The 46,873-nt window shown below is 66.5% G+C and carries 46 protein-coding genes, 1 tRNA gene and 1 riboswitch; of the genes, 24 read left to right on the top strand and 23 right to left on the bottom strand.

Going from position 1 to position 46,873, the window contains the following annotated elements:
- Window positions 1–128: 128 nt before the first annotated feature.
- The 11 genes from ACE039_RS14815 to ACE039_RS14765 form a co-directional block, all read right to left on the bottom strand.
- Complete coding sequence (locus ACE039_RS14815) at window positions 129–1,259, bottom strand: M20 family metallopeptidase (RefSeq protein WP_448709897.1); 1,131 nt, start codon at window positions 1,257–1,259, stop codon at window positions 129–131.
- Window positions 1,260–1,298: 39 nt separating this feature from the next.
- On the bottom strand, window positions 1,299–2,204 hold the full coding sequence (locus tag ACE039_RS14810; RefSeq protein WP_105559531.1) for a prolyl oligopeptidase family serine peptidase: 906 nt from the start codon (window positions 2,202–2,204) through the stop codon (window positions 1,299–1,301).
- The gene (locus ACE039_RS14805) at window positions 2,204–3,214 is read right to left on the bottom strand and encodes an ABC transporter ATP-binding protein (RefSeq protein WP_485822687.1); all 1,011 of its coding nucleotides are present in this window, start codon (window positions 3,212–3,214) and stop codon (window positions 2,204–2,206) included. Before ACE039_RS14805 ends, ACE039_RS14810 begins: the two co-directional genes overlap by 1 nt.
- The gene (locus tag ACE039_RS14800) at window positions 3,211–4,194 is read right to left on the bottom strand and encodes an ABC transporter ATP-binding protein (protein WP_448709896.1); all 984 of its coding nucleotides are present in this window, start codon (window positions 4,192–4,194) and stop codon (window positions 3,211–3,213) included. Before ACE039_RS14800 ends, ACE039_RS14805 begins: the two co-directional genes overlap by 4 nt.
- Window positions 4,191–5,111 carry an ABC transporter permease gene (locus ACE039_RS14795; protein WP_313464614.1) on the bottom strand — a complete coding sequence of 307 codons (921 nt, stop codon included), beginning with the start codon at window positions 5,109–5,111 and terminating at the stop codon, window positions 4,191–4,193. The genes ACE039_RS14800 and ACE039_RS14795 overlap by 4 nt, the downstream gene beginning before the upstream one ends.
- Window positions 5,112–5,117: 6 nt before the next feature.
- A complete protein-coding gene (locus ACE039_RS14790; protein ID WP_006227256.1) occupies window positions 5,118–6,095 on the bottom strand; it encodes an ABC transporter permease in 978 nt (325 codons plus the stop codon).
- A 45-nt stretch (window positions 6,096–6,140) separates the two neighbouring features.
- Window positions 6,141–7,772, bottom strand: a complete 1,632-nt coding sequence (locus ACE039_RS14785) for an ABC transporter substrate-binding protein (protein WP_485822686.1) — start codon at window positions 7,770–7,772, stop codon at window positions 6,141–6,143.
- A 91-nt stretch (window positions 7,773–7,863) separates the two neighbouring features.
- Window positions 7,864–8,835: a M14 family metallopeptidase gene (locus ACE039_RS14780; protein WP_485822685.1), complete on the bottom strand. Its 972-nt coding sequence runs from the start codon at window positions 8,833–8,835 to the stop codon at window positions 7,864–7,866.
- Between the two features lie 93 nt (window positions 8,836–8,928).
- Window positions 8,929–10,542 (bottom strand): ABC transporter substrate-binding protein, encoded by a 1,614-nt coding sequence (locus ACE039_RS14775; RefSeq protein ID WP_416028865.1) that lies wholly within the window; start codon window positions 10,540–10,542, stop codon window positions 8,929–8,931.
- A 401-nt stretch (window positions 10,543–10,943) separates the two neighbouring features.
- Complete coding sequence (locus tag ACE039_RS14770; protein ID WP_105559524.1) at window positions 10,944–11,177, bottom strand: hypothetical protein; 234 nt, start codon at window positions 11,175–11,177, stop codon at window positions 10,944–10,946.
- Window positions 11,178–11,327: 150 nt separating this feature from the next.
- Window positions 11,328–12,188, bottom strand: a complete 861-nt coding sequence (locus tag ACE039_RS14765) for an NAD(P)H-hydrate dehydratase (RefSeq protein WP_332007121.1) — start codon at window positions 12,186–12,188, stop codon at window positions 11,328–11,330.
- A gap of 117 nt (window positions 12,189–12,305) precedes the next feature.
- Here ACE039_RS14765 and ACE039_RS14760 point away from each other — a divergent pair, with 117 nt between their 5' ends.
- Window positions 12,306–13,139, top strand: a complete 834-nt coding sequence (locus ACE039_RS14760) for an enoyl-CoA hydratase/isomerase family protein (protein ID WP_485822684.1) — start codon at window positions 12,306–12,308, stop codon at window positions 13,137–13,139.
- Window positions 13,140–13,214: 75 nt separating this feature from the next.
- On the opposite strand, the gene ACE039_RS14755 is transcribed toward ACE039_RS14760, so the two are convergent.
- Together ACE039_RS14755 and ACE039_RS14750 are read right to left on the bottom strand one after the other, a co-directional pair.
- Complete coding sequence (locus tag ACE039_RS14755) at window positions 13,215–13,952, bottom strand: enoyl-CoA hydratase-related protein (RefSeq protein WP_485822683.1); 738 nt, start codon at window positions 13,950–13,952, stop codon at window positions 13,215–13,217.
- Entirely contained in the window at window positions 13,949–14,920 is a 972-nt protein-coding gene (locus tag ACE039_RS14750; protein ID WP_485822682.1) for an NAD(P)H-dependent flavin oxidoreductase, read from the bottom strand. Before ACE039_RS14750 ends, ACE039_RS14755 begins: the two co-directional genes overlap by 4 nt.
- Before the next feature lie 203 nt (window positions 14,921–15,123).
- Between ACE039_RS14750 and ACE039_RS14745 the strand changes: the two genes are divergently transcribed.
- The 4 genes from ACE039_RS14745 to ACE039_RS14730 all read left to right on the top strand — a co-directional run bounded on the left by ACE039_RS14745 (window position 15,124) and on the right by ACE039_RS14730 (window position 19,989).
- Window positions 15,124–15,747 (top strand): TetR/AcrR family transcriptional regulator, encoded by a 624-nt coding sequence (locus tag ACE039_RS14745; protein WP_105559519.1) that lies wholly within the window; start codon window positions 15,124–15,126, stop codon window positions 15,745–15,747.
- A gap of 94 nt (window positions 15,748–15,841) precedes the next feature.
- Window positions 15,842–16,990 (top strand): acyl-CoA dehydrogenase family protein, encoded by a 1,149-nt coding sequence (locus ACE039_RS14740; RefSeq protein WP_105559518.1) that lies wholly within the window; start codon window positions 15,842–15,844, stop codon window positions 16,988–16,990.
- Window positions 16,991–17,140: 150 nt separating this feature from the next.
- Complete coding sequence (locus ACE039_RS14735) at window positions 17,141–18,370, top strand: CaiB/BaiF CoA transferase family protein (protein WP_310034049.1); 1,230 nt, start codon at window positions 17,141–17,143, stop codon at window positions 18,368–18,370.
- On the top strand, window positions 18,328–19,989 hold the full coding sequence (locus ACE039_RS14730) for a 3-hydroxyacyl-CoA dehydrogenase (RefSeq protein WP_485821046.1): 1,662 nt from the start codon (window positions 18,328–18,330) through the stop codon (window positions 19,987–19,989). The genes ACE039_RS14735 and ACE039_RS14730 overlap by 43 nt, the downstream gene beginning before the upstream one ends.
- 83 nt (window positions 19,990–20,072) lie before the next feature.
- On the opposite strand, the gene ACE039_RS14725 is transcribed toward ACE039_RS14730, so the two are convergent.
- Window positions 20,073–20,984 (bottom strand): c-type cytochrome, encoded by a 912-nt coding sequence (locus ACE039_RS14725; RefSeq protein ID WP_485822681.1) that lies wholly within the window; start codon window positions 20,982–20,984, stop codon window positions 20,073–20,075.
- Window positions 20,985–21,215: 231 nt separating this feature from the next.
- Between ACE039_RS14725 and ACE039_RS14720 the strand changes: the two genes are divergently transcribed.
- Window positions 21,216–21,290: transfer RNA gene (locus ACE039_RS14720), tRNA-Arg, on the top strand.
- Between the two features lie 241 nt (window positions 21,291–21,531).
- Here ACE039_RS14720 and ACE039_RS14715 read toward each other — a convergent pair.
- Window positions 21,532–22,140, bottom strand: a complete 609-nt coding sequence (locus ACE039_RS14715; protein ID WP_485822680.1) for a glutathione S-transferase family protein — start codon at window positions 22,138–22,140, stop codon at window positions 21,532–21,534.
- 112 nt (window positions 22,141–22,252) lie between these two features.
- On the opposite strand from ACE039_RS14715, the gene ACE039_RS14710 reads away from it, so the two are divergent.
- On the top strand, window positions 22,253–23,248 hold the full coding sequence (locus ACE039_RS14710) for a helix-turn-helix transcriptional regulator (RefSeq protein WP_485822679.1): 996 nt from the start codon (window positions 22,253–22,255) through the stop codon (window positions 23,246–23,248).
- 88 nt (window positions 23,249–23,336) lie between these two features.
- On the opposite strand, the gene ACE039_RS14705 is transcribed toward ACE039_RS14710, so the two are convergent.
- From ACE039_RS14705 to ACE039_RS14695, 3 genes are all read right to left on the bottom strand, one after another.
- On the bottom strand, window positions 23,337–23,762 hold the full coding sequence (locus ACE039_RS14705; RefSeq protein WP_485822678.1) for a DUF1294 domain-containing protein: 426 nt from the start codon (window positions 23,760–23,762) through the stop codon (window positions 23,337–23,339).
- A gap of 4 nt (window positions 23,763–23,766) precedes the next feature.
- Window positions 23,767–25,011, bottom strand: a complete 1,245-nt coding sequence (locus ACE039_RS14700) for a hypothetical protein (RefSeq protein ID WP_485822677.1) — start codon at window positions 25,009–25,011, stop codon at window positions 23,767–23,769.
- A 133-nt stretch (window positions 25,012–25,144) separates the two neighbouring features.
- The gene (locus ACE039_RS14695; protein WP_105559507.1) at window positions 25,145–25,390 is read right to left on the bottom strand and encodes a hypothetical protein; all 246 of its coding nucleotides are present in this window, start codon (window positions 25,388–25,390) and stop codon (window positions 25,145–25,147) included.
- A 197-nt stretch (window positions 25,391–25,587) separates the two neighbouring features.
- On the opposite strand from ACE039_RS14695, the gene ACE039_RS14690 reads away from it, so the two are divergent.
- The 12 genes from ACE039_RS14690 (at window position 25,588) to ACE039_RS14635 (ending at window position 37,098) form a co-directional block, all read left to right on the top strand.
- The gene (locus ACE039_RS14690; protein ID WP_485822676.1) at window positions 25,588–26,712 is read left to right on the top strand and encodes a cupin domain-containing protein; all 1,125 of its coding nucleotides are present in this window, start codon (window positions 25,588–25,590) and stop codon (window positions 26,710–26,712) included.
- Window positions 26,713–26,801: 89 nt separating this feature from the next.
- Window positions 26,802–27,713, top strand: a complete 912-nt coding sequence (locus ACE039_RS14685) for a fumarylacetoacetate hydrolase family protein (RefSeq protein ID WP_105559505.1) — start codon at window positions 26,802–26,804, stop codon at window positions 27,711–27,713.
- A gap of 58 nt (window positions 27,714–27,771) precedes the next feature.
- Window positions 27,772–28,965 (top strand): ABC transporter substrate-binding protein, encoded by a 1,194-nt coding sequence (locus tag ACE039_RS14680; protein ID WP_310034061.1) that lies wholly within the window; start codon window positions 27,772–27,774, stop codon window positions 28,963–28,965.
- Window positions 28,962–29,876: a branched-chain amino acid ABC transporter permease gene (locus ACE039_RS14675; RefSeq protein ID WP_416028825.1), complete on the top strand. Its 915-nt coding sequence runs from the start codon at window positions 28,962–28,964 to the stop codon at window positions 29,874–29,876. Before ACE039_RS14680 ends, ACE039_RS14675 begins: the two co-directional genes overlap by 4 nt.
- Window positions 29,873–30,859 carry a branched-chain amino acid ABC transporter permease gene (locus tag ACE039_RS14670; RefSeq protein WP_310034064.1) on the top strand — a complete coding sequence of 329 codons (987 nt, stop codon included), beginning with the start codon at window positions 29,873–29,875 and terminating at the stop codon, window positions 30,857–30,859. The genes ACE039_RS14675 and ACE039_RS14670 overlap by 4 nt, the downstream gene beginning before the upstream one ends.
- Entirely contained in the window at window positions 30,849–31,619 is a 771-nt protein-coding gene (locus ACE039_RS14665) for an ABC transporter ATP-binding protein (RefSeq protein ID WP_416028821.1), read from the top strand. Before ACE039_RS14670 ends, ACE039_RS14665 begins: the two co-directional genes overlap by 11 nt.
- Window positions 31,606–32,298 carry an ABC transporter ATP-binding protein gene (locus ACE039_RS14660; protein ID WP_485822675.1) on the top strand — a complete coding sequence of 231 codons (693 nt, stop codon included), beginning with the start codon at window positions 31,606–31,608 and terminating at the stop codon, window positions 32,296–32,298. Before ACE039_RS14665 ends, ACE039_RS14660 begins: the two co-directional genes overlap by 14 nt.
- A 64-nt stretch (window positions 32,299–32,362) precedes the next feature.
- Entirely contained in the window at window positions 32,363–33,124 is a 762-nt protein-coding gene (locus ACE039_RS14655; RefSeq protein WP_448708251.1) for a GntR family transcriptional regulator, read from the top strand.
- A complete protein-coding gene (locus tag ACE039_RS14650) occupies window positions 33,117–34,001 on the top strand; it encodes an alpha/beta hydrolase (protein ID WP_485822674.1) in 885 nt (294 codons plus the stop codon). The genes ACE039_RS14655 and ACE039_RS14650 overlap by 8 nt, the downstream gene beginning before the upstream one ends.
- A gap of 36 nt (window positions 34,002–34,037) precedes the next feature.
- Window positions 34,038–34,952, top strand: coding sequence for a LysR family transcriptional regulator (locus ACE039_RS14645; protein ID WP_105559498.1), 915 nt, complete (start codon window positions 34,038–34,040; stop codon window positions 34,950–34,952).
- A 145-nt stretch (window positions 34,953–35,097) separates the two neighbouring features.
- On the top strand, window positions 35,098–36,090 hold the full coding sequence (locus ACE039_RS14640) for a Bug family tripartite tricarboxylate transporter substrate binding protein (protein ID WP_332009278.1): 993 nt from the start codon (window positions 35,098–35,100) through the stop codon (window positions 36,088–36,090).
- A gap of 63 nt (window positions 36,091–36,153) precedes the next feature.
- Window positions 36,154–37,098 carry a M14 family metallopeptidase gene (locus ACE039_RS14635; protein WP_485822673.1) on the top strand — a complete coding sequence of 315 codons (945 nt, stop codon included), beginning with the start codon at window positions 36,154–36,156 and terminating at the stop codon, window positions 37,096–37,098.
- A 142-nt stretch (window positions 37,099–37,240) separates the two neighbouring features.
- Here ACE039_RS14635 and ACE039_RS14630 read toward each other — a convergent pair whose 3' ends face one another.
- From ACE039_RS14630 to ACE039_RS14620, 3 genes are all read right to left on the bottom strand, one after another.
- Window positions 37,241–37,762 carry a lipocalin family protein gene (locus tag ACE039_RS14630; protein ID WP_310034071.1) on the bottom strand — a complete coding sequence of 174 codons (522 nt, stop codon included), beginning with the start codon at window positions 37,760–37,762 and terminating at the stop codon, window positions 37,241–37,243.
- Between the two features lie 80 nt (window positions 37,763–37,842).
- Entirely contained in the window at window positions 37,843–39,414 is a 1,572-nt protein-coding gene (gene gshA / locus ACE039_RS14625; protein WP_313456845.1) for a glutamate--cysteine ligase, read from the bottom strand.
- A 32-nt stretch (window positions 39,415–39,446) separates the two neighbouring features.
- The gene (locus ACE039_RS14620; protein WP_485822672.1) at window positions 39,447–40,340 is read right to left on the bottom strand and encodes a lysophospholipase; all 894 of its coding nucleotides are present in this window, start codon (window positions 40,338–40,340) and stop codon (window positions 39,447–39,449) included.
- Window positions 40,341–40,400: 60 nt separating this feature from the next.
- Here ACE039_RS14620 and ACE039_RS14615 point away from each other — a divergent pair, with 60 nt between their 5' ends.
- Window positions 40,401–40,958 (top strand): hypothetical protein, encoded by a 558-nt coding sequence (locus ACE039_RS14615; protein WP_105559492.1) that lies wholly within the window; start codon window positions 40,401–40,403, stop codon window positions 40,956–40,958.
- On the opposite strand, the gene ACE039_RS14610 is transcribed toward ACE039_RS14615, so the two are convergent.
- Window positions 40,948–41,166 (bottom strand): helix-turn-helix domain-containing protein, encoded by a 219-nt coding sequence (locus ACE039_RS14610; RefSeq protein WP_310034162.1) that lies wholly within the window; start codon window positions 41,164–41,166, stop codon window positions 40,948–40,950. The genes ACE039_RS14615 and ACE039_RS14610 overlap by 11 nt on opposite strands.
- 277 nt (window positions 41,167–41,443) lie before the next feature.
- On the opposite strand from ACE039_RS14610, the gene ACE039_RS14605 reads away from it, so the two are divergent.
- A complete protein-coding gene (locus ACE039_RS14605) occupies window positions 41,444–42,343 on the top strand; it encodes an AEC family transporter (protein WP_105559490.1) in 900 nt (299 codons plus the stop codon).
- A 28-nt stretch (window positions 42,344–42,371) separates the two neighbouring features.
- On the opposite strand, the gene ACE039_RS14600 is transcribed toward ACE039_RS14605, so the two are convergent.
- Complete coding sequence (locus ACE039_RS14600; RefSeq protein WP_313456852.1) at window positions 42,372–43,379, bottom strand: Ldh family oxidoreductase; 1,008 nt, start codon at window positions 43,377–43,379, stop codon at window positions 42,372–42,374.
- A 135-nt stretch (window positions 43,380–43,514) separates the two neighbouring features.
- Window positions 43,515–43,596: riboswitch (SAM riboswitch) on the top strand.
- On the opposite strand from ACE039_RS14600, the gene metX reads away from it, so the two are divergent.
- The 3 genes from metX to ACE039_RS14585 all read left to right on the top strand — a co-directional run bounded on the left by metX (window position 43,586) and on the right by ACE039_RS14585 (window position 46,818).
- Window positions 43,586–44,848, top strand: a complete 1,263-nt coding sequence (gene metX, locus ACE039_RS14595; RefSeq protein WP_485822671.1) for a homoserine O-succinyltransferase MetX — start codon at window positions 43,586–43,588, stop codon at window positions 44,846–44,848. (Overlaps the previous riboswitch by 11 nt.)
- Window positions 44,845–45,459 (top strand): methionine biosynthesis protein MetW, encoded by a 615-nt coding sequence (gene metW / locus ACE039_RS14590; protein WP_105559488.1) that lies wholly within the window; start codon window positions 44,845–44,847, stop codon window positions 45,457–45,459. Before metX ends, metW begins: the two co-directional genes overlap by 4 nt.
- 75 nt (window positions 45,460–45,534) lie before the next feature.
- Entirely contained in the window at window positions 45,535–46,818 is a 1,284-nt protein-coding gene (locus ACE039_RS14585) for a muropeptide transporter (protein ID WP_485822670.1), read from the top strand.
- Window positions 46,819–46,873: the final 55 nt, after the last annotated feature.

Genomic DNA, 46,873 nt, shown 5'->3' with positions numbered 1-46,873 from the left:
GACGAAGATGACAAGGGGGCAGGCCGGAGCGAAGGCTCCGGACCGCAATCGTTGACCCGCACTCGCCGGGGGACCGCCGTGACGGGCGCCTTAAGAACCCCCAAAAAACCGCCAAAAAAACTACCCCTTCAAGCCAATTCCCGAAGCAACAATTCCCAGAACTTCAACCGCTGTTCTAGGGTCGACACCAGGATATATTCATTCAACGTGTGGGCGCCGTCGCCGTCCGCGCCAAGGCCGTCCAACGTGGGGATGCCCATTGCCGACGTGAAGTTCGCGTCGCTGCCGCCGCCCGTCATCGGCGCGTCTTCCAGCAGGAAGCCCGCCCGGTCGGCATACCCCTGCACCAATGCCAGCAGTGCTGCCGCTGCGTCCGTCTTCACCATTGGCGGACGGTTCAGTTCCACGTTGATGTCCAGCTCCACGTCCGGGCCCACTGCGCACAGCTCGCGCATCCGGCGCAGCACGTCTTCCGCGGCGCCCATGTCGGGTACGCGGAAATCCACCACGCAACGGCACAGGGCCGGCACGGTGTTGGTGACGGTGCCGCCGGCGATGGTACCGACGCTGACCGTGATGCCGCGGTCGTAGTCGGTCATCGCTTCCAGCGCCAGCACCTGATGCGCCATTTCGCGGATCGCGCTGCGGCCCTTTTCATGCTGCATGCCGGCGTGAGCGGGGCGGCCTTTGACGTTCAGGTTCAGCATGCCCGTGCCCTTGCGCGCCGTCACGCACTTGCCGCCATTGGGGCGGGCCGGTTCGCAGACCAGTGCGTACTTGGCGTTGGCGGCGAAGCGTTCGATGTGCGCGCGCGAGGCATGGCTGCCGGTTTCCTCGTCGGGCACCACCAGGAAGTCGACGGGCAGTTGCGTCGCGCCGGGGCGCGCCACGCCGGCCAACGCCGTCAGCGCCAGGTAGATGCCTGCCTTCATGTCGTAGCTGCCGGGGCCGTAGAGGCGGTCGCCGTCGATGCGGACCGGGTTCTCCAGCAGCGTGCCGACCGGATGCACCGTGTCCATGTGCGCCAGGATCAGGATGCCGGGGCGGGTGTCGCCGGGGGCGCGGTTGGTGGCGTACAGCAGCGGGCCGGTGGTGGGGCCCAGCGACGACAGTTCCACCGTCAGGCCGGCGGCGGCCGCGTAGTCGGCGATGATGCGCGCCATCGCGGCGATGCCTTCCGGAAAGTTGGACGGCGATTCGCATTGCAGCCAGCCCTGGATGCCGGCGACGATCTGTTCAGTGCTCTGAGTGTTGGACATGGCGGTATCGGTAATCAGCAACGGAAATTGGGAAAGGGGTCAGGCGACCTGCTGGCCAGCCAGGCGGGCCAGTTCGGCGTCGTCGGGCATCTTGCCGTCGAACCACAGGCTGGCGCACACGGCCGACATGGCGCGGCCATCGTGGCCGATGCCGGGCACCACTTGCAGCGTCCAGCCGAACGGCACGCCGCGGCGTTCGGCTTCCTGCTTGCCGAACGCGTAGTAGTTCTGCGCGCGCGCGAAACGGTGCGGGCCCTGGCGCATGGCAGCGGGTTCGGACGGCAGGTTGGGGTCGTCGGTCGCGATGTCCTGGTCGCCCGCCAGAATGGTCATCGGGTAGGCCAGCAGCTTCACCAGGTGCTCTTCGGTCAGGCCGACGCCGTCCATGCCTTCCGGGAACGGATGGTCGAAGGTCGGCAGCGTGTACCAGCCGGGGTTGCCGGCCGCGACGGCCTTGAACGGCGCGTGCGACTGGCTGCTCATCAGGCGGTGCACGAATTGGCCGCCTGCCGAATGACCGAACAGGTAGACGTTCTGGCCATCGGTGATTTCACCGGCGATCATGTCCTTGATCACGTTGCCGACCAGGGCGTAGGTCCAGCCGTCGATGTGGCGCGGGTTGCCGCCGGCCGAGAACACGCGGCCGTTGTTGTAGCTTTCGACGCCGGGCCAGATCTCGTTGGAGAAGGTCAGGGCCACGATCAGCAGCTTGTGCTTGTCGGCCGCCTCGACCCAGAAGTCGCGGTATTCGTCGCCGTTGCGCAGCACGCCGTGCTGCACGATGACGACCGGGCGGTCGGGCGTGTAGCCATACGGGCGGTACGTCTGCAGCTTGAACGGGCGGTCGGAATTGCGGTCTTCATCCACGTAGAGGATGGCATTGCGGCCTGCATGGCCCATTTCGATGGCGATGCGGTCCGCGTTGGACATGTCGGAGGGTTTCATCAAGCGCTCGCTTCATTCAGGTGGCAGGCCGACCAATGGCCCGCCGAGATTTCTTTCAGGACCGGCGCCTGCTCGCGGCAGCGCGGCATGGCGTGGGGGCAACGGGGGTTGAAGGTACAGCCCGGAGGCGGATTCAGCGGCGACGGGATCTCGCCCTTGATCGGCGTGAACTTGCGGCCACGGCGGGCCACGTCCGGCACTTCGGCCATCAGGGCCTGGGTGTAGGGATGGTTGGCGCGCGCGAAGATCTCGGCCGACGTGGAGATTTCCACGATCTTGCCCAGGTACATGATCGCGACGCGGTCCGAGATGTGCTTGACCACGCCCAGGTCGTGGCTGATGAAGAGATAGGTGAAACCATGCTGTTCACGCAAGTCCATGAACAGGTTGATCACCTGCGCCTGGATCGACACGTCCAGCGCGGCGACCGGCTCGTCGCAGACCAGGAACTTGGGCGCCACCATCAGTGCGCGGGCGATGCCGATGCGCTGGCGCTGGCCACCCGAGATCTGGTGCGGGAAGCGGTCGCGGTATTCGGCGTCCAGGCCCACTTCCTTCAGGGCCTGGTCGATGCGGCCGGGGATGTCGGCGGGCGGCGCCAGTTTGTGGACCTTGAGCGATTCGCCCAGGATCTGGCGCAGGCGCTGGCGCGGATTCAGCGAGGCCTGCGGGTCCTGGAAAATCATCTGCACGCCCAGCGTGTAGGCCAATTTTTCGGCGCCGCGCAGGCGCACGGCGTCCTGGCCCTGGTACAGCAGTTCGCCTTCGGTCTGGCGGTGCAGGCCTGCCACGACGCGGCCCAGGGTGGACTTGCCGCAGCCGGACTCGCCCACCAGCCCGACGACTTCGCCGCGCTTGATGGACAGGTCCACGCCATTGACGGCATGCACCGTGCGGCGGTCGATGGGCCGGCCGGTCAGGGCCAGGATGCGTTGGGCCAGGTCGGGACGTTGCTCGAAGCGCTTGTGGATGTTCTTGAGCTCGATGACGGGGGTATCGGCTTGGCTCATGCTTCTTGTGCCTCGCGGGCTATCGGCACGTAGCAGCGATAGCTGCGCGGACCTTCTGTGGTGACGGAGGGGGCTTGTTCGGTGCACCGCGGGATAACCTTGGTGCAGCGCGGACGGAACGCACAGCCCGAGGGGCGGCCGGCCAGGCTGGGCGCCATGCCGTTGATCTGGTGCAGACGCGCGCCAGGCTGCGTCGCGCCCGGCATCGAATCCAGCAGGCCCTTGGTATAGGGGTGGCGCGGCGATTCCAGCACCTGCTCGACCGGGCCGCTTTCGACGATGCGGCCGGCATACATCACGGCCACGCGGTCGGCCAGTTCGGCCACCACGCCCAGGTCGTGGGTGATCCAGATCAGCGCGGTGTTGTGCTCGCGGCAGATCTCCTGCATGCGGTAGAGGATCTGGCCCTGGATGGTGACGTCCAGCGCGGTGGTGGGCTCGTCGCAGATGATCAGGTCGGGCTTGTTCAGCATGGCGATCGCGATCGCCACGCGTTGGCGCATGCCGCCCGAGAACTCGTGCGGATAGCTCTTCAGGCGCTTTTCCGGCGCCGGGATGCCGACCATCGCCAGTGCCTCGCGGCAGCGTTCTTCGGCTTGCGCGCGCGACACGTTCTCGTGCGTCAGGATGGCTTCCATCATCTGCTCGCCGATGCGCAGCACCGGGTTGAGCGTCATCAGCGGGTCCTGGAAGATCATGGCGATGCGGTTGCCGCGCAACTGGCGCATCTGCTCTTCCGTGAGTTTGCGCAGGTCGGTGCCCTTGAACTTCACTTCACCGTCCACGACTTCTCCGGGCGGGTCGATCAGGCCCAGCAGCGAGAATCCCGTGACGGATTTTCCGGAACCCGATTCGCCGACCAGGCCCACGATTTCGCCGCGGCGCACGGTCAGGTCGACGCCGTCGACGGCCAGGTACGCGCCGGCCTCGGTATGGAATGCGGTGCGCAGTCCGCGCACATCAAGAAGAATGTCGCTCATGCTCGTCGGGGGTCCAGGCTTTCACGCAGGCGGTCGCCCACGATATTGATGGAAAGAATCAGCACCAGCAGCGCAATGCCGGGGAACAGGCTGATCCAGTAATCGCCGGACAACAGGTATTGGAAGCCGTTCGAGATCAACAGGCCCAGCGACGGCTCGGTGATCGGCACGCCGACCCCCAGGAAGGACAGCGTCGCTTCCAGCGCGATCGCGGTGGCGATCTGGATGGTGGCGAACACCATGACGGGGCCCAGGCAGTTGGGCAGCAGGTGGTAGACCATGATGCGCCAGGCCGGATAGCCCAGGTTGGCGGCGGCTTCCACGTATTCCTTGCGGCGTTCCTGCAGCGCGCGGCTGCGCATGATGCGGGCGTAGTGCCCCCATTGCACCAGCACCAGCGCCAGGATCACCTTGTCGACCCCGCGGCCCAGCACCACCAGCAGCACCAGCGCCACCAGAATGGTCGGGAAACCCAGGATGAAGTCGACGATGCGCATCAGCACGGTGTCGACCAGGCCGCCGACATAGGCGGCGATCAGGCCGACCGCGCCGCCGACGGCGGTGGCCAGGACGACGGCGGACAGGCCCACCATCAGGCTGATGCGCAAGCCATACAGGATGGCGCTGAGCATGTCGCGGCCCTGGTCGTCGGTGCCGAGCCAGGCGATGCTGCCGTCCATCAGGGCCTGGCGCGGCGCCAGGCGGCCGTCCATTAGCGACAGGTTGGCCAGGTCGTACGGGTTCTGCGGCGCGAAGTAGGGGGCGAAGATCACCAGGACCACCAGGATGGCCAGCGCGATCGCGGAGCCGCGCACCGTGGGGCGCGCGCGCAGTTTCTTCAGGATGGAGGCGCGCTGGGGCGTCTCAGCCAGAGGCTGGACGGTGCGGGTGCGGCCGGGATTGGGAGAGTTAGCCATGGCGGATTATTGAGCGGGGGTCACGAGCTGCACGCGCGGGTCGAGCGCGGCGTACAGGATGTCCACAACCAGGTTGATGACCACGAAGATCAGGGTGACCAGCATCACGTACGCGACCACCACGGGGCGGTCCAGCTGGTAGACGCTGTCGATCAGCAGCTTGCCCATGCCCGGCCACGCGAACACCGTTTCGGTGATGGTGGAGTAGGCGATCAGGCTGCCGAATTCCATGCCGATCACGGTCACGACCGGGATCAGGATGTTGCGCAGGATGTGGCGGCGCACGATACGGCCGGGCTTGACGCCCTTGGCGCGGGCGAACTTCACGTAGTCCTGGCTGCGGGCCTCGACCACGCCGGAGGCGGTCAGGCGCAGTACCAGCGCGATGTTGGCCAGCGCCAGGTTGATGGCCGGCATGATCAGGTGCGACCAGCCATCGGCCGTCAGGATGGACAGGCGCACGCCCAGCACGGTAACGGTGTCGCCCCGCCCGGTGGCCGGCAGCCAGCCCAGCCACACGGCGAACAGCAGAATCAGCATCATGCCCTGCCAGAAGTTCGGCAGCGAAAAGCCCAGCACGGACGACGCCATGATGCCGCGTCCCAGGTAGTCGTCGCGGTACAGGCCGGCGACCAGCCCCAGCGGGATGCCGACGACACAGGTCAGCATGATGGCGACGAAGACGAGCTCGAACGTGGCAGGGATGCGTTGCACGATCAGTTCGACGGCGGGGATGCCGTGCACGAAGGACGTGCCCAGATCGCCGTGCAGCGCGCGCCACAGGAACCCGGTGTACTGCTGCCACACGGGCAGGTCCAGGCCCAGGCGGGCGATCATCGCCTCGCGGGCGGCCTGGCTGGCTTCAGGGCTGACCAGCAGTTCGATCGGGTCGCCCACGGCATACACCGCGAAAAAGACCACGACCGATACGGCCAGCAGTACGAACAGACTCTGGATCAGTCTGCGCAGGATGAACAAGGCCACGTGATGATTTCCTTGGTGGGCTCAGGGTTTGCGGGCGCCGCGTGCTTACTTGGCGGGCTTGGCCGACATGGCCAGGGTGTACTGATCGGCCCGGCCTTCGTAGGCCAGTCCCTTCTTGAACGCCCAAATGCTGCTTTCGAAATGCAGGGGAATGCTGGGCAGGTCGGCCAGTGCAAGGGTCAGGGACTGTTGCAGCAGCTTTTCCCGCTCGGCCGGGTCCACCGTGACCAGCGCGCGCTTGAACACGCCGTCGAACTCGGGGTTGTCGTAACCGCCGTAGTTGCTGGTGCCCAGGCCCTGCGCCTTATCGAACCGGGTAACCCAGTATTGTAGGAAAGACGAGGCTTCGCCGGTCTCGGAGGACCAGCCGCCCATCGCGAAGCTGAATTCGCGCTTGGCGCGCTTGGGGAAATATACCGAACGCGTCATGGCGTCCACCGTCGCTTTGATGCCCACGCGCGACAGGTACTGCGCGACGGCTTGCGAGATCTGCGCGTCGTTGATGTAGCGGTCATTGGTGGACGAGACGGCCAGTTCGAAGCCGTTGGGGTAGCCGGCTTCGGCCAGCAGCTTCTTCGCGCCTTCCGGGTCGTACTTCAGTTCGGGCGGGTGGGGCAAGGTGCCGAACATGCCGTCGGGCAGGAACTGGTTGGCCGGCGTGGCGGCGCCGTCCATGATGCGGGCGGCGATGGCCTTGCGGTCGATCGCCATCGATATGGCGCGGCGCACGCGCACGTCCTGCAACGGGTTCTTGCCGTCGGCGGCCTTGACCGTCGGGCTGGGGCTGCGCGCCACGTCGAACTGGAAATACACCACGCGCACGGACGGCGTGATCACGTACCCGTAGCCGGGCGTCTCCGAAATGCGCTTCACGTCGCGCGCGGCGGGATTCTCGATCAGATCGAAGTCGCCCGCCAGAAGACCCGTCAGGCGCGGCCCGGCAGCGGGCACCGGCACCAGCTTGACGGCTGGCCAGGCCGGTTTGTCGCCCCAGTAGCCGTCGTTGCGGACCAGTTCGATGGCGGTCCCTTTCACGTAGGACTTCAGCGTGTAGGGGCCGGTCCCGATCACGTCGCGGCCGCCGTTGAAGTCGGCCACCGTCGGCCAGGGGCCGGTCACGCCGCACTTGTTTTTCAGGTCGAAGGTGATGGGACCGTGTTCGACGATGCCGCTCCACAGCATGGCGGTGCGGGTCAGGTCGTTGGGCAGCAACGGATAGGGCTTGTGCGTCTTGATGATCAGCGTGTTGCCGTCGCGCGCTTCGATGCCCGCGAACTTCTGGACAACCGCCGGATACGAGCCGCCGATGCCCTGCTCGTTATGCATCACGCGGCAGAACGTGAAGATCACGTCCTGCGCCGTGAAGGGCTGGCCGTTCGAGAACTTCACGCCGTCGCGCAGCTTGAATTCCCAGGTGGTGTCGTCCACCGGCTTCCAGGCCGTGGCCAACCGTGGGATCAGGTTCATCTTGGCGTCCTGCCCCACCAGCGTCTCGAACATGTGCGAGGTCATCGCGTCGTTCGGCGTGGCCTGATGGTAGTGCGGGTCCATCGACGTGGGCTCGGACGACAGGCCGATCTTCAGGGTGGAAGGCGGGGTCTGGGCCTGGACGGCCACCGTACAGGCGGCAAGCGTGCAGGCCAGCAATGCGCTGCGGATGAATACCTGGGCTGACATGTTTTTTCCCTAGTTGTTATGGGTAGTGCCGGTAGTGCTGAAAGGCGCCTCTTTGGCGGGCGCTGCTCTCGTGTTGAATCGGGATGGCGGATCAGGCGATAGGCTGGGCCAGGCGGACGACCGTCACGCCGGGCCGCAGATTCGCGGTGGACGGCATGATCAGCACGCAGTTGTCGTAGGGCGTGGCGACGGCTTCGCCTTCGGACCAGCCGATCACGGTGCCGGCGGCGGCCAGCGTTTCCAGGCCCTTCCAGGGCTCCGCGAATCGGAAATCGGCGCTCTTGGCGGCGACCGCATGCGTCACGCGCAGCGCGCGCTGCGACGGGGCGCTGGGGGCGACCCAGCCGGCGGGCAGGTCCGCGGCGTCGACCGTGCCCGCTTCCAGCAGAAAACGCGCCATCTGGTCCACCGCCACGCCGCGCGCTTCGGGCGCGCCATGGAAGCCGCATTCGATCAGCAAAGACCGCGTGCCGTTGTCGCCGGCTTCGCCGAAGCGGCCGTAGTCGCGCATCCGCACGCCAGCGGCGTGGCCGGCGTCGGCGATGATGGTGGCGGGGTTGCCCAGCGCAAGCGCCAGGTCGATATTGCGCTGTTCCATGCCGGTCAACTGTAGCGGCACGTCGGAATTGCTCATGGAATGAAAGTCCAGCAACCAGTCGGACTGTTCGACCCATGGACGGATCTGCGCGGCACGGCGGCGTTCCTGGCTGATCGGCACGGTCAGCTTGTCGTCGCTCCAGACGCGGTTCATGTCTTCGTCGACAAAGCGCGCGGGGGCGTAATTGGCGGAGTCAAAGCGGTCGAACGCGGCCAGGTTACAGAAGGCCAGCGTCAGCGAACCCCGGCGAGGCCGCAGCCCGGCCGTCAGCGCTTCTTTCAGGGCCCAGGCGCCGCACAGCTCGTTGCCGTGGATCAGCGCGCTCAACATGACGCGCTTGCCGGGCACGCCGGAATCGAAATGCCAGACGCCCGGCGTATCCGTATTGCCCAGGCGTTCGGCCGACAAATCCGGACAGGCTAAAAGAAAAGGGCGCGGACGGGCCGCTGGGGTAGGCGTGGGCATGGCAACTCCGATGAAGCGGGGGAATTGTATAGGGTATCCGACCAAAAAAAACGGCTGCACAGGGCAGCCGTTTTCTGGTTCAGACGCGGTGGATCACTTCTTTTCAGGCGTGACCGAGGTGGCCAGCGTGTACTGGTCGCGGCGGCCTTCGTAGGTGATGCCCTTGCGGAAGGCCCAGATGCTGCTTTCAAAGTGCAGCGGGATCAGCGGCACGTTGTCCAGGGCGATCTGGGTGGATTCCTGCAACAGCTTCTCGCGCTTGGGCGCGTCCACCGTCACGATGGCCTGCTTGTAGACCTTGTCGAAATCGGCGTTGGAGAAGCCGCCGTAGTTGCTGGTGCCCAGGCTGTTGGGCGAATCCAGGGACGCAACCCACAGCTGGAACAACGCCGAGGCTTCGCCCGTTTCCGCCGGCCAGCCGCCCATCGAGAAGCTGAACTCGCGCTTGGCGCGCTTGGGGAAGTAGATGGATGCCGTCATGGCGTCCACGTTGGTCTTGATGCCGACGCGGGCCAGATACTGGGCCACGGCCTGGGCAATCTGGCCGTCGTTGACGTAGCGGTCGTTGGTGGACGACAGCGTCAGTTCAAAGCCGTTCGGGTAGCCAGCTTCGGCCAGCAGCTTCTTGGCGCCTTCGGGGTCGTACTTGATTTCCGGGGCCTTGGGCAGCGCGCCGAACATGCCGTCGGGCATGAACTGGTAGGCCGGGGTGGCCATGCCGTCCATGATGCGGGCGGTGATGGTCTTGCGGTCGATGGCCATCGAAATGGCCTTGCGCACACGCAGGTCTTGCAGCGGGTTCTTGCCGTCGGCGCTCTTGACGAACGGGCTCGGGTTGCGGCCCACGTCCGGCTGGAAGAACACCAGGCGGGTGGACGGCGTGGCCACGAAGCCGAACTTCGGGTTGTCCTTCAGGCGCGGCAGGTCACGGGCGGCCGGGTTTTCGATCATGTCGAAGTCACCGGACAAGAGGCCGGTCAGGCGCGGGCCGGCGGAGGGCACCGGCACGAACTTCACTTCCTTCCAGTACGGCTTCTCGCCCCAGTAGTTCTCGTTGCGGACCAGCTCGATGCCGGTGCCCTTCACGTAGGACTTCAGGGTGTAGGGGCCGGTGCCGATGGAATCCTTGCCGTTGTTGAAGTCGGCAACGGTGGGCCAGGCGCCGGTCACGCCACAACCCTTCTTCGGGTCGAACGTCAGCTTGCCGTGCTCGACGATGCCGTTCCAGACGATGGGCAACGAGCGGGCCAGCTCGGCGGGCATCAGCGGGAAGGGCTCGCCGGTCTTGATGATCACGGTGTGCGCATCCGGCGTCTGGACGTCGGTGATGCGCTTGGTCATGTCCATGTAGGACTGCGACACGTTGGTTTCGTTGTTCAGCGTGCGGCAGATCGTGAACAGCACGTCTTCAGACGTGAACGGTTTGCCGTTCGAGAACTTGACATCGTCGCGCAGCTTGAATTCCCAGGTCAGGTCATCCAGGTTCTTCCACGACTTGGCCAACTGGGGCGTCAGTTTCATGTCGGCGCTGCGGCCCACCAGCGAACTGTAGACGTGCGCGGAGAACGCGTCGTTCTGCGTCATCTTGTGATAGTGGGGATCCGCCGAAGTGGGTTCGGCCGACAGGCCGATCTTCAGCGTCTGGGCTTGGGCGGCAGCCAAAGGGATGGCGGCGGCCACAAGGGCCAGGGTGGTGCGCAACTTCATGATGACAACTCCGGATGGATAACGAACCGGATCGTGCCTGAAGCGCCAACGGGCGCGCCGGGCGGACAGCAGGGGTCGGCAGGGCACGCGGAGTTTTGGCGCCAGGCACGACGGCAAGGGGCCGATTATCGGTAGGGGGTTCGCGCGCTGTCAATGCAGAACGGCGAATCGGGCGCTAGGGAAAACGCCGAGAGGAAGGTGCGGCAAAAGGGCCGGGAGGGCGTCGCGGGGGCTCCCAACAGCATCAATGGGAGCCGGCGCGGCGCGATGGCGCCGGTGAGGGGCGGGCGCCGAAAGCCCGCCACACGGGAAGACCGGACCAGCCGGTCAGGCCGTGCGACGGCAGCGCGCAAGCCGGAATCGCGGGAGATCGGTCGCGATTCATGCCCGCGCAGCGGGACTTACCACTGAGAGCCGGAGAAGCGCGAGCTGGCGGCGCGGGCCTTGTTCATCGAGTCGTTCACTTCGTCGATGAAGGCAAAGACGCTGGCAACAGCGGCGATCACGGTTTGGCCAGCCTTCTTCAGGTTGGTCAGCGGGTGGGAATTCGGTTGGTTCTCGAGAGCGCCGCGGAGCAGGTCGCGCTCCAGCGCGTCGGTCAGGCGGGCAGTGCTATTCAAGGTCAGTTCGCTCATGGTCTTCTCCAGTCCGTTTCGTCTTGGGGTAAACCATTATAGGGATAACCCTAAATTAAAAGCAACGACCTTTTAGGGGAAAACCCTAGTATGTTGTAAAAATGTTTATTCCACGGGGACTTAGCCCGGTTTGACGCCCCGGAACGCCCCTCAGCGGCCATTGCGCAGGGCCCGCGCGGCATCCGCCAGCTCACCCGCGGTAAGGCCGATCGGGCCAATGCCGTGCCCGACCAGCGCATCGGCCGCGGCGCCGTGCAGCCAGACGGCTCCGGCCACCGCTTGCTCGAACGGCAGGGCCTGGGCGATCAGCGACCCCAGCATCCCTGCCAATACGTCCCCGGTTCCAGCGGTGGCCAGGCCGGGGTTGCCGCTGGTGTTGGTCCGGCGGCTGCCGTCGGGCGAACAGACGACGGTGGCCGCGCCTTTCAGCACCACCCAGGCCCCGAAGCGTTGCGCCAATTGCCACGCCGCGTCTCGGCGGTCGGCTTGTACCTGGGCGGCGCTTAACCCCAAGAGGCGGCCGGCTTCGGCGGGATGCGGGGTCAGCACAACGGGGCCGGGCCCCCAATTGGGTTTGACGTCGCCCTGGGCCAGCAGGTTCAGGCCGTCGGCGTCCAGCACCAGCGGCGCGCCGCGGCGCAGCACGAACAATTCCGATAGCGTGTTGGCCGCCAGGGCGGTCGTGCCGATTCCGCAGCCGGCGACCCAGGCGGTGATGCCCCACTCGCCCTCCAGCAGCGACCGGGCGTCGCGCAGCATCAATTCAGGCTGCAACGGGTCGCAGGCAAGCGGCGAGGCTTCTTGGGCGAAGCCGACCAGCACCTTGCCAGCGCCGGTTTTCAGGGCGGCGCGGGCCGCAAGCAGCGCCGCGCCCGCCATGCCGGGGCCGCCGCCCACCACGCCGACGGTGCCGAAACTGCCCTTGTGCGTGTCGACGCCCCGGGGGGCGAACAGGGCCGGCAGACTGGCGCGGTCGATGGGGGCGCCGGCGGATGGGGCGGGGGTGTTCATTGGCTGAAGCTCCTTCTGGCTGGCGGCGGGTGGACGCCGGCGTATCCACTATAGTGCCCAAAAACGCGCCGGCCCCAGGCTTGCCCCATTGGTAATAAAGACAACGCGGAGAAGACAATGACTGATATCACGCTGCAACACTATTCGGCCTACGAGTCCCTGAAGCTGCGCCAGCATCCCGGCGGCGTGCTGGAATTGATCATGGGCGCCAAAGGTGGCCAGCCGGGCAAATTGTCCACGGCCGACGACCGCATGCACCGCGAGCTGGCCGACATCTGGCGCGACATCGATACCGACCCCGATACCCGCGTGGTGGTCATCCGCGGGGAGGGCAAGGGCTTTTCGGGTGGCGGCGACCTGGATCTGGTGCAGCAGATGGCCGACGACTTCGACGTGCGCACCCGTGTCTGGCGCGAGGCCCGCGACCTGGTCTACAACATCATCAACTGCAACAAGCCCATCGTGTCCGCCATGCACGGCGCGGCCGTGGGCGCGGGGCTGGTGGCGGGGTTGCTGGCCGACATCTCGATTGCCGCGCGCGACGCGCGGATCATCGACGGGCACACCCGCCTGGGGGTGACGGCGGGCGACCACGCGGCCATCGTCTGGCCGCTGCTGTGCGGCATGGCCAAAGCCAAGTACTACCTGATGCTGTGCGAGACCGTCACCGGCGAGGAAGCCGAGCGGATCGGGCTGGTGTCGCTGTGCGTGGACGAGGCCGAGCTCATCCCCCGCGCCTTCGAGGTAGCCAACAAGCTGGCCGCCGGTTCGCAGACCGCCATCCGCTGGACGAAGTATTCGCTGAACAACTGGCTGCGCATGGCGGGACCGACCTTCGACACGTCGCTGGCGTTGGAATTCATGGGTTTTGGCGGGCCTGACGTGAAAGAGGGGGTCAAATCCCTGCGCGAACGCCGCGCACCCAACTTCCGGGCCGATTCGCCATTTTGAGCCGATGGGTTGCGCCCGATGGGCCTCGACGTGCAGCACGCCGGGGCCGGGCACGCGCAACCCATCTTTGCTTCGCTATTTCTTGAAGAACTTCGCGAATGCCGCCTGCGCCTCTTCGGTTTGCAGGCGGGCGCGGAATTGCTGGGCTTCGTAGTCCAGCGTTTCCTGGATGACCTGGCGGTCGGCGCGTTTCATCATGGCCTTGGTCAGGCGCAGCGCGGCCGGCGGCTGACGCGCCAGATCGGCCGCGGTGGCCTGGGCCGCCGCCAGCGCCTGGCCCTTGGGCGTGACCGACGTCGCCAGACCGGCTTCGTGCGCGTCGCGGGCGGAAAACGCCTTGCCCTGCAGCAGCCATTCGGCGGCGCGGCGTCCGGCCAGGCGGGGCATCAACAGGCTGGATGCGCCTTCCGGACACAGGCCCAGCGCCACGAACGGCATGCGCAAGGTGGCGCCTTCGCCAATGTGGACGAAGTCGCAATGCTGTAGCAGCGTGACGCCGATGCCGATGGCATAGCCCTCGACTGCGGCGATCACCGGCACGTCGGCCGTGGTCAGCGCCCGCAGGAACGTCAGGCCGGCGCTGTCGCCCGCGCCACGTTCCGCCTGGAAGTCGCGCAGGTCGTTGCCGGCGGTGAAGTGTTCGCCCGCGCCGGTCAGGATCACTGCCGATACCGACGGGTCGCCCGACGCCAGCGCGATTTGCTCAGACAAGGCGGCGTATGTGGCCGTGTCCAGCGCGTTGCGGCGGTCCTGGCGGTCGATGGTGAGCGTCAGGACGGCGCCCTCGCGGGCGACTCTCAGGCCCGCGCTCATGCGTAGGTCCTGCCGGCCAGTTGCGCTTTGGCGTCATCGTACTCGCGACGCAGCGTGTCGACGATCTTGCGGGTGGGTTCGACGCTGGCGATGCCGCCCACGCCCTGACCCGCGCCCCAGATGTCTTTCCACGGCTTGACCCGCGACGACCCGAAGTTGGACGCGCCGCTGTCCGGCTGCGGCAGGTTGGCCGGGTCCAGCCCGGCGGCCGCGATGCTGGCCTTCAGGTAATTGCCGGGGATGCCGGTGAAGAACGGGGTGTACAGGATGTCGGTGGCGCTGGCATCGACGATGGCGGACTTGTAGCCTTCGCTGGCGTTGGCTTCTTCGCTGGCGATGAAGCGAGTACCCATATAGGCGAAGTCCGCGCCCATGGCGAGCGCGGCCAGCACGTGGGCGCCGGAGGTGATGGCGCCCGACAGGATCAGCGGGCCGTCGTAGAAACGGCGCACTTCGGACACCAGCGCGAACGGGCTGAGCGTGCCTGCATGGCCGCCGGCGCCCGCGCAGACCAGGATCAGCCCGTCCACGCCGGCCTCAAGCGCCTTTTCGGCATGGCGAATCGTGGTGACGTCGTGGAACACCTTGCCGCCCCAGTCGTGCACGCCTTTGACGAGGTCGCCGGGGGCGCGCAGGCTGGTGATGATCAGCGGCACGCGGTGGCTGGCGCAAACGGCCAGGTCCTGTTCCAGGCGGTCGTTGGACTGGTGGATGATCTGGTTCACGGCGAACGGCGCCACCGCGGCGCCGGGATTCGCTTCACGGTACGAGGCCAGCCCGGCCTGCACTTCGTCCAGCCAGTCGGTCAGCAGGCTTTGCGGGCGGGCGTTCAGGGCGGGGAACGAGCCCACGATGCCACTGGTGCACTGGGCAAGCACCAGCGTCGGGTTGGAGACGATGAACATGGGGGCGCTGATGACCGGCAGGGACATCTGGCCATACAAATCTGTCACGAGAGAGTGGGGCATAGCGTCGTCGCGTTGTGTTCAGGTCAGTCCAGAAGGGGCCGCCTGCAGGCAGGCTTGAGTCCCCGAGGCGGATGTGCCTATAATTACCTACCGACCGTCCGGTAATTAATTAATCTTTATTTAACGGCATGCGCCGAACCGCTGTCAATGGAGGCCCACCCGGGCCCTTGCCGGCCTGCGGCGCGGCCCTTTCAAAGGCTGCCATGGCGACCTCTGCTCCTCCGGCCCTGAAACGCGCCCGCGCCGGCCGACCGCCCACGCTGGCGGCCCCGCGCGAACGCATTCTGGATGAAGCCGCCAAGCTTTTCGCGCAAAGCGGTTACGACGGCAGCTCCGTGTCGGATCTTGCCGCCGCCATCGGCGTGTCCAAGGCGGCCATTTACCACTACTACCCCACCAAGCAGGACATCTACGACGCCATCATCCTGGTCGTATTGAGCGGGCTGACGCAGACCGTGGGCCAGGATGTCGACCGCGCCGAGGGCGCCGCCGCCCGGCTGCGCGCGTTCATGGTCGGTCACGCCCGGTACTTCGAACAGCACCACGCCAAATTCGTGACGATGCTGATCGGCTATTCCGGCATGGCCTTACCTGAACGCGAAGACGCCGCAAGGCTGCGCGACGGCTACGAGAAACGCCTGCGCGAGCTGATTGCGCAGGGCGTGGCCGATGGCACGTTCCGCGCGCTGGACGTGGCCGCCACCGGCCGCGCCGTGCTGTCCATGCTGAACTGGATGGTGCGCTGGTACAAGCCGGGGCAGGGCGACAGCGCGGAAACCATCGCCGCCGGCTACTTCGACCTGCTTGTTGGCGGCATGCGCGCCTGAGCGCCGCCGCCGGGATTCGCATTGCCCATACCCAATCGCCGTATCAGATCTTCCCGCCTCATCCGTCGCATCCCTTCTTTTTGAGACTTCCATCATGGCCCTGGACACCGAAACCCTGAATCTGCTCTTGGACGCCGTGCGCCGCTTCGTGCACGAACGCCTGATTCCCGCCGAAGACGAACTGGCCACCAGCGGACAGGTTCCGCCCGACATCGTCAACGAAATGCGCGAACTGGGCCTGTTCGGCCTGTCGATCGCGCCGGAGTTCGGCGGCCTGGGCCTGACGATGGAAGAAGAAGTGCGCGTAGTGTTTGAATTGGGCCAGACCTCGCCCGCTTTCCGTTCGCTGGCCGGCACCAACATCGGCATCGGCTCGCAGGCCATCGTGCTGGCCGGTACCGACGACCAGCGCACCCGCTACCTGCCCAAGCTGGCCAGCGGCGAACTGATCGGCTCGTTCGCGCTGACCGAACCCGACGCGGGCTCCGACGCGATGGCGCTGCGCCTGTCCGCCGAACGCGATGGCGACAGCTACGTGTTGAACGGCACCAAGCGCTACATCACCAACGCGCCGATCGCCGGCCTGTTCTCGGTCATGGCGCGCACCGCGCCCGAGCGTCGCGCCAATTCGATCTCCTGCTTCCTGGTCGAAGCCGGCACGCCGGGCCTGAGTATCGGCAAGCCCGACAAGAAAATGGGCCAGGCCGGCGCCCTGACCAGCGACGTGGTGTTCGATAACTGCCGCGTGCCGGCCAGCGCGCTGCTGGGCGGCGAAGAAGGCAACGGTTTCCGCACGTCGATGCGCGTGCTCGACAAGGGGCGCCTGCATATCTCGGCGTTGTGCGTGGGTATTGCCGACCGCCTGCTGGCCGACGCCGTCAAATACGCGATGGAGCGCAAGCAGTTCGGCCAGCCGATCGCCGAATTCCAGCTGATTCAAGCGATGATCGCCGACAGCCAGGCCGAACTCTACGCCGCCCGCTGCATGGTGCTGGACGCCGCCCGCATGCGTGACCGCGGCGAAAACACCACCATGCAAGCCGCCTGCGCCAAGCTGTTCTCGACGGAAATGGTGGGCCGCGTCGCCGACCGCGCCGTGCAGATCCATGGCGGCGCGGGATATATGTCGGAATACGCGGTGGAACGCTTCTACCGCGACGTGCGCCTGTTCCGCATCTTCGAAGGCACGTCGCAGATCCAGCAGCTGGTGATCGCCCGCGAAACGATCAAGGCCCATTCCTGATCGGAAGAATGGCGGGTTGCTCGCGCAACCCGGGCTAATATCGCATATGACGCGCCAGCGGCTCGGACCGCTGGCATGACAGACTCCAGTCTGGCTTGCGCTGGCCGCCAGCCGGACGTTTTCATTTCCCATCTAGCGAAAAGAACACCGATGTCGCAACGTCCCGCTCCCCTTACCGGCATACGCGTGCTGGACCTGACCCGCGTATTGGCGGGCCCCTGGTGCACCCAGAACCTGGCCGACCTTGGCGCCGAGGTGATCAAGATCGAACGTCCCGGCGCTGGCGACGACACGCGCGCCTGGGGGCCTCCGTACCTGAAGGACGAAGCCGGCAACGACACGACCGAAGCCGCCTATTACCTGTCCGCCAATCGGAACAAGCTGTCGGTGGCCTTGGATATCGCGTCGCCGCGCGGCGCCGAACTGGTGCGCGAACTGGCCTTGCAAAGCGACATCCTTGTCGAGAACTTCAAGGTCGGTGGACTGAAGAAGTACGGCCTGGACTACGAAAGCCTGAAGGCCATCAACCCGCGCCTGATCTATTGCTCGATCACCGGCTTCGGCCAGACCGGCCCCTACGCCAGCCGCCCCGGCTACGATTTCATGATTCAGGGCATGGGCGGGCTGATGAGCATCACGGGCGAGCGCGACGACCTGCCCGGCGGCGGCCCGCAAAAGGCCGGCGTGGCGGTGGCGGACCTGATGACGGGCATGTATTCCACCGTGGGCATCCTGGCCGCGCTGCTGGAACGCGCCAACAGCGGCCTGGGTCAGCACATCGACATGGCGCTGCTGGATTGCCAGGTTTCGATGCTGGCCAACCAGAACCTGAACTTCATGACGTCGGGCGTGGCGCCCAAGCGCGCCGGCAATGCCCACCAGAACCTGGTGCCCTACCAGGTGTTCGCGGCGGCGGACGGCCACCTGATCGTGGCGGTCGGCAACGACAGCCAGTTCCGCAACTACTGCGGCGCGATCGGCTTGCCGGAACTGTCGGCGGACCCGCGTTTCTCGACCAATCCGCAGCGCGTGAAGAACCGTGCGGAGCTGGTGCCGCTGTTGGCCGAACGCATGGCCACCGGCGCGCGCGATCACTGGCTGGCCTCGCTGGAAAGCGTGGGCGTGCCCGCAGGCCCCATCAATACACTGGACCAGGTCTATGAAGATCCGCACGTGCTGGCGCGCGGCATGAAGCTTGAACTGCCGCACCCGGCTGCCGGCCGCGTGCCGATGGCCTCCAGCCCGCTGAAATTCTCGGACAGCCCGGTCGAGTACCGCCGTCCGCCGCCCATGCTGGGCGAACACACCGCGCAGGTCCTGGCTGAAAAGCTGGGGCTATCGGCCGAAGACATCCAGGCGCTGGCCCAGAGCCAGGCCTGAGCGAAGACAAAGCGGCATGGCGCCGCTTTGTTTTCCCTGCGCCCCGCCACGCCGCGGCGCACACGATCCATTCCAATAAAGGCAGGAGAAAGTTGATGACGGAGATTCAAACCATCGGCGTCGTGGGCGCCGGGGCCATGGGGCGCGGCATTGCGCAGATCGCGGCGCAAGCCGGTTTGCGCGTGCGCTTGTACGACACCAGCGCCGACGCGGTTGCCGCCGCACGCGAATCGCTGCGCCAGACGTGGGACAAGCTGGCCCAGAAGGGCAAGCTCACCGCCGCCGACGCGCAGGCCGCGCTTGAGCGCGTGGAGTCCGCCACGGCGCTGACCGACATGTCGGCGTGCCAACTGGTGGTGGAAGCCATCGTCGAACGCCTGGACGTCAAGCGCGACCTGTTCGCCGCCCTGGAAGGCGTGGTGTCGGAAGACTGCATCCTGGCGTCGAACACGTCGTCGCTGTCCATCACCGCCATTGCCGCCGCCTGCAAGCGCCCGCAGCGTGTGGTGGGTTATCACTTCTTCAACCCGGTGGCGTTGATGAAGGTGGTGGAAGTGATCGACGGCCTGCGCAGCGCACCCGAAGCCGGCGACGCGCTGGCCGCGCTGGCCCGCCGCATGGGCCACACGCCCGTGCGCGCCAAGGACATGCCCGGTTTCATCGTGAACCACGCTGGCCGCGGCATGAACACCGAAGGCCTGCGCGTGGCGCAGGAGGCCGTCGCCACCTTCGCGCAAGTGGACGCCGTCATGCGTGAGCAGGCGGGCTTTCGCATGGGCCCGTTCGAACTGCTGGACCTGACCGCGCTGGACGTGTCGCATCCGGTGATGGAGTCCATCTACCGCCAATTCTTCGACGAGCCGCGCTTTCGCCCGTCGCCGATCACCACCGTGCGCCTGGCCGGCGGCCTGATCGGCCGCAAGGCCGGCGAAGGCTTCTACGTCTACGCCGACGGCCAGAAGCAGGTGCCGGCCGAGCCGCCCGTGCCGGCGTTACCGGAAGGCCTGAAAGTGTGGGTCAGCCCCAAGCACGCGGAAGGCTACGCGCGCGCATCGGCGCTGATCGAAAAGCTGGGCGCGACGCTCGTCACGGGCGCCACGCCCGACGCCGATGCGTTGATCGTCGTCACCCCGTTTGGCGACGACGTCTCGACGTCGGTGTCCGCGCAGGGTTTGAACGCGGGCCGCACGGTCGGCCTGGATACGCTGTATGCATTCGACGGCGCCAAGCGCCGCACCGTCATGGTGTCGCCCGCGACCGAGAGCAAATGGCGCGACGCCGCCCATGCGCTGCTGGCCGCCGACGGCGTGCCGGTGACCGTGATCCAGGATTCGCCGGGCTTCATCGCCCAGCGCATCGTGGCCATGATCGTCAATATCGCCAGCGATATCGCGCAGCAGCAGATCGCCACGCCGGAAGACATCGACCAGGCCGTGACGCTGGGCCTGGGCTATCCGGTGGGTCCGCTGGCGCTGGGCGACAAGCTGGGCGCTGACCGCATCCTGGAAATCCTGAAGAGCATGCAGCGCGTGACAGGCGACCCCCGCTATCGCCCCAGCCTGTGGCTGCAGCGCCGCGTGCAGTTGGGTCTGTCGCTGTTGAAATCGTCGGCGGAATAACACCCGACGACATGCCGTTAAAGCATGGCGGCAAAAAAAAGCCCCTTGAGCGATCAAGGGGCTTTTTGCTGGGCCAGCCGGATTTACTTGGCCGCGTCGACCATGTATTGCACGGCCGCGCGGATGTCGTCTTCCGAGGCGTTGGCCGCGCCACCCTTGGGGGGCATCGGCGGCTTGCCTTGCATGGCGACCTTCACCATGGCGTCCATGCCGGTCTTGATGTACGGGTCCCAGGCGGCCTTGTCGCCGAACTTGGGCGCGTTCGCCACGCCGGTGGCGTGGCAGGCGAAACAGACGCTCTTGTAGAGCTTTTCGCCGGCCGGGTTGACTGCGGCGGTGGCTTGCGGCGCGGCGGGCGCGGCGGGCGCGGCAGCCGGAGCCGGAGCCTGTGCGGCCGCAGCAGGGGCTGCTGCTGCGGGCGCTGCAGCAGGCGCGGGAGCGGCGGCAGGGGCCGCAGCCGCTTCCTTCTTCGCGCCGTCCTCGGCGGGAGCGGCCGGTTCGGGCAGCGAGGCGCCGGACTTGTTCGCCATGTAGACCACGGCGCGCGCGACCTCATAGTCGGACAGCGTGGGGTTACCGCCCTTGGCGGGCATGCCGCCCTTGCCGTGCAGGGCCACGTTCAGCATGGTGTCGTAGCCCGACTTGATGAACGGCGCCCAGGCTGCGTTGTCGCCCATCTTGGGCGCGCCGGCGATACCGGCGGTGTGACAGGCCGTACAGACCGCGGCAAAAACCTGCTCGCCCGTCTTGAAGACCTTGGGGGCGTTGGCGTCGACCAGCGCGAAACCCGCAACCGGCGCGATCCGTTTGGTGACGGCTTCTTCGGTGAGCGTATCGGAACCGGCGCCGACCTTGGTGCCGGTGACCACCATATTCACCAGGAGGATGATGATGGCGATTGGAATCACGAAAGATAGAACGATCGTGACGACCAGTTGCTTGGGGGTCTTGATGGGGGAGGAGTGCTCTTCTATGTGTTCCTGCTCGTTGCTCATGACCAAATCCTGCTAACGGGTGGGGCGCCTGGCGGCGGCAACAGAAAATCAGTAACTGCACAAATTGGCGAACCCGTGACGCATCCGCCTGCAAGCAAACGCTGGATTATATAACGGTGTCAGGGACGCTCGTCCAATGACTGTGGCGGGGTTTTCGATGAGATTGACAGCTGATTTGATCCACTTCATGCACGCTAGCGAAAACTAGGTACAATGTCGCCTCCTTGCGCTGCGCCCGTAGTTCAATGGATAGAATGAGAGTTTCCGAAGCTCTTGATACAGGTTCGATTCCTGTCGGGCGCGCCACAGAATCAATGGCTTGCGTGGACGTCGTGGCACACGATGTGTCCATGTTCTGCCCAACGATGTGCCCCAGTGGTACCCAAAGCACTAGGATTGCGACGGCTCAATTGCCTGTAGCGTCCTGCGTCGCATAGCGTGCGACGAGGCTTCGCCTCTTTCCCTCTCTAGCGGATTCGCCGCGCCGTCTGGCAGCGCGGCATTGTCACGTCGTAGCGTGATCTTGCGTGACAGGCCCGCCGTTGCTTCAGACCTCGCCTTGCATCGCCGGCCGGGCCTTGACCGTGCTCAGCCAGGCCTGCACATTCGGATGGGCGGCCACCGGCGCACCCAAGAATGCGGTGTAGCCGACCACCGACGCCACCACCAGATCAGCCAGCGAGTACTTGTCGCCCACTATCCACGGCTGGCGCGTCAGATGCGCATCCAGCAGACCCAACAGCGAATCCAGGTCGGCGATGGCCCGCTCGGCCTGGCGGGCATCGCGGCTTTGCTCGTCGCCGTGGGCGACGGCATACAGGCGCGAAATCACCGAGCCATACGTCACATAGGCCCACGTGCACCACGACATGGCGGCCAGCCGCTGCGAAGTGCCGGCTGCGGGCCACAAGCCCTGCTCGACGCCCCAACGCTCGCCCAGCCACAAGTGGATGGCCAGGGCTTCAAACAGCGGCGCACCGTCCACGGTCAGCGTCGGCACCTTGCCGTTGGGGTTCAAGGCAAGAAATTCCGGGCGGCGTTGCTCGCCGGCCCGGATATCCACCTTGACGCGTTCGTGCGGGACCTGCAGTTCGGCCAGGGCGCAGGCGATGGGCGAGGCGCTGGACTGGGGGTGCCAATAGAAGACGATAGACATGGACAAGCTCCGGATTGGGGGGAGTGCCGCGGCCCCATGGCCGCTGACGACGGACGAACTGTAGAATCCATTGCGGACAGTTTCCGCCCTTGATACGGGCTATCGTTGACCGATGCTCAGCTCCAGCAACCGCCTTCTGCGCCTGCTTTCCCTACTGCAGACCCGCCGCCATTGGGCCGGCGCCGACCTGGCGCAGACGCTGGCGGTGCATCCGCGCACGCTGCGCCGCGACATCGACCGGCTGCGCGAACTGGGCTACCCCATCCAGGCCAGCAGCGGTGTGGCGGGCGGCTACGCCTTTCGCGCGGGCAACGCCCTGCCGCCCCTGCTGCTGGACGACGATGAGGCGCTGACGGTGGCCATCACGTTGCGCACGGCCGCCACGGGCACGGTCGGCGGCGTGGAAGAAGCGGCGCTGCGCGCGCTGGTCAAACTGGAGCAGGTGATGCCCACGCGCCTGCGCCACAAGCTGGACGCGCTGCGGTCGGCCATCGTGCCGCTGCCACGCGGCGGCCCGGTGATCGATGCGGGACTGTTGGCCGCGCTGGCCGCCGCCTGCCGCGACCAGCTGCGCGTCAACTTCGACTACGCGGACAGCCGCGGCCAGCCCAGCACGCGCCAGGTCGAGCCGCAGGGGCTGGCGCACACGGGGTACCGCTGGTATCTGGTGGCGTGGGATCCGGCGCGCGACGATTGGCGCACGTTCCGGCTCGACCGAATCGCGGGCGCGGTGGCGCTGGGCGCGCACTTCGCGCCGCGTCCGCCGCCAGAAGGCGGCGACCTGCGCGCCTATGTGATGCGCGCGGTGGGCCAGGCGCCCAACGCCGAAGAAGCCCGCATCGTGCTGCATGCGCCGCATGGGGTGATGGCCGCGCGCATTCCCGCGTCGGCCGGCCAGGTCGAAGCGTTGGACGATGGCCGCTGCCTGCTGCGCAGCACCGGCCAGTCGCTGGAGGCGCTGACGTATTGGCTGCTGGCGCTGGAAGTGGAATTCGATGTGCTGGCGCCGGCGTCCCTGGCGCAGCGCTTTCAGGTCGCGGGCGAACGGGTCGCCCGCATGCTGCAACGGCGCGACACCGCTACGCCGCAGCAGGCTGAGCACCCGTAGCTACCGTAGCGATCCGCTACCTGAACAGCTTCACGCCGGCTGTGCGATTCGGTTCTTCGAATCGATCTCTGTCCCCACCCCTATGTCCTCAGGCCAACGCAGGCACATATTGCGCCAGCAGCGACCTGCCGTAGGGCGAAGCCAGGAAAAGAAAAGCGGCGATATTGGCCGTGACGGTGATCCAGAACACCATACGGAAAGCCGGTTTTACCGACTTGTGCCGTAGCCATTCCTGCGCGATCAACGCACCGGGCCAGCCCCCCACCAGCGCCAGGACATGCAACGTCTTTTCGGGCGTTCTTTGCCGATTGGCGCGTGCGGCCGCTTTATCCACGGCGTAGACGGTGAATGTCAGCGCGCTGAGCGCAAGGTAGCCCAGCCCCACGGCGAGCGGCACCCGCCATAGCAGGGCTGCCGATCCATACGCAAAGACGAACGCCGCCAGCAGCAGCAATGGGATGCCAATTTTCCGTTTCGTGCGACGCGCCGGGGGGCGTTGGACCGAGGGAGTCACCGCGCTATTCCGTCGCCAGGTAGGCCTGACCGCTGGGCTTCACGTGGGGCGCCAGGTCCGCAAACGGCAGCCGCGCAAGCGTGCCCAGGCAGATGCCCGATGCGTGGCCCACGCCGGATACCGACAGGCTTAGCGCGCCGGGCGCCTCGGCGCCCAAGGCCAGGTAATCCGGCCAGAGCAGGGCGCAGCCGTCCTTGGATGCCTCTTCCGTACGGCCCTCGGCTTCGGCGGCGGCCAGTGTGCGCTGCGTGGCGGCGACGATGGCCAGCAGCGTCGGGCTTGCCTGGACGCGCCCGTCAGGACGCGAGACATAGGCGTCGAAGACGCGGTTCCAGTCCAGGATGTCTCCGCGCAGCAAGTCGTAGGTATAGGGTTCGAAATGATTGAAGGGATGGGCGCCGCCGCAATCCAGGCTACCGCGCTCGGTCACCGTCATGAGGGCGCGCGAGAGCCAACTGACAGAGATGGATTCTTCATCGTAATTGCCCAGCGTGCCGCTGTTCGGGATGTCGCTGGTGTAGGCCTGGGCCAAGCATTGCAGCGCCTCCAGGTTTTTACGCCAGTGGCGCTGTTCCAGCAGATGATTGACGCGCCGGACGACTTGCTCGTCGGGATGCCGGCTCAGCCGCGGATAAGGAAACAGGGTGCGCGGGTCGCGCCACATCCGATAGGCGACTGCGCCGTTGCCGATCTCTTCGCCGAAGGGCTCGGCGTGTCCGGCCATTTTCAGGGTGTCGTAGGGCGCGGTTTCGGCGTTGACGTCCGGGTAGGTTTGAACGCCGTTGCGAATCACGCCTGGCGCGGCGGCTCGTGTGTCGTATTGCGCGACACGCCGAAGTTCGAAGCCGCGTCGCTTACCGCTGCGCGCGTCAGTCCAGGTGCCGCGATAGCCCTGGGCGTCGCGCGTGCCCTGCCAGGTGGCCGCAGTGGGTGGCGTATCGGGTGGCGTGTTCGCGGAAGCCCGGTTGCTCGTCGCCTTCCAGTTCGGCGGCGGCTCGGTCAATGCCTGTTCGGCGCCTTGCAGGGGAATGTCGACGCCGGCTTTCGGATAGAAGTAGCGGCCGGTCAGCACGCCGTTGTCAGCCACCTGGGCGTCCAGTTCCATCACGACTTCGCCGGCGCCGTCCAGGGTGCCGCTATAGACGATGCGCTGCGCAGCGTGGGCGGAGGGGTTGGCCAGCGCTGCCAGCGCCAGCGCGGCAGGAAGCAAACGGGTAAGGCGGGCCAAGCGGACAAGCAGAGGGGGCATCAAGATCACCGTCCGGGGCGGGTTCGCGAAATCGAATAAGGGACACCGCGTGAATATACCGGAGCCCCCCGCGAATCCGCGGCCGCAGCGATACGGTGAGGCGCCCGTTCATTGCTGAACGGGCGGTCAGGCATCAATCATCCAGCGACGGCACCGTGCCGATCTGCGTCAGGATGCGGGGCGATTCCATGTCGCCGGTTTCTTTATCGATCCACACTTCATAGGCGGCGACCCCCGCGAACTTGGCAGCCATGGAATTGGCGATTCGGATCGCGCCGAATTCGCTGCTGGCCGGACGGATTTCACCTGGCGAGACACCGTTGGCGGCGGCGCGATAGGGAACGACGATGTACTGAACAAGATGAGCGGCTTCGGACACAGGATTCTCCTGGACGACGGTTTTACGGGCGAGCGAAATGTATCACGGGTAACTGTGTTTTTGTACAGTATTTTTTGACGCTGCGGGAATAAAATTCCGCTGACGGGAAAACCCCTAGCGCGCGGAGATTGCCGGATTTCCACGCCGCCTCTATTATTTTCGAAAATCTTATGATTTTTATAAATAGAGGCCAAGGGATGACATCGAACCGGTACGACGCCTATCGCGAAGACACCGCCGGGCGCGCCAATGTGGCCGACTCGCCGGAGCGCATTGCCTACTACCAAGCGCTGGCGGGCCTGGAGACGGGCGCGCTGTGGACGGTGGCGAACAAGATCGAACCGTGGGCGCCACGGTCGGCGTCGGTGCCCGTGGTGTGGCGCTATCAAGAACTGCGCGGCCATGTGCTGCGTTCCGCCGAACTGGTGTCGCCGGAAGAGGCGGGCCGGCGCGTCATCTATCTGAACAATCCCGGCCGGCGCGACGTGGCGGCCGCCGTGGGCTGGCTGTATTCGGGCTTGCAGGTGATGCAGCCCGGAGAACTGGCTTCGGCGCACAAGCATTCGCATTCCGCGCTGCGGTTCATCATGGAAGGCCGGGGCGCCTACACCGTGGTCGACGGCCACAAGATGACGCTGGGCGCGAACGATTTCGTATTGACGCCCAACGGTACCTGGCACGAGCACGGCGTGTCCGAGGACGGCACCACCTGTATCTGGCAGGACGGCCTGGACATCCCGCTGGTCAATGCCCTTGAGGCCGGCTTCTACGCCGTGCATCCCGACCTGAACCAGGCGGTGACCTACCCCGTGGACGACACCAGCGCGGCCTGGGGCCATGCGGCGTTGCGGCCGCAGGTGTCGGGTTGGACGAAGCCCTATTCGCCGCTGTTCAAATACGAATGGGAACCCACCTACGAGGCGCTGCGCCGCTATGCGCGCACCACTGCCGGCAGCCCGTACGACGGCATCCTGCTGGAATACGTGAACCCGGCGACCGGCGGCTCGGTCATGCCCACCATCGGCGCCAGCATGCAATTGCTGCGTCCCGGCGAGCACACCAAGGCGCACCGCCACACCGGCAGCTTCATCTATCAGGTCGCCAAGGGCAGCGGCTTTTCCATCATTGACGGCAAACGCTATGACTGGACGGAACGCGACATCTTCTGCGTCCCGTCCTGGGCCATCCACGAACACGCCAACCTGTCGTCCAACGACGACGCCTGCCTTTTCTGCTTCAACGACCTGCCGGTGATGCGGTCGCTGGCGCTCTACCGCGAAGAAGCGCTCAAGGAAAACGACGGCCATCAAGTGCTGATCTAGCGTCGCCCGACCCCTTTCGAATTTTCATCCGCCGCGCGGGCGTCGTTCCGCGCGCCTGGCTCAACTCGTCTTGAATCTATGGAGTTCCTATGCGATTGGTGACTTTTCGCGCTCATCCCACTGCCGCCGCACGGCTTGGCGCGCTGGCCGAAGGCTATGTGATCGACCTGGCCCTGCTGGGTCGCGCCGGGGGCGTGGACCTGCCCGATGACATGCTGGCATTCATCGACCTGGGCCCCGTGGCCGTCGCGCAGGCCAGCCGGCTGATGGAGTCGTATCGGGGGAATTGGCCCGTGGGCACGGCGCTGCCGCAGGAAAACGTGAAGCTGCTGGCGCCGATTCCGCGGCCGCGCAAGAACATCTTCGGCATCGGCCTGAACTATGTGGAGCACGTGGCGGAATCCAGCCGCACGCTGGACACTTCGGCCGACTTGCCCAAGCAGCCGGTGATCTTCTCCAAACCGCCCACCACCGTCATCGGCCCGGGCGATGCCATCGAGCACAACGCCAAGATCACGCAGCAGCTGGACTGGGAAGTCGAGCTGGCCGTGATCATGGGCCGGCGCGCCTCGCGCGTGGCGGAGGCCGACGCGCTGTCGTACGTGTTCGGCTACAGCGTCATGCTGGACATGAGCGCGCGCGACTGCCGCCGTGCCGGCCAGTGGATCTATTCGAAAGGCCAGGACACCTACGCGCCGTTCGGCCCCTGCATCGTCACCGCCGACGAAATTCCCGATCCGCAGGTGCTGGACCTGTGGCTGACGGTCAATGGCGAAAAGAAGCAGGGTTCCAACACGCGGCACATGCTGTTCAAGGTGCCATTCCTGATTTCGGACATCAGCGCCGGCATCACGCTGGAGCCGGGCGACATCATCGCCACCGGCACGCCAGAGGGCGTCGGTGCGGGCCGCAAGCCGCAGGAATGGCTGTGGCCGGGCGATGTGGTGGTGGCGTGCGTGGAAGGCATCGGCACGCTGCGTCATCCGGTGGTGGCGGTCTAGCGCAACAGGCGATCGGGCCGGCCGCCAGGCGGGCAACGCTGTGTTCAAGGGGAAAAACATGATCAAGAAACAAAAAGTGGGCGGCGTGGCCGCCGCGTTGTCCGCCGCATTGGGCGCCATCGCCGCGATGGGAGCCGCGCAGGCCGCGGACCCCGTCAAGATTGGCTTCATCGCCACGTTGTCCACGCCGGCCGGCTACATCGGCGAAGACGAGCGCGACGCCTTCAACCTGGCGATCAAGCAAGGCGGCGGCAAGCTGGGCGGCGTGCCGGTGCAATTGGTCATTGAAGACGACGGCCTGAAGCCCGCCAACGCCAAGCAGGCGGCCGACCGCCTGCTGCAATCGGGCGTGAAGCTCTTTACCGGCGTGAATTTCTCGAACGTGCTGGCTGCCGTCGTGCCCAGCGTGGTGAAGTCGGGCGCGTTCTACGTGAGCCTGAACCCCGGGCCTTCGAATTTCGCTGGCGAAAAGTGCGATCCCAACTACTTCGTGGCGTCCTATCAGAATGACGCCTTCCATACGGCCGGCGGCGTGGCGGCCAACGAACTGGGCTACAAGCGCGTGGTGCTGCTGGCGCCCAACTACCAGGCCGGCCGCGACGCGATCGAAGGCTTCAAGCGCACCTACAAGGGCGAAGTGGTGGCCGAGATCTACACCAAGCTGGACCAGTCCGACTTTTCGGTGGAGTTGGCGCGGGTGCGCTCGCTGGCGCCCGAAGCCATCTACCAGTTCCATCCGGGCGGCACCGGCATCAACTTCGTCAAGCAGTACGCGGCGGCGGGCTTGAACAAGAGCATCCCGATGCTGATGCCCAGCTTTTCGATGGATGCGCGCATGATCCAGGCGACGGGCGACGCGTCGGCCGGGTCGTACACCACCGGCATCTGGTCGCAGGACTTCGATAATCCGCAGTCCAAGGCATTCGTGAAGGCGTTCAAGGAAGCCTACGGCCGCGTGCCGACGGACTACGCGATGCAGGCATACGACACCGCCAACCTGATCGGCGCGGGCCTGAAGGCCACCGGCGGAGACCTGTCCAAGGCGGCGGAGTTCCGGGCGGCGCTGCGCAAGCCGGCGTTCACGTCCTTGCGCGGCACGTTCAGCATGAACACCAACCAGCATCCCATCCAGGATCTCTACCTGATGCGCATCGGGAAAGACAGCGACGGCACCTTGTCGCCGCATCTGGTGCGCAAGCTGGTGGCCGACGATAAGGACGCCTACGCTCAATTCTGCAAGATGCCATCATGACGCTTCTGTTCGAACAGCTGCTGAACGGCCTGCAGTTCGGCGCCATGCTTTTCATGCTGGCGGCCGGACTGACGCTGATCTTCGGGATCATGGGCGTCGTGAACCTGACCCATGGGTCCTTCTACATGGTGGGCGCGTACTGCGCGGCCTACGCCATCGGCACCACCGGTTCCTTCCTGGCGGGCGTGCTGGCCGCGTTGCTGGGCGCGGGCCTGTATGGCGTGTCGGTTGAAGTGCTGGTGATCCGCAAGCTGTATAAGCGCGACCACCTCTACCAGGTGTTGGCCACCTTTGGCCTGCTGCTGTTTTCGAACGAGGCGGTCAGCCTGATCTTCGGCCGGCGGCCGCCGCTGGTGAGTATCCCGTCGTTTCTCGAAGGCGCGGTGACGCTGGCGCCGGGGTTCCAATATCCGGTGATTCGTCTGTCGTTCATCGCGATCGGTGCGCTGGTGGCCATAGGCCTGTGGTGGCTGGTCAACCGCACGCGCATCGGCATGCTGATCCGTGCCGGCGCCGACGACCGCGAAATGGTGGACGCGCTGGGCGTGGATATCCGCAAGTTGTACACGCTGGTATTCGGCCTGGGCGCTTTGCTGTGCGGCCTGGCGGGCGTGATGGCCGCGCCGTTGCTGGCCGTCGAGATCGGTATGGGCGAACGCATCCTGATCACCACCTTCGTGGTCATCGTGATCGGTGGCGTCGGGTCGGTGCGCGGCGCCCTGGCGGGCGCCTTGCTGGTGGGCATGGTGGACAGCCTGGGGCGGGCCTTCCTGCCGCAGTTGTTGTCCACGGTGTTCTCGCCCGCCACGGCGGACCCGCTGGCCGCTGGCCTGGCGTCGGCCAGTATCTATGTACTGATGGCGATCGTGCTGATCGCCAAGCCGGGCGGCTTGTTTCCGGCGCGAGGATGATGATGGCAAAGACTCTTTCGAATCGCGCCCGCTGGGGCCTGGGCGGCCTGACCGTCCTGATTCTGCTGCCGGCCGCGGCGCTGGCGTCGGGTTCGCCGTTCTTGATCGGCGTGGTGACGCGCTTCCTGATCTACGGGCTGGCCGCGGTCAGCCTGGACCTGGTGATCGGGTACGGCGCCATGGTCAGCTTCGGCCACGCCATGTTCTTCGGGCTGGGCGGCTATGCGGTGGGCATCATCGCCTTCCATACCGCCGAAGCCGGGCCGATCTTTGGCTGGGCGGGCAGCAACGCGGCGCTGGTGGTGTGGCCGATCGCGCTTGCCGTATGCGCGCTGGCGGGCTGGATCTTCGGCTACCTGGCGCTGCGCACCCGGGGCGTGCAGTTCATCATGATCACGCTGGCGTTCGGCCAGATGGTGTATTTCGTGCTGGTGTCGTTGCAGTTCTACGGCGGCGATGACGGGCTGATGATTCCCCAGCGTAACGTGTTGCCGGGCATCAATCTGGAAAGCCCGACGGTGTTCTATTACGTGTGCCTGGCGGTGCTGACGGCGTGGACGCTGTTCTGCATCCGGGTCACCAATTCGCGTTTCGGCATGGTGCTGCAGGCGCTGCGCCAAAGCGAACGGCGCGCGGTGAACCTGGGCGTGGCGCCTACCCCGTACCGGTTAAGCGCCTTTGTGCTGTCCGCGGTGGGCACGGGGCTGGCCGGCGTGCTGTGGGCCAACTATGCCGGGCTGGTGACGCCGGACATGGCCGCGTGGACCAAGTCGGGCGAATTGATGGCCATCGTGATCCTGGGCGGCGTGGGCACGCTGCTGGGGCCGATCGCGGGCGCGGCGGTGTTCCTGGGCCTGGAGCAGCTGCTGTCGTCCCTGACCGAACACTGGTTGCTGTACATGGGGCCGATCCTGGTGCTGGTGGTGTTGTGGGGCCAGAAGGGCCTGTTTGGAAAACTGCTGGAGACCCGTCATGCCGACTGATGCAAGCACAAGCCTGCTGCGCCTGACGCAGTTGCGGAAGGCTTTTGACGCGGTGGTGGCCACCAACGGCGTGGACCTGGACGTGCAGGCGGGCGAGATCCACGCCATCATCGGCCCCAACGGCGCCGGCAAGTCCACGCTGATCGCGCAGATCTGCGGCGAGATCCGGCCAGACTCCGGCAGCATCCACCTGAACGGCCAGGACGTGACGGCGCTGCGCGCCTTCGAGCGTGCGCGCCTGGGCCTGGGCCGCTCGTTTCAGATCACCGAGCTTTGCCACGAATACACCGCGCTGGAAAACGTGATCCTGTCGCGCATGCTCAAGGGCGGCCGGGCCTTCCAGGCCTGGACCAACCCGCGGCATGACGCGGCACTGAAGGCCGATGCCATGCAGTGGTTGACGCATGTGGGCCTGCAAGACCGCCGCCATGTGCGGTCGGCGGACCTGGCGCACGGCGAAAAACGGCAGCTGGAGCTGGCCGTGGCGCTGGCGCGCTCGCCGCGGCTGTTGCTGCTGGACGAGCCCATGGCCGGCATGGGGCCCGAGGAGTCGGCGCGCATGACGCGGTTGCTGCAAGGCATGAAAGGCGACTACGGCATCCTGCTGGTCGAACACGACATGGATGCCGTCTTCGCCCTGGCCGACCGCATCAGCGTGCTGGTCTATGGCCGCGTGGTGTTCAGCGGCACGCCCGACGAGGTGCGGCGCCATCCGGAGGTGCGCGCGGCCTATCTGGGAGAAGAAAATGTTGACGGTTGACGGGCTGACCGGCGGTTACGGTTCCAGCAAAGTGCTGTTCGGCATGTCGTTCGAGGCCAGCGAAGGCGAGGTGATTTCGCTGATCGGCCGCAACGGCATGGGCAAGACCACGACCATCAAGACGTTGATGGGCATGCTTCCCGCCACCGGCGGCGCCGTGCAGTTCCGTGGCCAGACGCTGGGGAAGGCCGCGCCCAGCACGATCGCGCGGCTGGGCGTGGGCCTGGTGCCGGAAGGGCGGCGCGTGTTCGGCTCGCTCTCGGTGCAGGAAAACCTGGTGGCGACGGCGCGTTCGGCCAAGGGCGGTTGGGACCTGGAACGCGTCTATGCGTTGTTTCCGCGCCTGAAGGAGCGCCGCGCGCAGTCCTCGCGCACCTTATCCGGCGGCGAGCAGCAGATGCTGGTGGTGGGCCGCGCGCTGATGACCAACCCCAAGCTGCTGATCCTGGACGAAGCCACCGAAGGGCTGGCGCCGCTGATCCGGCAAGAGATCTGGCGCTGTCTGCGGGCCTTGAAAGGCGAGGGGCAGACCATCCTGGTCATCGACAAGAACCTTCCCGAGATGGCCACTCTGGTTGACCGCCACTACATCGTGGACAAGGGCCGGGTGGCGTGGTCGGGCAAGCCGGCCGAGCTGTCCGCGCAGCCGGAACTGGCGCAGTGCTATCTGGGGATATGACGCAGGTAGAATGACCCGCCCGCGTGCGGGCCGGCGGGAAAACCGCCGACATCTGGAGAGCATGTTGAAGCCAAGAATCAAAGCTTCCCGCCAGGACGACGCAGGATCGGACGGGAATGCTGAAGTAGAGGAAATCACGCTGTCCGAGCAGGTCTACCGCCTGCTGCGGCGCGACATCATGAGCGGCGCCTTCGCACCCGGCCAATCCCTGCGGCTGGAACTGCTCAAGCAACGCTACGGCAGCAGCTTTTCTCCCATCCGCGAGGCGCTGAACCGCTTGCGCAGCGAACGCATGGTCATCAACACCACGTCGCGCGGGTTCAGCATTGCGCCGTTGTCGGTCGAGGAAATGTGGGATGCCTGTGAAACCCGCATCCTGATCGATTGCGATGCGCTGCGGCGTTCGCTGGCCAACGCCGACGATGCCTGGGAAGCGCGGCTGGTTGGCGCCTTCCACGCCTTGACGCTGGCCGCGCAGCGCGCAGGCGACGCGCACCCGCCTTCCGAAGCGCTGGAGGAATTGCTTGAGGCGCGGCACCTGGATTTCCACCATGCGCTGATTGGCGCGTGCCGCTCGCATTGGCTGCTGGACCTGTCCACGCAGCTCTACGCGCAAACCGAGCGTTACCGCCGGCCGGCGCGTGCCGGCGCCACGGCCTACGGGCCAGAGCGCAATGTCGACGACGAGCACCGCCAGTTGCTGGACGCCGCGATCTCGCGCGACGTCGAGGGGTCGATCGCCATGCTGGCGGCGCACTACCGCAAGACCGCGCAATTCATCGAACGCATCATTTCGCAGCCCGACACGCAGGCCCGCCATGCATGACACGGATATCGACCTTTTCTTTTCCACTATCGCCGAACGCGAAGTCCAATACAACGCGCGCGAATCCGTGCCGGATTTCGACGCTTGCGTGCGGCGCTATGCCGAGTCGTCGGCGCGCGTGCGCACGCGCCGTCCCGCCGTGCTGGATCTGCGCTACGGCATGGGCCACGACGAACGGCTGGATTTGTTCCTGCCCGCGGCCTCGCACGCGCCGGCGCCGCTGTTCGTGTTCATCCACGGCGGCTATTGGCGGGCGCAGCGCAAGGAAGACGCGCCGGTAATGGCCGAGGCGTTCAATGCCGCCGGCGCCGCCGTCGCGACGCTTGAGTACACGTTGGTGCCCGAAGCGACGCTGGGCGAAGTGGTGCGCGAAGTGCGTTCCGCCGTGGCGTGGCTGTACCGGAACGTCGCCGCCTACGGGGTGGACCCGAACCGTCTGTACGTCGGCGGCAGTTCGGCCGGCGGCCATCTGGCCGGCATGCTGGCCGCGCCCGACTGGCCCGCCCGGTACGGCGTGCCGGACGATGTGATCAAGGGCACGCTGGCGCTGAGCGGGCTGTTCGATTTGCGGCCACTGTGCGACATCCTGCCCAATACATGGTTGCAGCTGACGCCCGAACAGGCGGCTCACCAGAGTCCGATCTTCCACCTGCCGGAACGCGCCGGCCCGATGCTGCTGGCCGTGGGCGGGCTGGAAACGCAGGGTTTCAAGAACCAGACCCGTGCGTTCGAAGCCGCCTGGAACGGGGCAGGCCTGGCGTCCACGCGCATCCCCACGCCGCACTGCAACCACTTCGATCTGGTCAACGAACTTGAGGACCCGGCCAGCGAACTGACCCGGGCCACATTGGCGATGATGGGGCTGGGCGCGCGTTGAGCGTGCCGGCGGGGCAATCGCGTAAGCTTCCCCTTCATGGCCGACCTGAAACTCCTTGAAGACCTGATCGCGTTGGCGCGCACCGGCAGTTTCGTGCGCGCGGCCGAACTTCGCCACGTGACCCACCCCGCTTTCGGGCGGCGCATCCGTGCGCTGGAGGCCTGGGCAGGCGCGCCGCTGGTCGAACGGCAGCATTTGCCGGTCACCTTGACGCCGGAAGGCGAGGCGCTGCTGAAGACGGCCACGCAGGTGGTCGAGCAGATGGGGCTGGTGCGTCACCGCATCCGCAGTTCCGGCGCCGGGGGCGAAGCCGTGTTGCGCATCGCTACCGGACGCAGCCTGGCCCGCACGCTGGTGGCGGACTGGATCGCCCGGCTGCGGCACCGCACGCCCAAGGTGCTGACCGAAGGCACGCAGGTGGAACTATCCACCGGCAAGGCGCAGGACCTGGTGGTGCGGCTGGAGCAGGGCAAGGTGGACTTGCTGTGCTGCTACGAGCACCCGGCGCTGTCGGTGCCGCTCAGTCCGGCGCGCTATCGCTACATGACGTTGGCGACTGACAAGCTGGTGCCGGTCAGCCAGGTGGATGCGCGCGGCCGCGCGCGCTATGCCTTGCAGGACGGCGGCGCGCCGGTGCCGTTGATCACGTATACCGGCGGTCTGGCGATGGAGCGCATCGTCGGCGACCGCCTGGAGACCACGCCTTACGCGTTGACGCCATTCGTGCGCAGCGATTCCCTGGACGCCGCGCATGGCGCCGTGGCCAAGGGCGTGGGCGTGGCGTGGCTGCCGTGGTCCATGGTGGCGGCCGATTGCCGCCGGGGTGCGCTGGCCGCGCTGGGCGGGCGCAGCGAAGAAATCGCCTTCGAGGTGCGCCTGTACCGGCCACGCGCGCGGCTGACGGACCTGGCGGAAGCCGCCTGGGAAGCCACCGCCAATCGCAAGGCCTGACGCGCAAGCGCCGTCGCCAAGCCGGATAAGCACGAAGATGTGCTGTTTTGGCACGAACGGCACGGGTGTGCCCCGTGAAAATACGGGGCTAAACCTCAAACGAGACGGCAACGCCGTCCACTCACAGCACCCCAAGGAAGAAAACATGACGTCCATTCTGCATCCGCTGCGTGCAGCGCTTGTTGCGCTCTGTGCCGCCTCGGCCCTGGCGGTCGCGCCTGCCGCGTCCGCCGCCGATTACCCCGCCCGCAGTGTGTCGCTGATCGTCGGCTATCCCGCCGGCGGCAGCCTCGATCTGACCGCCCGCCTGTTGGGCGAAGAACTGGGCAAGCGCCTGGGCCAGACCGTGGTGGTGGAAAACGTGGGCGGCGCCGGCGGCACGATCGGCGCCCAGCGCGTGGCGCGCGCCGCGCCCGACGGCTATACGATTTTCCTGGGCTCCACCAATGAAATGGTGATCGCCCGCATGATCAACACCGCGGTCAAGTACGACAGCGCAAAGGACTTCACCCCGTTGGGGCTGGTGGCGTCGCAGCCGATGCTGCTGGCGGCCAGCAAGAATTCGGGCGTGAAGACCGCGGCCGATTACCTGAAGAAGCTGCGCGGCGCTGAACCCGGCACCTTCAACTATGGTTCGTCGGGCGTGGGCACCACGCTGCACCTGGCGGGCGAAATGATCAACCAGGCCACCGGCACCCGCGCCGAGCACGTGCCGTACCGCGGCGTGTCGCCGCTGGTCACGGACCTGATGAGCGGCCAGCTGGACTACGGCATGCTGGTGCTGTCCTCGGGGCTGCCGCAAGTGCGCAGCGGCAATATCGTGGCGCTGGGCCTGACCGAAAACAAGCGGTCGCCGGCTGCGCCCGAGATCGCGCCGCTGGCGGCAACGCCGGGCTTCGAGTCGGTCGACATCAACCTGTGGTTCGCGCTGTACGGCCCGGCCGGCTTGCCCGAGCCCGTCGCCGCCAAGCTGCGCGGCGTGCTGGATGAAACGCTGAAGTCGGACGCTTTCCGCGCCAAGATGCAGGAAGCCGGCGGCGAAGTCGCCAAACCGGGCATCGACCTGGCGGCCTATCAGGCGGAAGAAACGAAGAAGTACGGCGCCTTGGTCAAGGCGGCGAAGATCGAGGCGCAATAACCCGGCTTCCGCCGTTTCAGGCTTTCACCCATCGCCATACCAGGCAGACAAGCGGACATCATCATGGAATTCAAGCTTCCCGTTCCCGACCTGAGCGCCGAGCGCGCCGGCAACACCGATACGCCGGGCGTCTGGCATTTTGATTCAGGCGTGCCGGGCCGGGCGCTCATGGTGTCCGCGCTGGTGCATGGCAATGAACTGTGCGGCGCCTGGGCGCTGAAGGATCTGCTGGCTGCCGGCGTGAAGCCGCGCCGCGGCAGCTTGACGCTGGCCTTCTGCAACCTGGATGCCTTCGACCGGTTCGACCACGCCAACCACGACGCCTCGCGCTTCGTGGCCGAAGACATGAACCGCGTCTGGAGCGCCGAGCGCCTGGACAATCCGACCACGCCGGACCGCCAGCGCGGCGCCGCACTGCGCCCGTGGGTGCAACGCGCGGACTGGTTGCTGGACCTGCATTCCATGCACGAGCCGGGCGCGCCCTTGCTGCTGACCGGCGTCCTGCCGCGCAACATCGCGCTGGCGCGCCGCCTGAAGGCGCCGCAACACGTGATCGTGGACGCGGGCCACAAGGACGGCGTGCGCATGCGCGACTTTGCGCAGTTCGGCGATCCCGCACGCGAAGATGCGTGCGCCTTGCTGATCGAATGCGGGTTCCACGGCGAGCTGGCCTCGCGCGATGTGGCGCGCGACATGGTGGCGCGCATGCTGGTGGAATCCGGCGTGATTGACGCGGCGGACGTGCCCGCCGGCTGGCTGATGCCCGATCCCGCCGCGCAGCGCGTGCTGGAAGTGACCGATGCGGTGGTTGCGCCGTCGATGGACTTGCGATTCGCGCAAGGCTGGACGGGGCTTGAAACGCTGGAGCAGGCGGGTTCGGTGATCGGTTGGGCGGATGGCCAGCCCATCGTGACGCCCTACGACCATTGCACGCTGATCATGCCGTCATTGCGGCAGTTGAAGCCCGGCGTGACGGTAGTGCGGCTGGCGCGAGACTACGCGGGCTGATTGCCGCCAGGATGGGCGTCGTGCAAGCGTTCGTTTGCGAGGGCCCGACTGCAAGCGCCGTCTGCAAGCGCCCGTCTGCAATGACCCGGCATTTCAGCGCGGGCCACCCATCAAGCATCGGTTTGGTCGGGCAGAGCCCGCGTTATTTCTGCGGCGTGTAGCGCAGTTCGTCCAGCTGGTATCCCTGGGCGGTTGCGGCGGCCAGCGCCTTGTCCAGTTCTTCCTTGGGCAGTTGCGGCGAACGCGCCAATATCCACAGGTATTTGCGGTCGGGCGTGCCGACGACGGCCCAGCGGTATTCCGGGTCCAGGCCGATCACCCAGTAGTCGCCTTTGAACGGCTTGGCGAACGACACTTCAAGCTTGGCGTTGTTGCTGCCTTCCACGACGGTTGCGGTGCCCGATGCCGAATCGATATCGCCGTCCTTGGTGCGACAGCGGTTGTTCACGCCCACGGTGCCGTCGGCATGCACGGTGTATTCGGCGGTGGTGTCTCCCACGCAGTTGCGCTGGAAGAACATGGGGAAATTCGCGATTTCGTACCACATGCCGGCGTAACGCTTCAGGTCCACCGATTCCACGGTCTGCATGGCCGGCGGCGCGGCATGGCTGATTCCCGCCATGCTGGCAGCCAAGGCCAGCAAGAATGTTGCAGTGCGGCGCATGGAAAAAACCTCCTGATTGACTGACGTGGTTCGCAGCGCCGGCCAAGCGGACGCCGCGAACCTGAACCCTAACGATACGCCTATTTGCGCGGGGCCTTCAGCGCCTCGTGGTAGCGCGCGACATAGGTGGCGAAATCCACCGTGTCCGACTGTTCGATGCGCTGCTGCTCGATCGCGGACTGCGCCGCGGCTTGCTCATAGGCGGCGGCAAGATCCGGCGGCAGGGCTTGCGCGCGCAGCGTCTCGGCGTGCTGGCGGCTTTGCTGCAGCGAATAGTCATGGAACGACAGGCCGCTGCGCTTGAGCGAGTCCAGCAGACGCGCCGACGGCGTGGCGTCCGGCTGATCAAGCTTGGCGCGCTGCGCGTCCAGCGCCTCGGCGTAGGCGCTGCCGCCCAATGCGGAATCGAACAGCGCCGCGTACGGCGCGATCTGATCCAGCAGTTCATGGCCCCACTGCGTCAGCCCCACCGGCTGGCCTTCGCGGTCCAGCATCAGGCCGGGCTTGCGGCCTTCCTTGACCACCATCGAGAAGTTGTCGGCGCTGCGTTGACAGTAGCCGTTGGCGGGGAAGAAGGGGCTGTCGGAAGCCGTGCAGAACAGCAGGAACGCGTCGACGAAACGGCTGGTGCTGGCGTCGATGCCCACGGGCGAATCCGGGTCGATGTCCAGGCAGCGCACTTCCACGTATTGCACGCCACGTTCGGCCAGCGCCGTGATGGGGCGTTCGCAGCGGCCGGTGGCGCGCTTGGGGCGGATGCTGGAGTAGTACTCGTTTTCGATCTGCAGTACGTTGGTGTTCAGCTGAATCCATTCGCCGTTTCGGTGCGTGCCAAGCTTCTGGTAATCCGGCCAGGGTTGGGTCACGGCGTCGTAGAGGCGGCCCAGGAACGTGTCCAGGTCGTTGTAGCAAAGCTTCAGCTGCGACTGCGCCTTGTTCTGGTAGCCCAGGTCGCTCATGCGCAGGCTGGTGGCGAAGGGCAGATACAGCGTGTGGTCGCCCAGGCGTTCAAGCGGATGCTCGCGGCCGCGCAGGAAGTCGCTGGCCAGCGCGGGCGCGGCGCCAAACAGGTACATCAGCAGCCAGGAGTAACGCGTGAAATTTCGGATTAATCCGATATAGCCGCGCGAACGGCGATCCTGCACCGAACCCGGTTGGGTATCCAGCACGGACCAGAGGTCTTCGGTCAATGAAAAGTTGTAGTGCACGCCGGCGATGCATTGCATCGTCTTGCCATAGCGCTCCGCCAGCCCGCGGCGGTACACGTGCTTGAGCATGCCGGTGTTGGACTTGCCGTACCAGGCGATGGGGATGTCCGCTTCGTCGGGCAGGGTGGCGGGCATGGACTGGTTCCAGATCAGTTCATGGTCCAGCACGCTGTAGACGTGGCGGTGGGTATGGGTAAGTTCAGCCAGCAGCGCGTCTACATCCGTGTGCGTGCCGGTGATCAGTTCAAGCAGCGATTCGGAATAGTCGGTGGTGACGTGTTCGTTGGTCAGCGCTGAACCCAGGCCGGCCGGGTGCGGCGTGCGGGACAGGATGCCCTGTTCGTCCACGCGCAGGCCTTCTTTCTCGATGCCTCGCAGCGTCTGGGTCAGCAGCGAGCGGTTGGCCTCTAGGCGGGAGAGGCGATTGGCGGCGGTATCAGTCACGGATTCTTCTCGTTGGGGTCTGTCGCCGGATTTTACGGGGTGCCGGCTTCCTGTGCCGAGGGAGCCAGTACTGGGCGCAGGGACAATGCCTGCGCCGTGCGGGCCAACCACTCGTCCAGATCAGCATAAACCGGATCGGAAATGGGAGCGGTTTCATTGAAGATCTCGTGCCAGGCGGTGTCGTACCAGCGCAGCGTCAGCAATTCGGCCGGGGCGCGCTGGGCGAACTGACGGCTGCCTTCGGCCGCGACGATGGAGTCGTCGCCCGCCACCATCAGCAGCGTGCGGCAGGGCAGCAGCCCGGCTTCGCGCAGGGCCTCCTGGCCGCCTTCGTCCACGAAGCGGGCCAGTCTGCCCGTCATGCGGCGCCGCACCAGGGGGTCGGAACGGTAGGCTTTCACGACGGCCCGGTCGTGCGAGATCCGGGCGGGCGCCAAGCCGTGGGGCACGCGCAGGTCGGGCGCGTGCAGGGACATCCAGGTAAGGGTGCGGCGCACCCACAGCGGCACGTTAACCACGAACGGCGGCGAGCTTAGTACCAGGGCGTCCAGCTCGGCCATGCGGTGTAGCGCGATCCGCACCGCCACCAGCGCGCCCAGGCTGTGGGCCAGCAGGATCGGCGGCCGGCCCTGGGCGCGGGTCCAGGCGTGCAGCCGGTCGACGGCGTCGGTGACGAGGTCTTCCTGGTGGCTCAGCGTGGCGGCCGCGCCGCCCGAGCGGCCGTGGCCACGATGGTCGTGCGCGCCCACGGCCCAGCCGCGGGCGGTCAACCAGCGGGCCAGCCGGTCGTAGCGCCCGGCGTGTTCGCTAAGGCCGTGCATCAGGTAGATGCTGGGCGTGCCCGGGCCGGTGATCGGCGGCGGCACGTTCGGCGCGGCGGACCAGACATAATTGGCCAATAACGTGCCGTCGGGCGCGGGGGTCATGGAAATCGGCGACAATTTCTGGATTCCTTGAAATGGATAGACCGTCCAGGTCCTCGGGTAATGACGATTTCATCGCTGTTTCGTTTCATGATCAAGAAAGCCGGCGTCTTTGTGGGGGTGGCGCTGGTGTTGGCTGCGTGTTCGCCCCGTTACAACTGGCGCGAAGTCGACGTGGCGGACGGTCATGTGCGTGCCGCGTTTCCGGACCGAGTCATGACGGACACCCGGGATCTGCGCCTGGATACCCATTCCTTGCGTTTTACCCTGGCGACCGCCACCGTGGGGGAAGCCGTGTTCGCGATCGGGTCGGCCCCGCTGCCGCCGGAGATCGCGGCGGACCCGACGGCCAAGCAGGCGCTGGCCCGGGCGCTGGTGGTGTCGCTGTACGCCAACATGCAGGCCCCGCCGCCCACGGAATGGCCGGCCAATGGGCAGGACATCGAGGTGCACGGCAAGGCCATGGGCAAGCCGGGATGGTTGCAGGCCAAGGTCTGGGTGACCGACACCATGCTGATCGAAGCCGTGGCGGCGGGCACGCAGGAAAGCTTGCCGGCGGAACGGGCGCGCGAGTTCCTGCGGTCGGTGGTGGTCAATCCGGCCAAGCCCGTCAAGCCGTGACGGCATCCAGCAAGCCCTGCCGCAGCGCCGCCACGACCGCGGCCCGCCGGCCGCGCACGCCAAGCTTGGCGCAGGCGTTGCGCAGATGGAAGTTCACCGTGCTTTCGCTGACGCCCAGGATGCGCGAGGTTTCCCAGCTGGTCTTGCCTGCGGCGGACCAGTACAGGCAGGCGGCCTGGCGGTCGGACAGCGCTTTGGCGGCCGGCAACGCCGACAGCGAGGTCAGTGGCGCGATGGGCGGATGGAGCGCGGACAACGGTGTGGACAAAGGCCCGGACAAGGGCCCGGACAAGGGCGTGGACGGCGCCTGCAAGGACGTCTGCAACAAGGGGCGGTACGCGGACAAGCGGCGAAGGGCGGTCATGGCGGCTGTGGGCTGGACGCCCTGTAGTTGACGTGTTGCCCCATGCTGCGGCCCACGCCGCTGGCAGGCAAGCATTGATGCCGCGGCGCATCAAACTCTTTATCTCTGACGGAATAGTCGTATGTTGGCCATCACCCAGTTCTACCTGTCAGCCATCGTGCTGATGCTGCCCTTGCTGTCCTGCGTGGGCATCGGGGTGTTCTGGGGCAAGCGCGACATTCCTTTCGGCGGCGCGTTCATCACCACGCTGGTGACGTCGGTGACGACGCCGGCCCTGGTGTTCCACACGTTCGTCACGACCCATCTGGACGACCGCGCGCTGGCCGATGTGGCGGCAGCCACCCTGCTGGCGCTGCTGCTGTGCGCGGTGGTCGGCGGGCTGCTGCTGAAAGTATGGAAACTGCCCGTGCGCACCTTGCTGCCCACCGCCTTCCTGCCCAACGCCGGCAACCTGGGCTTGCCGATTTCGCAATTGGCGTTCGGCGATGCCGGCCTGTCGGTGGCGGTGGCGTTCTTTGCGGTGAACTCGTTCGTCATGCATACGGTCGCCGTGCGGCTGCTGCCCGGCGTGAACACCAAGGGCAGCTGGAAAAGCCCCATTCTCCTGGCCTCGGTGGTGGCGGTGGGAATGCGCGTGCTGCACATTCCCGTGCCGGAATGGCTGATCGAGACGGCGCGCATGCTGGGCGCCGTGACCGTGCCGCTGATGCTGTTAAGCCTGGGGCACGCCCTGGCGCTGATTCCTTCCAACGGCCTGCGCGACGGGGCCAAGGTGGCGGCGATCCGGCTCGGGGTGGGCCTGGCGGCGGGGCTGGTGGTGGTCTGGGCGCTGGATCTGGAACCCGTTCTGGCGGGGGCGTTGACGCTGCAGATGGCCATGCCCTGCGCGGTGGTCAGCTACATGTACGCCAAGCGCTATACGCCGCTGGGCGACACCGCGGCGGGCGCGGTGCTGGTGTCCACGGTGGTGTTCTTGCTGCTGGCGCCGCTGATGCTGTGGTTCACCCGCGCCGGGGCCTAGGGCGCAGGCGGGTGTGCCCGGGGCGGCGTCAGGCCACGCCCGCCATGGTCCGCAGTTGCGCCATCAGCGCGTCCGGGATGTCCACGCCATGCTTGACCGCTTCGTCGCGCAGTTTGCGGCGGCGGTCGCCGGGCAGGCGCACGCCGTCGTCTTCCAACATGGCATCGACCAGCGTTTCGACGCGTTCCAGATAGACGTTGTTGCCCGCCAGCGCGCCGGGATCGATGGCCATGAAGGCCTGCCCCAGCCGGGCTGGGCCGCCCGCGTCCACGAAAAACGATTCCGTTTCGAAGCCAAAGTGCGCGCCCGTCAGCGCGCAGGCCAGCAGTTCGACGATCAGCGCCAGCATCGCGCCTTTAACGCCGCCCGCGGGCAGCATGCTGCCCGCCAGCCCCGCCTTGGGGTCGGTGGTGGGCTGGCCGGCTGCGTCAAGCGCCCAGCCCAGCGGAATGGGCTGGTTGTCGCGCGCGGCGATCATCAGCTTGCCGCGCGCCACCTGCGACAGCGACAGGTCGATCACCAGCCGCGCGCCGTTGCGGCGGGGGAAGACCGCAGCGATGGGGTTGGTGCCGAAAAGCGGCCGTTTGCCGCCCCAGGCGGGCATGGCGGCTGGCGAATTGCTAAGCGCCAGCGCGACCAGGCCGGCATCGGCCAAGGCTTCCAGGTGATAGCCGGCTTCGCCGAAATGGTGGCTGTTGGCCACGCCGATGAAGGCGATGCCGTGTTCGCGCGCACGCGTCGCGGCCTGCTCCACCGCCAGGGCGCAGGCGGGGAAAGCCAGGCCCGAGCCCGCGTCGATCAGGGCCGCGCCGCCGCGCTCGTGCACGACGCGCGGCACCGCCGACCCGATGGCGCGGCCTGCGCGCAAGTGGCCGGCGTAGAACGGCACGCGAGACAGCCCGTGGGAACTGAGGCCCTGGCTTTCAGCGAAGACCAGCGCGCGGGCCGTGCTGTCCGCCATCGCCGGGTTGGCGCCGGCGGCGGCCAGGCCAGCCGCCGCCAGGTGTTGAAGTTCGTCCAGATAGATGTGAGCCATATCCTTTCCGTCAGGGGGGCGCGCCGCGTCGGGAAGGGGGCGCCGCCGGTAAAGGCTATTGTCCCACCGGCGGGCGGGCTGCTGCCACGGCCGCAAGCAGTGCTAGAATTCTTTTCGCAGTACCCATTGCATGACCCATATTTCGGCGCCGATTTGCCTGATCCGCTTGCGGGCGCCTTCCAATAAATCCAGCTAAAGAGGTCCGTATGACCACTCCTGCCCAACATTTGGCCGGTGATTCGGCCAGCGGGTTCGTTCCCGCAACCGTCACGACTTCCGACACCGTTGATCCCGGTTCCGTCGGTCTTGTCGCACCCACCTTCATCCGTTTCGATGAGCCGCTGCCATTGCTCAGCGGCCAGTCGCTGGCTGCCTACGAACTTGCCGTGGAAACCTACGGCACGCTCAACGCCCAGCGCACCAACGCGGTCCTGATCTGCCATGCGCTCAATGCCTCGCACCACGTGGCGGGGCAGGCGGCGGACAACCCCAGCGACCTGGGCTGGTGGGACAACATGGTGGGCCCCGGCAAGCCGGTGGACACCAACCGCTTCTTCGTGATCGGCGTGAACAACCTGGGCTCGTGCTTCGGTTCGACCGGGCCGGCCAGCATCAACCCGGCCACCGGCAAACCCTGGGGCGCCGCGTTCCCGGTGCTGACGGTGGAAGACTGGGTGCGCGCGCAGGCGCGCGTGGCCGACCACTTCGGCATCGACCGCTTCGCGGCGGTGATGGGCGGATCGCTGGGCGGCATGCAGGCGCTCAGCTGGGCCATCACGCTGCCCGAGCGCGTGGCCCATTGCGTGGTGATCGCCAGCACGCCGCGCCTGTCGGCGCAGAACATCGGCTTCAATGAAGTGGCGCGCCGCGCCATCATCACCGATCCGGATTTCCACGGCGGCGACTACTACGCGCAGGACACCGTTCCGCGCCGCGGCCTGTCGGTGGCCCGCATGATCGGGCACATCACTTACCTGTCGGACGACGACATGGCCGAGAAGTTTGGCCGTGCGCAACGCGCGCCCGCAGAAGATGGCGCGTACCGCTATGGCTACGACGTCGAATTCGAGGTGGAGTCGTACCTGCGCTACCAGGGCGAGAAGTTCACGCGCTACTTCGACGCCAACACCTATCTGCTGATCACCCGCGCGCTGGATTACTTCGATCCCGCCCGCACGACGGGCGGCGACCTGGCACGCGCGCTGGCGCCGGCCAAGGCCGATTTTCTGCTGGTGTCGTTCTCGACCGATTGGCGCTTTCCGCCTGAACGCTCGCGCGAGATCGTGCGCGCGCTGCTGAAGAACGCCAGCCCCGTCACCTACGCCGAAATCGACGCGCCGCACGGCCACGACGCCTTCCTGCTGGAAGACGCGCGCTACCATGCCGTGGTGCGCGGCTATTACGAACGGATCGCGCGCGAGCTTGGGCTTGGCGACGCCGCCGCTCCGACCGAAGGACGCTCCGAATGACCCCTGTGACCCCCCGCTATGCCCACAGCGCGCTGCGGCCCGACCTGGCGCGCATTGCAGGATGGATCGAGCCCGGCAGCCGCGTCCTGGACTTGGGCTGTGGCGACGGTGCGCTGCTGGCGCACCTGCGCGATCACCGCCAGGTGCGCGGCGCGGGCGTCGAACTGGACGACACCTGCGTCATCGCCTGCGTGCGTCGCGGGGTCGAGGTGATCCAGCAAAACCTCGAAGACGGCCTGGCGCTGTTCGACGACAAGCAGTTCGACACGGTGGTGCTGTCGCAGACCTTGCAGTCGATGCACCACACCGAACACATCCTGCGCGAGATGGCGCGGGTGGCGCGTTACGGCATCGTGTCGTTTCCCAACTTCGGCTACTGGCCGCACGGCTGGGCCATCCTGCGCGGCCGCATGCCGGTGACGGGCCAGATGCCCTACCAGTGGTACAACACGCCGAACATCCACCTGTGCACGCTGCGCGATTTCGAACAGCTGGCGGGCGTCGTGGACGTGCGCATCCTGGAACGCGCGACCTTCAATGAAGGCCGCGAGGTCAAGCTATTCCCCAGCTGGCGCAGCACGCTGGCGGTCTATCGCTTCGCGTCGCCCTGACATTCCGACACCGATCGTCCTGACGGCGCGGCCGAACAAGCCCTAAAATGCCGCAAGCCCGCGGCGCGATGCCAGTTGCGCCGCGCCGGCGCGTTTCAGGAGACCGTCATCACCGCTGTATCCAACGTCTACACCAGCCCCCGCGTGGCCCCCTTGCTGGTCCTGGGCTTTGCCAGCGGATTGCCGTTGGCCCTGACCAGCGGAACCTTGCAAGCCTGGGCAACCGTGGAAGGCGTGCCGCTTCAGGAAATCGGTTTCCTCACCCTGGTGGGCACGGCCTACACCATCAAATTCCTTTGGGCGCCCCTGGTCGACCGGTATGTGCCGCCCTTGCTGGGCCGCCGCCGCGGCTGGATGCTGGTGACGCAGTTGCTGCTGGCGTTGACCATCATGGCGATGGGCATGATGTCGCCGTCGACGGCCCTCATGCCGCTGGCGATGCTGGCGGTGCTGGTGGCTTTCCTGTCCGCCACGCAGGACATCGCGTTCGACGCCTATTGCACCGACGTGCTGCGCAAGGAGGAACGCGGCGCCGGCGCCGCCGTCAAGGTCATGGGCTACCGCCTGGCCATGATTGCCTCTGGCGGCCTGGCGCTGATCCTGGCGGACCAATGGATCGGCTGGGGCTATACCTATGTGCTGATGGGCGGCCTGATGCTGCTGTGCGCGGTGGCGACACTGCTGGCGCCCGAACCCGAACACGTCGTCCTTGCGCCCCGCAGTCTTCGCGAGGCGGTCGGCGAGCCGCTGCGCGAATTTTTCACGCGGCGCGGCGCGCTGGCGGTGCTGTTGCTGATCGTGCTGTACAAGCTGGGAGACGCCTTCGCGGGCGCCCTGTCCACCACGTTCCTGATCCGCGGGGCGGGGTTCACGCCCACCGAAGTCGGCACGGTGAACAAGGTGTTGGGGCTGGCCGCCACCATCGTGGGCGCGCTGGCTGGCGGCTCGCTGATGTCGCGCTGGGGTCTGTACCGGTCGCTGATGGCATTCGGGCTCCTGCAAGCGGTGTCCAACCTGGCGTACTGGCTTATCGCGATCAGCCCGAAGAATCTGTGGCTGATGGCAACGGGCGTCGGGATCGAAAACCTGTGCGGCGGGCTGGGCACCGCGTCTTTCGTGGGCTTGTTGATGGCGCTGTGCCGCAAGCAGTTTTCCGCGACGCAGTTCGCATTGCTGTCGGCGTTGTCGGCGGTGGGCCGCACGTATCTGGCGGGGCCGCTGACCCCGCCGCTGGTGGGGTACATGGGCTGGCCAGGCTTCTTCCTGGTGACGGTAGTGATCGCGCTGCCAGGCCTTGTGCTGCTGAAGATGCTGCGCGGCACGATCGACACCATGGAAAGGCAGGGCGACCAGGCGTAAGGGCGCGTCGGCCGGTCCTTCCGGAATTCACGCCCTCTGCACAAGAAAATCGGGG

The organism is Achromobacter maghribensis, assembly GCF_057334215.1.
The sequence above is the reverse complement of the archived record's forward strand: the minus strand, read 5'-3'. Positions and strand labels throughout refer to the sequence as shown.

Excerpts from the sequence above, each read along its gene's own strand:
- ACE039_RS14815 (WP_448709897.1), bottom strand. The coding sequence starts at position 1,259 with ATGTCCAACACTCAGAGCACTGAACAGATCGTCGCCGGCATCCAGGGC.
- ACE039_RS14810 (WP_105559531.1), bottom strand. The coding sequence starts at position 2,204 with ATGAAACCCTCCGACATGTCCAACGCGGACCGCATCGCCATCGAAATG.
- ACE039_RS14805 (WP_485822687.1), bottom strand. The coding sequence starts at position 3,214 with ATGAGCCAAGCCGATACCCCCGTCATCGAGCTCAAGAACATCCACAAG.
- ACE039_RS14800 (WP_448709896.1), bottom strand. The coding sequence starts at position 4,194 with ATGAGCGACATTCTTCTTGATGTGCGCGGACTGCGCACCGCATTCCAT.
- ACE039_RS14795 (WP_313464614.1), bottom strand. The coding sequence starts at position 5,111 with ATGGCTAACTCTCCCAATCCCGGCCGCACCCGCACCGTCCAGCCTCTG.
- ACE039_RS14785 (WP_485822686.1), bottom strand. The coding sequence starts at position 7,772 with ATGTCAGCCCAGGTATTCATCCGCAGCGCATTGCTGGCCTGCACGCTT.
- ACE039_RS14780 (WP_485822685.1), bottom strand. The coding sequence starts at position 8,835 with ATGCCCACGCCTACCCCAGCGGCCCGTCCGCGCCCTTTTCTTTTAGCC.
- ACE039_RS14775 (WP_416028865.1), bottom strand. The coding sequence starts at position 10,542 with ATGAAGTTGCGCACCACCCTGGCCCTTGTGGCCGCCGCCATCCCTTTG.
- ACE039_RS14770 (WP_105559524.1), bottom strand. The coding sequence starts at position 11,177 with ATGAGCGAACTGACCTTGAATAGCACTGCCCGCCTGACCGACGCGCTG.
- ACE039_RS14765 (WP_332007121.1), bottom strand. The coding sequence starts at position 12,188 with ATGAACACCCCCGCCCCATCCGCCGGCGCCCCCATCGACCGCGCCAGT.
- ACE039_RS14760 (WP_485822684.1), top strand. The coding sequence starts at position 12,306 with ATGACTGATATCACGCTGCAACACTATTCGGCCTACGAGTCCCTGAAG.
- ACE039_RS14755 (WP_485822683.1), bottom strand. The coding sequence starts at position 13,952 with ATGAGCGCGGGCCTGAGAGTCGCCCGCGAGGGCGCCGTCCTGACGCTC.
- ACE039_RS14750 (WP_485822682.1), bottom strand. The coding sequence starts at position 14,920 with ATGCCCCACTCTCTCGTGACAGATTTGTATGGCCAGATGTCCCTGCCG.
- ACE039_RS14745 (WP_105559519.1), top strand. The coding sequence starts at position 15,124 with ATGGCGACCTCTGCTCCTCCGGCCCTGAAACGCGCCCGCGCCGGCCGA.
- ACE039_RS14740 (WP_105559518.1), top strand. The coding sequence starts at position 15,842 with ATGGCCCTGGACACCGAAACCCTGAATCTGCTCTTGGACGCCGTGCGC.
- ACE039_RS14735 (WP_310034049.1), top strand. The coding sequence starts at position 17,141 with ATGTCGCAACGTCCCGCTCCCCTTACCGGCATACGCGTGCTGGACCTG.
- ACE039_RS14725 (WP_485822681.1), bottom strand. The coding sequence starts at position 20,984 with ATGAGCAACGAGCAGGAACACATAGAAGAGCACTCCTCCCCCATCAAG.
- ACE039_RS14715 (WP_485822680.1), bottom strand. The coding sequence starts at position 22,140 with ATGTCTATCGTCTTCTATTGGCACCCCCAGTCCAGCGCCTCGCCCATC.
- ACE039_RS14710 (WP_485822679.1), top strand. The coding sequence starts at position 22,253 with ATGCTCAGCTCCAGCAACCGCCTTCTGCGCCTGCTTTCCCTACTGCAG.
- ACE039_RS14700 (WP_485822677.1), bottom strand. The coding sequence starts at position 25,011 with ATGCCCCCTCTGCTTGTCCGCTTGGCCCGCCTTACCCGTTTGCTTCCT.
- ACE039_RS14690 (WP_485822676.1), top strand. The coding sequence starts at position 25,588 with ATGACATCGAACCGGTACGACGCCTATCGCGAAGACACCGCCGGGCGC.
- ACE039_RS14685 (WP_105559505.1), top strand. The coding sequence starts at position 26,802 with ATGCGATTGGTGACTTTTCGCGCTCATCCCACTGCCGCCGCACGGCTT.
- ACE039_RS14680 (WP_310034061.1), top strand. The coding sequence starts at position 27,772 with ATGATCAAGAAACAAAAAGTGGGCGGCGTGGCCGCCGCGTTGTCCGCC.
- ACE039_RS14675 (WP_416028825.1), top strand. The coding sequence starts at position 28,962 with ATGACGCTTCTGTTCGAACAGCTGCTGAACGGCCTGCAGTTCGGCGCC.
- ACE039_RS14670 (WP_310034064.1), top strand. The coding sequence starts at position 29,873 with ATGATGATGGCAAAGACTCTTTCGAATCGCGCCCGCTGGGGCCTGGGC.
- ACE039_RS14665 (WP_416028821.1), top strand. The coding sequence starts at position 30,849 with ATGCCGACTGATGCAAGCACAAGCCTGCTGCGCCTGACGCAGTTGCGG.
- ACE039_RS14660 (WP_485822675.1), top strand. The coding sequence starts at position 31,606 with ATGTTGACGGTTGACGGGCTGACCGGCGGTTACGGTTCCAGCAAAGTG.
- ACE039_RS14650 (WP_485822674.1), top strand. The coding sequence starts at position 33,117 with ATGCATGACACGGATATCGACCTTTTCTTTTCCACTATCGCCGAACGC.
- ACE039_RS14645 (WP_105559498.1), top strand. The coding sequence starts at position 34,038 with ATGGCCGACCTGAAACTCCTTGAAGACCTGATCGCGTTGGCGCGCACC.
- ACE039_RS14640 (WP_332009278.1), top strand. The coding sequence starts at position 35,098 with ATGACGTCCATTCTGCATCCGCTGCGTGCAGCGCTTGTTGCGCTCTGT.
- ACE039_RS14635 (WP_485822673.1), top strand. The coding sequence starts at position 36,154 with ATGGAATTCAAGCTTCCCGTTCCCGACCTGAGCGCCGAGCGCGCCGGC.
- ACE039_RS14630 (WP_310034071.1), bottom strand. The coding sequence starts at position 37,762 with ATGCGCCGCACTGCAACATTCTTGCTGGCCTTGGCTGCCAGCATGGCG.
- ACE039_RS14620 (WP_485822672.1), bottom strand. The coding sequence starts at position 40,340 with ATGACCCCCGCGCCCGACGGCACGTTATTGGCCAATTATGTCTGGTCC.
- ACE039_RS14615 (WP_105559492.1), top strand. The coding sequence starts at position 40,401 with ATGACGATTTCATCGCTGTTTCGTTTCATGATCAAGAAAGCCGGCGTC.
- ACE039_RS14605 (WP_105559490.1), top strand. The coding sequence starts at position 41,444 with ATGTTGGCCATCACCCAGTTCTACCTGTCAGCCATCGTGCTGATGCTG.
- ACE039_RS14600 (WP_313456852.1), bottom strand. The coding sequence starts at position 43,379 with ATGGCTCACATCTATCTGGACGAACTTCAACACCTGGCGGCGGCTGGC.
- metX (WP_485822671.1), top strand. The coding sequence starts at position 43,586 with ATGACCACTCCTGCCCAACATTTGGCCGGTGATTCGGCCAGCGGGTTC.
- metW (WP_105559488.1), top strand. The coding sequence starts at position 44,845 with ATGACCCCTGTGACCCCCCGCTATGCCCACAGCGCGCTGCGGCCCGAC.